Raw genomic sequence first — 57671 nt, forward strand, 5'->3', positions numbered from 1 at the left:
AATGCGGCAACTGCTCACATGAAATTTGGCGATTATCTTGATTTAATTAAGCGTGAGCCAACAGAATTGAGAATCTTTTTCTTTAATTTATTTAAGAAGGTTCCAAGTTTGATTAATGATATAAAAATCCCTAAAGATTTAATGGGCGGGTTCATAGAAAGTATGCCTGCTATGTTTTTTGGGGGTTCGAATTCGGTAACTTTTCTACATTACGATATCGATTTACCTCACATCTTTCATACCCATTTTGGCGGCAGAAAACACATTGTGCTTTTTGATAATAAATGGAAAGATCGTTTATATTGCCTTCCGAATGCAACTTATGCCTTAGAAGATTATCAGGTAGACAATCCTGATTTCGAAAAATTCCCTGCCTTAAAAGGTATTGAAGGTTACGAAGTTTTCTTAGAGCACGGCGATACCTTATTTATGCCAACAGGCATGTGGCACTGGATGAAATATCTTGATGGTTCATTCTCATTAAGCTTACGTGCATGGGATCAATCCATCACCAGAAAAGTAGCCAGTGTTTGGAGTTTATTTACCCACGGTGCAATTGATAGTTTAATAAAAATGACTTTCAAAGAGAAATATGCACATTGGAGAGAGAAAAAAGCGGTTAAAATTGCAGAACGCGCTTTAGCTAAAGGCAGACCTTAAAATACTATAAATATACAATCTTAAAGCGGGGTTTCTTAACTGAAGTCCCGCTTTTTGTTTTAGATATAAAGGCTACAAACTGCTGCTATCAATCATTTTCGATCTCAATGCTATTGATCATTTGGATACAATTACTACCTTTAAAATGATCACGCAAAAAATCAGTAATGGAAGAAATAATACTAACAGAAAAACAAAAAATGCTTGCGGGTAAAGCTTACCAGGCTGGAGATGCTACCTTATCAAAGGAAAGATTGAAAGCCCGCGAAATTACTTTTGAATTTAACAATCTGGCACCAAAATTTATTAAGCAGCGTAAGGAACTACTTAAAAAGCTTTTCGGCAAAACAGAAAAAATGTTCTATGTTGAACCACCATTTCGTTGCGATTATGGCTATAACATAGAAATTGGAGATAATTTCTACGCAAATTTTAATTTAGTGATTCTGGATTGCGCCAAGGTATCCATCGGAAACAGTGTATTTATCGCTCCAAATGTGTCTATATATACGGCTGGCCATCCAATCCATGCGCACTTGCGCGATCAGGAATTTGAATGGGCACAAGAAATTACCATCGGAAACAGCGTTTGGATTGGCGGAAATGTAGTAATTAATCCCGGTGTAAAAATTGGATCTAACGTGGTGATCGGATCAGGAAGTATTGTAACCAGAGATATCCCGGATAATGTTTTTGCCGCCGGAAATCCTTGTAAGGTAATCCGCCAACTTACTGATCAGGATAAAGATTATTACTATAAAGACTTTAAACTTGGAGAGTAGTTCTAGCCGAAATATAGATTTTCTTCTATAGATTGGTCGTCTAAATATTAAACCATTAAGAAATTAAAATCATCAATATTTTTTAAAGCTAAGAGACTGTCTAAATTTCATAAATGAAGATCAACTTGCGAAGTTTTGGTGGCCTTTGTTGGGGAAAATACTTCGTAAGTTTTATGGTACTATCATCAAACTTGCGAAATTCTTCAGTGCATAGGCTTTTGAAATTTTGTAAGTTGATAAATTATAATTTTTTAGACAGCTTATAACAGACGATAAATATTTATCCTATAAAGTTCGTGCAAAGATTTTCTTCATTGGGCTATACAACAAACACCATTTTCAATTTTTAGCTCGAATGATCAACAAAGATTTTCCATTCGCCGTCAAGCTTTTTGAATAGTAAAGTGAAGTACCCTTGTGGTTCATCTTTTTCCCTTTTTAAATGCCAGCTTCCTAAAACGAAAGCCACATCTTTGTTTAAAAAATCTACTTTCTTAATTCCGAAAGTGAGCTGACCCATTCCAGCTGCTCCCTGGTAAGTTTTTTTATAATTATCTAATGTTTTCTGCCAGCCATAAGTTGGTCCGCTGCTGCCAACAAAAAGTAAACTATCGCTTTTTACGTAACCCTGCATAAAAGTTTCCAGGTCGCCTTTATTCCAGGCAAGCCGTTGTGTTTCTAACACATTAAGAATAGACTGCTTATCTTTTACAGACTGTGCTAATGCGCCTAACGAGCACATTAGCAGCATCACTAATAATTTTATCTTCATTGTTTTTTATCGTCTTGTTGTAAAGATATAAAACAAAGTATTTTGTTCCGTGTATAAAAATTGTTTCTTTACATCTGAAATGGAAAAAACAGTAACTTCAATAGGCGAAATTTTGTGGGATGTTTTCCCGGAAGGAAAAAAAGCTGGAGGTTCAAGCATGAATGTTGCTTTGAATCTTCATAAACAAGGGATCAACAGTAAATTTATCAGCGCCGTTGGCGATGATGAATCAGGACAAGAATTGGTTAATTTTTTAAAGGATCAGAACTTTACTTCTGATTTGATTCAGATCAACAACCTGCCAACCAGTACGGTTGAAGTAAAACTGGATGAATCGCATCAGGCAACTTACACTATTGTAGAACCAGTAGCCTGGGATGCGATAACCATTAGTGATGCTGCGCTTGCGGCAGTTAAACAGGCAGATGCTTTTGTTTATTGCAGTTTAACCTGCAGAAACGAAGAAAGCAAAAACACCATTCTGGCTTTACTGAAACTGGCTAAACTCAAAATATTTGATATTAATCTTCGTCCGCCGTTTTACACCATAGAAACCTTAAAAACCTTATTAGGTGAGGCTGATATTTTAAAGGTAAATGAACACGAATTGGTTTACCTGAAGGATGAACTGGCTTTAACGGGCAACACAGATGAACAATTGTTAAAGCAACTCAGCCTCAACTTCAATATAGAAATTATTTGCTTAACCGTTGGTGAAAAAGGTGCATACGTACTTCAAAATGGTCATTTATATCATCATAAAGGCTACCAGGTTGAAGTTGCAGACACGGTTGGTGCTGGCGATTCATTCTTGGCAACCTTTATTTCCAGCTATCTTAACGGCTACCCAATTAATACAGTTTTAGACAGGGCCTGCAAAGTTGGGGCTTTTGTCGCCTCGCAACATGGAGCAAACCCTGATTATGGAGATGAGGTTTTCAGTTAACAGTTTTTAGTTGGCAGTTTTCAGGCAACTAATGAACAAATGGCTATTGAACTAATGAACCAATTTATTTGAAAACCACTTCCGTTGCACCATAGCCGAACTTTTCTTTTCTGGCATCCATATAGGTTTTGATATTCGGATTTTTGCTGATTAGCTTATGGATTTTATCTCTGAGTGTTCCGTTTCCAGAACCGTGAATAAAAATCATTTTTTCAAAATGGTGAACAATCGCTGCGTCGAGTGCATTCTGAAAATAGTTTAGCTGGATTTGCAGAATTTCATCAGCTTCGAGGAAGTGGTGGTCGTCCCGTAGCTTTTCAATGTGAAGATCAATCTCCTTTGCTGGCGCATCAACCGTTTTCTTTTCTGCCGGCGATTTAAAGAAACTCTCCTTTAACTTTTGGGCATCAATTGTAATGGGTACTAAATCATCCAGATGAATTAACCAGCCTTTTTTAGATTGTGGCAATTCTTTTTGTTCTGAAGAGAAATCTTTCGCTCTGAATTTTTTACGAATCACTAATGGGTCTACAGGCTTTACATCCGTTTTACCAGCAATTATAATCTGAAAAGTAAATTCAGGCCAGAGGTCTAAATCTGCCAAAGAAGCAGAGTAAACCAAACCCGACTGATAACTTTCTATCACACCATGAAAAACACTAGCGTATTTTTCTTTTTTCTCAGTTGTTAAATTAAATAAAAGAACATTTGATGATTGATTCAATAAATGAAAGTGAACCACATTGCCAGCCTTGTTATCCGTGGCTACGGCAACATAAATTCCATTTTCAATTTTATTGATTGATGGCACGTTCACATGAACCGGTTTGGGTGCATCTTGTTCTTCAGCAACAACACCATGTCCATGTACAGAGGTTAAATTGCTAATGGCAACTGGTATTTCAAAACCGTCTTCATCGGTAACACCCAATGTTTGTGTATCGATAATTTTCGTTACATATCCCTCACGTTTTTCATCAACAAAACGAACAAAATCTCCTAATTTGAATTTCATAATGACCCCCAACCCCCTGAAGGGGGCTTTTGACTTTCTATAGTTTAAACAAAACGTTTATTTCTTTTTCTCTCTGCAACCAGCTTTTCCACCTAACCTTTCAACTCCTTCTGAAGGGGCTTTGACTTTCTATAGTTTATAACAAATTTATAAAAACCTAATCTTTAAAGTCATATTGCTTGCGCAAAACAATTAACTTAAAGCTTTTGACTTTCTATAGTTTATAACAACTCTTTTTTCTTTGTACCCAGCGTTCTACACCCAGCCTTTCAACTCCCCCTTCAGGGGGCTGGGGGGCTAATGCCTGGTATCGTTGCCGTGATAAATACTCAGGTAACTTTCATACCTTGAAACGGCTATTTCATCATTATTCACGGCTTCAATTACAGCACAACCAGGCTCATTTACGTGCCTGCAGTTATTGAAACGGCACTGATGTGAAGTTTTAAAAATCTCCCTGAAGAAATGACCCAATTCCTCTTTTTCGATATCTATTACTCCCAATTCTCTAATTCCTGGTGTGTCTACAATAAAGCCACCTTGCGGCAATTCGAACATTTCGGCGAATGTGGTAGTATGTTGTCCCTTATCGCTCCAATCGGAAACTTCACCTGTACGCAAATCCCTGTCTGGCAGAAGCGCATTAATTAAACTTGATTTTCCTACTCCTGAATGACCAGAAATCAAGGTAATTTTATTAGTAATGAGCTCCTGAATAATTGGAATATTAATTCCTTTCAAAGCAGAAACCTCATAAGTAGCATAGCCGATGTTTTCGTAGATGTCTTTAAATTCCTGTAAAATTTCCAGTCCTTCTTTACTAAACAAATCGAGCTTATTAAACACAAGCACAGTTGGCACATCATAAGCTTCGGCAGTAACCAGAAAACGATCTATAAAACCTAAGGAGGTTCTTGGCGATGCGAGCGTGACAATCAAAATAGCCATATCTAAGTTCGCCGCCAGAATCTGAGCTTGCTTACTTAAGTTAATAGATTTGCGGATAATGTAGTTTTTCCGGGGCAGCAGTTCGTTAATAATTCCCTGTTTGCTGCCCGGCTCAAGATCAAACTTCACACGGTCGCCAACAGCGATCGGATTAGTGGTTTTAATCCCTTTCATCCTAAACTTGCCAACAATTCGGCAATCGTAACGTTCGCCACTATCGCCAATCACGCTATACCAGCTCCCAGTAGATTTTATAACTAACCCTTGCATATATTGCTACAAAGGTAAGGATAAGGGATGGGAAAATGGAAGATGGGTAATGGAAAAGGTAAAATGGACGATGGAAAAGAACATGGGAAAGAGGTGGTATTGATTATATTGTTAAATTAGAAGTTCCTGATCTAGATAAGAATATGAATTTCAAGAAACAATATTATGAGGATAAGGGAGAAACGTTATCTTCACTGCAAATCTATTCCATGGAAAATTTCAAGATTATCGGCATATCGATAGAAACCACGAATCAAAATAATCACGCGGCAACAAATTTAGGCCAGCTCTGGGGAAGATTTTACAACGAACAAATTTCCAGTCAGATCGAGAATAAAGAAAGTGATGATGTTTACGCCATTTACACAGACTATGAAAGTGATTTTACAGGAAAATACACCACCATTATCGGTCATCGGGTTAATTCTTTAGATTATATTCCGGAGGGTTTGGTAGGAAGAGAAATCAATAATAAAAAACTGCTAAGATACCTTGCCAAAGGCGAGATGCCAGATGCTGTTGTAGAAACCTGGAAAGAAATATGGGCGAATGATATAGCGCTATACCGAACCTATCATGCTGATTTTGAAGTTTATGGTGAAAAATCTCAAAACGGAAATGATTCGGAAGTGGAGATTTATATTGGGATCAGGTAGCTTTAAGGAGATAAGTTTAAGATTAGCTTCAGCCTTCTTACCGTTGTCATGCTGAAAAACGAAGCATCGCTAACTAAAAAACACTTGCTTCTTATGAATGCAGTACAATAATAAACCTGCAATGACTGCCAATTGGTTTTGGCTTACTTGATATTCCAGATTAGTTTTCGGTTCAAAAAATGCGGCTATTCCATCTAATTAAACGTTTTATTAAAAGATTTTCAAATAAATTTAAAAATTGTTTGCAATTAAGAAAAATAATCTGCTACTTTACGGTGTACAAAATACACCAATAGAAATGATTTTAAACTCTTCAATTATTACAACGATTATTATTACCACCGGGATAAACCAGCGGGGCTAATTTGTTGTAAATTGAATTAACATACAAAACACAGAAAGCGTCCCGATACCAATCGGGACGCTTTTTTTTTTTAAACCCAAACCATAGAAAATCGCACCAAACCGAAATAATTAACAGGCAAGGGGCAGTTTTCGCTAAAACCAGAACTAATGAAAGTACTTAAATTCGGTGGCACATCCGTAGGTTCGGCCGAGAACATTAAAACACTACTTAACATAGTAGCAAAAGAAAAATTACAGAGCAATCCGATAGTGGTATTATCGGCAATGAGTGGCGTAACTAACCTCCTGACTGATATGGCCGAAAGGGCTGAACGTGGAGAAAATTACGACGCTTCTTTAAAAGAAATTGAAGCGAAACATTTCGCAGTAATTCGTTCGTTACTGCCTGCAGCTGCACAAAACCCTGTTTTTACACGCCTAAAGATTTTCTTCAACGAATTGGAAGATTTATTACAGGCAGTGAATAACCTGCGTGAACTAAGTGCACAAACCAAAGATCAGATTTTAAGTTATGGAGAACGTTGTTCTTCTTTCATGATTGCACATATCGCCTCACAACAGTTTGCAGAGGCTTTATATGTAAATGGATCTGAGTTAATAAAAACCGATAGCAATTTCGGACAAGCCAAGGTAGATACCGATTTAACAGAAATACTGATTAATGATTTCTATCAGACAAATAAAGATAAGGTACTTTTTGTTACCGGTTTTATCGCCAGTAATGCAGCAGGAAGAGTAACCACTTTGGGCCGTGGGGGTTCTGATTACACCGCGGCTGTTTGGGGTTCTGCACTGAATGCTGAGGAAATCGAAATCTGGACTGATGTAAACGGCATGATGACTGCCGATCCACGGATTGTGAAAAAAGCATTCTCGTTACCAGAATTAAGTTATACAGAAGCAATGGAATTAAGTTATTTTGGAGCAAAAGTGATCTATCCGCCAACGATGATCCCGGCTTTCATGAAGAAAATTCCAATTGTAATTAAAAATACGTTCCAGCCCGATTTCAGCGGAACCTATATTAAAAGCGATGTAAAAATATCCACCCTACCCATCAAAGGCATCTCCTCTATCGATCATATCAGCATCATCAACCTTACCGGAAGTGGCATGGTTGGAAAGGCTGGCTTTAGTGGCAGGTTGTTTTCCTTGCTATCACGTGAGCAAATTAACGTAGTGTTAATTACCCAATCATCATCAGAACACAGCATTACTTTTGCAGTGAAACCAACTGATGCTGGTCAGGCGATTGCCTTAATCAAAAAAGAATTTGAGCTGGAGCTTGATGCGAATAAACTGGCCTTGCCGGAAGTTGAAAATAACCTGGCCGTATTGGCTATAGTTGGCGAAAACATGAAACGCACGCCAGGTATGAGCGGTCGTTTGTTTGGTGCACTTGGCCGTAACGGAATTAATGTAAGGGCGATTGCACAAGGATCTTCAGAATATAATATCTCCGTAATCATCAGCAAGGATGATTTGTCTAAAGCAGTAAACGCCGTTCACGATGCCTTCTTTACTGATTTGAAAAGAACATTAAATATTTTCTGTTTGGGAACAGGAAATATTGGCAAAACGCTATTTAATCAGTTAAAAGAACAAATGCCTTTTCTTGCTGAAAATAACGATTTGCAAGTAAAGGTAACCGGAATATGCAACACCCGTAAAATGGTATTTAATGCCGACGGTTTGTCGCTGGAGAATTGGGAAAATGACCTCAATGAAAATGGTGAACAGGCTGATTTGGCAGGATTTGTAGCTAAAATGAAAGCAATGAATTTACCCAACTGTGTTTTTGTAGACAATACCGCAGCAGAAACACCTATCGAATTTTATCAGGGAATTTTTGAAAGCAGCATCTCTGTAGTTACCTGCAATAAAAAAGGCAACTCTGCAGGTTTCGCCCAATACAAATCATTTAAAGATACTGCCCGTAAGTTTGGCGTAGATTTTTATTATGAAACAAATGTTGGTGCAGGCTTACCAATCATCAGAACGCTAAAAGAATTGATGATGAGTGGCGATAAAGTCGCCCGTATCGAGGCTATTTTATCCGGAACAATCTCATACATTTTCAATAATTTTAAAGGTGAAGCCCGATTTTACGAAACAGTTAAGGAAGCACAGGAATTGGGTTATACAGAACCAGATCCACGAGATGATTTGAATGGAAAAGATTTCATGCGTAAAATGTTGATTCTGGCACGTGATGCAGGTTATCCCTTAGAAGCTGTTGATGTGAAAATTGACAACATCTTACCGGAAGCTTGTTTAAACGCCACTTCTGTGGAAGACTTTTACAAAGAATTACAAGCAAATTCGGCTTACTTCGAAGATTTAAAAAATAAAGCAGCTAATGATGGCAAGGTGTTGCGTTACATCGGGAAGCTAGAAGATGGCAATGTAGAAATCAGCCTGCAAATGGTCGATGATAGCCACCCTTTCTATATGCTTTCGGGAAGTGATAACATCATTTCGTTCACTACTGATCGATACAAATCCCGTCCGTTAGTGGTAAAAGGCCCGGGCGCAGGTGCAGAAGTTACCGCAGCTGGTGTTTTTGCCGATATTATAAATGTGGGTCAGACCCCCTAGCCCCCTAAAAGGGGAATAAAACCCATAGTCGAAGCATGTAGTATAGCAGGATTTCAATACTAAGTAACATAACCCTAGAGAGGAAGCTACAAGTGAGATGGATGAGAAAGAGGTAATAAAAATAAAGTATAAAGACGATTAACAACATAGCCCAAGGTTTCAATCCTTGGAAAAAATATAACAAAATGTCAAATAATAATTTACACCATACTGATAACCCTGCTATAGCCACTGGAACGGCTACTCCCCCTTTAGGGGGCCGGGGGGTTAGAGTTTTCGCTCCTGCAACTGTTGCTAACGTAGTTTGCGGATTCGACGTACTGGGTTTCGCAGTGAACGAACCTGGTGATGAAGTTGAAATGCGCTTAACTAATACGCCTGGAGTAGTAATCAAGATGATTACTGGTGATGATGGACGTTTACCATTAGATGCAGAAAAAAATACCGTAAGCGCCAGTGTTCAGCATTATTTGCAACACATCAATAGATTAGATATAGGCGTTGAAATTGAATTGCATAAAAAAATGCCAATTGGTAGCGGATTAGGATCAAGTTCGGCGAGCACGGTTGCTGGTCTGTTCGCCATTAATAAACTAATGGGCGATTTACTAAGTCCTAAAGAATTGGTTCCTTTTGCCATGAAAGGTGAAGAACTTGCCTGTGGTTATGGCCATGCCGATAATGTTGCACCAGCCATTTTAGGCGGATTTGTTTTGGTTAGAAGTTACGATCCACTTGATGTAATTTCTTTACCAACTCCTGCCGGAATGTATGCCGCAATTGTTTATCCGGAAGTTGATGTACCCACCAAAGATGCCCGTCAGATGATTCGCAGCAAGGTTCTGCTCAAAGATGCCGTTACCCAATGGGGAAACGTTGCAGGTTTAGTCAGCGGTTTATTTATGAATGATTTTGATCTGATTGGCAGAAGTATGAAAGATGTTTTGGTAGAGCCTACCCGTTCAATCTTAATTCCAGGTTTCGAAGAAATGAGAGCCATTGCAATGGAAAACGGCGCAATAGGATTTGGTATTTCAGGATCAGGCCCCTCGGTATTTGCATTAACCAAAGACGAAGAAACCGCTAGAACAATTACTAAAGCCCAGCAACAACATTTACATAAAATCAATATTAACAGTAAAGCCTATGTTTCTTCAGTTAATGCCGAAGGACCAAGAGTAATTTGAGGTAGATGGTTGAGGGTAGAAAGGTTGAGGGACAATTGACCTAAACCTTTCTATTCCACTTCCATCATTGACAATCCTTAAGAAAAATAATTTAAATTAAAGGTGTAAAAAGGTATGAGCATTGGGAATTATACTCTCAAACCTTCCAGCCTTCCAATCTTCTAACCTTCAACCATGATATTATATTCAACCAATAATAAAGATTTACGCATTTCCTTTAAGGAAGCCGTTTTTAATAGTATGCCACAGGATAAAGGCTTATATATGCCTGTTGAAATTCCGCAGCTGGATGCTGATTTTATCCAAAATATTGAGCAATATTCCCTACCTGAAATTGCTTACAAAGTTGCCTCAGCATTACTAAAGGACGAGATTCCTGCTGCTGATTTAAAAGCACTGATTGATGATGCCATTAATTTTGAAGCACCTGCAGTAAAACTTGACGATAAAACTTTTGTACTCGAGCTTTTTCACGGACCATCGCTAGCTTTTAAAGATTTCGGCGCCCGTTTTATGAGTCGTGTAATGGCTTATTTCCTGAAAGATGGCGAACAGCTATTGGATGTTTTAGTGGCTACCTCGGGCGATACTGGTGGCGCAGTAGCTTTAGGCTTTTTAGGCGTACCTAATACCAGAGTGACTATTCTGTATCCAGAGGGAAAAGTGAGTCCGATACAAGAGCTACAGCTAACCACAAATGGAAATAACATCAGGGCTATTGAAGTAAAAGGTACTTTTGATGATTGCCAGGCTTTGGTTAAACAAGCCTTTGCTGATACGGAACTTAATAGTAAATTCAGATTAACTTCTGCCAACTCCATTAACATTTCGAGATTAATTCCGCAAACCTTCTACTATTTCAATACCTATGCACAGTTGAAAAGGCAAGGTTTAAATGATTTGGTTTTTTCTGTTCCTAGTGGTAATTTCGGCAACATTGGAGCAGGCTTACTGGCTTACAAACTTGGTTTACCTGTAAAACAATTTATCGCAGCAACTAACATCAATGATACCGTTCCTCGTTTTCTGGAAAGTGGGATCTATCAAACGCGTCCATCTTCACAAACTTATTCCAATGCTATGGATGTAGGTGCGCCTAGCAACTGGATTCGCATTATGGATCTATTCGATCAGGATATTGATAAACTAAAGGAAGTAGTTACATCTTATCGTTTTAATGATGAAGAAACGCTTGAAGGCATTAAAGATCTAGATGAGAAACTAAATTATGTTGCTTGTCCGCATACAGCCATTGCCTACCTGGCAGTAGAACAATACAGAAAAGAAAATCCTGCTGATGATAGCGCAGCTGTATTTTTATCAACAGCTCATGCCTGTAAGTTTCCTGATATTTTCCCAGCAGATATTGCCGCTAAAATTGATATCCCTGCACAGGTTACGGCTTTGGAAAGTCTCCCTAAACATGCAGATCAACTGGAGGCAGATTTTGACGGATTTAAAAAATATTTATTAAATAACTAGTTCTTCGTTGATTGGGATCTGTTTTCTTAAAGTTTTATAAACTTGCGTTGGTCGGGATCTATAATCCCGACCCATATTCCTAAGGATTTATAATCCTTAAACCTTATAAGTGGATTAAAAATCCACAGAACTACAGTCCGGAAAAAATTTCCGGACTAACGTTGAATTATCCAGGATCGCTGGTCGGGATTTTTAATCCCGATCTATATTCCTGAGGATGTTTAATCCTCGTAGCTGTATCTTTATATTATTTAAGAATTTTAAGATAGAGTTGATTGGAAAGTACTCATCTATCTATAAGTATGATGGATTACAAATCCATAGATATATAAGTCCGGAAAAAATTTCCGGACTAACCCCTCTAAAGAAAAGTTTTTAATCTATTAATCAATACCTTATATTTATTAATGGGTTTCAAATATAAGGTAGCCGATGATAACGGCATTTATTTCATTACAACTACAGTTGTCAATTGGATTGATGTTTTCACCAGAAAAGAGCTTGCAGAAGTAGTTATAGAAAGTCTTAAGTACTGCCAGAAAGAAAAAGGTTTAATTATTTATGCGTGGTGTTTAATGCCCAGTCATTTACACATGATGGTTAGTGCTGAAGAGGGCAAGAATCTTCCAGATATTATCCGAGACTTTAAAAAATTTACCTCACGAAAAATTACCTCGACAATTAAGGAGATTAATGAAAGCAGAGAATGGATGTTGAATAAATTTTCATTTGCTGCCAAAATCCACGCAAAGAGCGATGAATATAAGTTTTGGCAAGACGGCTACCATCCAATCTCGGTAGAGACTAACCTTTTTAAAGAACAAAAACTAGATTATATCCATAATAACCCTGTCGAAGCTGGAATTGTTTATGAGCCAGAACATTATGTATATAGCTCTGCTATTAACTATAGTGAAGGGATGGGCCTGATTGAAGTCGTTTATTTATAGAGTTAACATAAGAAAGTCCAGAAGTTTTTTCTGGACTTTCTTATAAATATTTAGATTTTTAGGATTTCAACAAACACTAATGTCCGCCCTTAACACTCGTTTGTTCTATTCCTTTCAAATGTTTCGAGCAATAAATACCGAAGTATAAGATAAATAGATAACAAACCAGAGGTAAAATGAAGGAATGATGGACGCCAATCTGATCGGCCACTGCGCCCTGCACCAATGGAAGCACCGCCCCACCTAAAATGGCCATCACCAGTAAAGAAGATCCCTGACTGGTATAGACACCTAATTTTGCTATTGACAAAGTGTAAATATTTGAGAACATAATGGAGTTAAAAATTCCGATCCCCAAAACACTATACATAGCCAGCTCACCTTTATTCACCATTACCGAAATTAAAAGCAATACATTAATGGTAGAGAAGATCGCCAAAGTTCTTGCTGGAGCTGATTTTCCAACTAAGAAACCAATAAAATTTAAAGCGATAAAAACAAGGAAGAAACTGATTTGTGCAAATGTTAAATCTACGATACTAAAAATGAGGGCAAACACTAAAATTGCCGTACCAAGCATGTAGATAATTTTCTTAGACTGACTTAAGGAATGATTCAAAGAAATAGACCCTACGAAACGACCAATCATTGCGCCGCCCCAATATAAGGAAAGGTAATTTTTGCTTACCGCTTCTTCCAATCCACTAATCTCCGGAAGGTGTAGGAAACTGATAATGAAACTACCAACAGCTACCTCAGCCCCCACATAACAGAAAAGTGCTACAATACCTCTTGTTAAATGAGGGAACTTTAGCACGCCCAAGCCTTTTGCCTGCTCTTCTTCTTCAGGCTTAAATGAAGGTAATTTTACATAAAAGATTAATAAACCTACCAAAAGTAGTATACCTGCGAAGATTAAATAAGGAATTCGCGTAGCCGATGCGCTAAAACTTCCATCCGCTTCAGAGAAGAATTCGAAAATTAAATGCCCCCCCAAAATAGGCGCAATGGTGGTCCCAAAAGCATTAAAAGCCTGTGTTAAATTTAACCTGCTCGATGCACTGTCTTCAGGTCCTAATAAAGAAACGTAAGCATTTGCCGTAATTTGTAATACGGTAAAACCAAGCCCTAAAACAAATAATGCACCCAAAAACAAGGGATAGATAGAATAAGTGGCTGCCGGGAAAAAGAGCACACAACCTATAGCAGCAAGCACAATTCCAAAGAGTATGCCTTTCTTATAGCCTACTTTATTGATTGGATCACCTTTAGTATATGAAATTAAAAAATAAATTAACGAACCCACAAAATAGGCTCCAAAAAAACTAAACTGAACCAGCATTGACTCAAAAAAAGTCAGGCTGAAAAGCTTCTTTAAATAAGGAATTAGAATATCGTTCATGCAGGTTATAAACCCCCACATGAAAAACAAAAGGGTAATGGTGATGAGCGGAACGGTGTAATTAGATTTTGATTTCGTTTCTGAAAATTTGGTATCCATTGTGTATATAAAAATTAAACAAATAAAATTCAGACATGACTGTAGAATGTCCAATTTTAACTAACCAAAGAAACGGTTTTTTCAGTTTTTAAGAGCGGTGTATACTATAAAAGTTATAACAGTTATCAAGACGCATATCATTTACCAAAAGTCATTGAATAAACTCGATATCAACCCCTTAAGGTAAATCGATTTATAAATAGTGCTGTACAGATAAGAAAGGTAGATTTAAAATATGACTTTCATATTTCATTAAGCATTAGATATATCAGCTAACAGATAAATATATTATAAAAAAGGCTGGATTTAAACCCAGCCTTTAATCAATTTTACTTAGCACTTTGAGATTTTAACGATTGAATCTCTTGTCGCAAAGCATCAATCTGTTGTTGCTGCTCTTTGATACTTCCAACCAATAAAGGAATTAAGTTTTCATAATCCACCTTTGTAAGTGTTGCTGATCGATAAGCATTTTTACCAGCTGCATAATCTTTTGCCTGTACCGTTACTATTTCAGGCACTGCAGATCTGGCTTCTGTCCCGATGAAGCCATATTGTTGTTTTGGCGAGATTTTCAATTTTTCGGCCCATGTTTTATCATAGTTAAAACTCACTGGCTGTAGTTTAGAAACCATTTCCAGTGAATTACTAACTGGTTTTACATTGTTTTGTGCCACTTCTTGTGCACTGATTTGTAGTGATGCGGCGATTAAAAATGCTGCAAACGTAAATGAAATTGCTCGTTTCATATTATAATGTATTTGAATGAATTAAAATGGAAATGCTACCGCGATTACGCAATGCATATTAGAATTAAAAATAATGTATAGTTACACTGATGGTGGAGGCGTAAGTACCTCTGGAAAATAAGCAGGGTAAAAGAAATGGTCAGGAACGATCACTTTCTTTTCTGCAATAAAGGGTATAATTACATTTGTAACAAATAAAAAATGATCGGTAAAGTATTCTGTTTCGACTTTCTTTTCCTCTTTTTCAGTAGCATCATCATTGTTAGATGCATATTCCAGTTCAGTAGGCGAATATTTAATATATGACATAGCATTGCTCACCTTTATAAAAAAAGTGGCTGCGATGCAGATAATTAATATATATTTCAAACCAGTGAACTTCATTCTCACAAATATAAGTTGTACAATCTTTTTAACAATCTAATTGCGTTAAAGTTCTGTCAGAATTTTATTCATTTCATCAATAGCGATTTGAATATCAATTGCCGAAGTTCGCCAGTTTACAAAGGCCGCACGAATGCCTTTAACTCCATTGTAAATAGTAGCTGTCATAAAAACCTTGCCAGTAGTATTCAGCCGATAAAGAAACTCGTCCAGGTAATTCTTATCCCTTAATGAAAAGCAAACGGTATTCAATCGCACAGGTGCAAGCATCTCGAATGCCTCATTACTTTCTATAAATTTAGCAAACAATAAGGCATGATCCACATTGCTTTCTACAACCTGTTGATAGCCTAGCTTGCCATAACTCATCAAACTGAACCAAGCTGGTAATGCTTTTAAGCGACGGGAGTTTTCAGGAAGAAAGTTAAGGTAATTAAAGTATTCTAAAGGATTACCCAGGTAAGCTGCATTAGCATTTTGAAAGGTTTCCATTTGCAGCATCTGATGTTTTCTTTTCACAAAAAATACTGCGCTCTCGTAAGGAACATTTAGCCACTTGTGGCAATCAACGGTGATGCTATCTGCCTGCTCCCAACCCGCTACCAAATGTTGATGTTTTGGTGAACAACCTGCAAAACCACCAAACGCAGCATCGATATGCCACCAAAAATTATATTTATCATGCAGTTTTTGAATAGCTAAGAAATCATCAAAGTCAACAGTATTAACCGTTCCTGCACTGGAAATTAAAATAAAAGGTTCACCGTTTAGTGCAATAATTTTATTCTCCAGATCAGTTACGTCCAGTGCCTCACGATTGCCTGGCAAAACATCCACTTTAATTATATTATTACTACCCATTCCAAGCATAGCAAGCGATTTCATGGCTGATGAATGTGGCGTAGCTGATAATACCTTAATCAAACCACTCACACCTTCTTTGGCAAAATCTCTTCCTGATTGTTTACCAATCCATTGTCTGGCACTGCCTAAACAGGTAAAGTTGGAGATGGTGGCGCCGGTTACAAAACCACCAAAAAAATCTTCAGGTAAATTGAATAGTGATAATAAAAGTTTAATGGTTTCAAATTCTATTGTCGCGGAAATATCTCCATTCCCTTTTACCGATTGTGTATTTTGATCATAAACAGAAGCCAGCCAATCGCCGGCAATGGCAGCTGGTGTTGTCCCTCCGGTTACAAAGCCCCAATATCTTGGTCCTGATGAGGCAACTATTGCAGGTTCAAAACGCTTATTAAAATATTCAAGTGAACCTAATGTACCCAAACCTTCATCACTAAAGGCAGCGGTATGATCTGGATTTATTTTACCAGTAGTTGGCCTGCTATGGAGTTGACTTAAATAATCTGAACTTTGCTTTTGTACCTGGTTAAGAATTTCATCGAGTTGTGCTAAATCTTTATCTAAATGGTTCATTTGTAATTCTTTTAGGTAATCAAAAACAGTTTAATTCATAGTAATTTTAGAAAATCGCTTTTGCAATCTGCTTTGTTTGTTCTGGTCTACCCATGGTATAAAAATGTAATACAGGTGCACCGAAATCCATCAATTCTTTACACTGTTTAATCATCGCTGTCGTTCCGATTTCTTTTGCCTCAGAATTATTTTTTGCGTGAGATAAGGCATCACTCAACTCATCTGGCAGATCAATATGGAAAATTTTAGGCAACACGTTCAATTGCGTTAAGGTGCTAATCGGTTTTAACCCTGGAATAATTGGCACATTAATATCATTCTCTCTGCATTTCCTCACAAAATCGAAATACTTCTGGTTATCAAAAAACATCTGCGTTACAATAAACTCTGCGCCCATATCTACCTTTGTCTTTAAATATTTGAAGTCGGCATTTAAGTTGGGTGCTTCGAAATGTTTTTCAGGGTATCCGGCTACGCCGATGCAAAAATCACTTTTGAAGGTTTCAATATCTTCATGCAAAAATTTGCCATCGTTATGGTTTTTAATATGCTGAATTAAATCGGTTGCATAACAATGACCGCCTTTTGTAGGAATAAAAGACTGATCAGCCGAACGTGCGTCGCCTCTTAATGCCAACACATTATCGATGCCTAAAAATTGCAAATCGATTAATGCATTTTCCGTTTCCTCCTTGGTAAAGCCACCACAAATTAAATGTGGTACCGCATCAATTTTATACTTATGAATAATGGCCGCACAAATAGCTATGGTACCCGGGCGCTTACGGTAAGATACTTTTTGCAACAAACCATTTTCCTGCTCTTTATAAATATAATCTTCACGTAAGGAAGTCACATCGATAAAAGGAGGCTCAAACTCCAGCAAAGGATCAATGGCATCGTAAATCCACTGGATACTCTGCCCTTTAATTGGTGGTAGTAGTTCAAAAGAGAATAAGGTTTTACCCTTAGCGTTTTTTATATGGTCGGTAATTTTCATTTTGGGTTGAAGGTTGCAGGTTAAAGGTTGAAAGTCTGGGTGCCTATCAGGCCAGCATTCTATAGTTAAAAGTTGCAGGTTGAAAGTTAAAAGTCTGGTTGCCTATTTGATCAGCATTCTATAGTTAAAAGTTGCAGGTTAAATGTTAAAAGTCTGGGTGCCTATCTGGCCAGCATTCTATAGTTAAAAGTTGCAGGTTAAATGTTAAAAGTCCAGGTGTCTACCAGGCCAACATTCTATTGTTAAAGGTTGCAGATTAAAAGTTGAAAGTCTGAATGCTTATTTAACAAGTGTATAATAGTAATTTATAAATCCATTTAATAGTTTTCGTGTCGTTTCCAGCTTACTTAATATGGCCTTTAAATCCGGTTCAGCGATAAAATTCAAATCATAAGATAAATACAATTGTGTTTCGACTTCGTAAACAGAACCTCTAGCTACATAGAAAAATTGTATGCTATCTTTGGGATGATTCCTTCCACAGCCTTCCGCAATATTAGAAGGAATCGACACTGCCGCTCTTCTGATCTGGCTCGTTAAGCCAAATCTTTCTTCATTAGGAAAATCAGAAGATACCAAATAAATTTCCTTCGACAAGATTCTTGCCTGTTTCCAAACATCTAAATCAGTATAATTTTTCTTTTCTTTTTCCATATGAACCTTTACTATAGCTTATCACATTCTGTACTCCAAAACTGATAACCTGTAACTCATAACCCACAACCTAATATGCCAAATTCGGACTCAGCCACCGCTCCACTTCTTCAATCGACATCTTTTTACGCGCTGCATAATCTTCAATCTGGTCTTTAGTAATCTTTCCTAATCCAAAATACCTGGAATCAGGATGTGCAAAGTAAAAACCACTTACCGCAGCTGTTGGATACATGGCATAACTTTCAGTTAAACGCAGGCCGATTTGATTTTCAGCATCTAATAATTCAAATAAAGTACCCTTTTCAGTATGTTCCGGGCAGGCAGGATAACCAGGTGCCGGACGGATCCCTGCATATTCTTCCTTAATTAATTCGGTGTTGGAAAGATTTTCATCTTTGGCATAACCCCAGTATTCTTTACGTACCCGCTCATGCATCCGTTCTGCAAAAGCCTCAGCCAATCGATCGGCTAAGGCTTTTGCCATAATGCTATTATAATCGTCATGATTGGATTCAAATTCTTCAACCAGCGCATCAATTCCAATCCCGGTGGTTACGGCAAAACCACCAAAATAATCCTGAATACCACTCTCTTTTGGAGCAATAAAATCTGATAAAGCATAGTAAGGCTGCCCATCTACTTTCTCTGCCTGCTGACGAAGGGTGTGTATGGTAACTAGGCCTGAGTCTTGAGTCGCTAGTCTTGAGTCGCCATTCTGACTTCCGACTTCGGACTCCAGACTCCGGACTTCTAGTTCAATATCGTCTCCCACCGCATTTGCCGGCCAGAAACCGATTACCCCTCTGGCGATTAATAATTTTTCATCAAGAATTCTTTTTAATAACGTCTGCGCATCATCGAAAAGTTTTTTGGCTTCATCACCAACGTTTTTATCGTCGAAAATTTTTGGATAGCTTCCGCGGAGTTCCCAGGTGTGGAAAAATGGTGTCCAGTCAATATAGGGAACCAGTTCTTCCAGTGGATAATTATCAAACACTCTTGTTCCGGTAAACTCCGGTGCAGGAAGATCTGATTTAAAATCTATTTTAAACTTGTTTTCACGGGCTTGTTCTAATGTTTTAAAGCGCTTGTCAGATCGCTTGTTTAAATGTGCTTCACGTGCTTTATCATATTCCGCTCTGATTCCAGCTACATAGTCATCCTTCGTTTCCGGATTCATTAAAGTACTGCAAACCGTAACACTTCGGGAGGCATCTAATACATGAATGGCAGGTCCGGAATAGTTTGGTGCCACCTTAACTGCTGCATGAATGCGTGATGTTGTCGCTCCACCAATAATTAAAGGAATGGTAAAGTTTTCACGTTCCATTTCTTTAGCAAAGTGCACCATTTCATCCAGAGATGGCGTGATTAATCCACTTAAACCAATAATATCAGCATTTATTTCTTTGGCTTTTTTGATGATTTCCTGTGCAGGAACCATCACGCCCATATCTACAATTTCGAAGTTATTACAAGCCAAAACCACACCGACAATGTTCTTACCAATATCATGCACATCACCTTTTACGGTTGCCATTAATACTCTTCCGGCAGATGAACTTTGATTTTGATCGGGATTATCTAATTTCTCTTGTTCGATGAAAGGCAATAAATAAGCTACAGCCTTTTTCATTACCCTTGCCGATTTCACTACCTGAGGCAGAAACATTTTCCCTGCTCCAAAAAGATCCCCAACAATATTCATCCCATCCATTAAAGGTCCTTCAATTACCTGAATTGGGCGGGCATATTTCTGACGCGCTTCTTCCACATCATCATCCAGGTATTCTACAATTCCCTTTACCAAAGAATGAGATAACCGTTCCTCTACAGGCCCTTTTCTCCACTCCTCATCTTTTACGATCTCTTTACCCTTCGATTTTACGGTATCAGCATACTCTACCAAACGCTCTGTGGCGTCATCTCTCCGGTTCAGCAGTACATCTTCTACCCTTTCTAAAAGTTCTGGTGGAATTTCCTGATAAACTTCAAGCATTCCTGCATTTACAATCCCCATATCCAAACCAGCCTGAATGGCGTGATAAAGAAAAGCAGAGTGCATCGCCTCGCGAACGGTATTATTCCCCCTGAATGAAAATGAAATGTTAGAAACCCCTCCACTTACTTTCGCGTGTGGCAGATTTTCTTTGATCCAACGGGTAGCATTGATAAAGTCTACGGCATAATTATTATGCTCTTCCAATCCGGTGGCTACCGTTAAAATATTAGGGTCGAAGATGATATCTTCTGCCGGAAATCCAATTTCATGCACCAAAATATCATAGCTTCTTTTACAAATTTCTTTTCTCCGCTCGTAGTTATCGGCCTGACCTTGTTCATCGAAAGCCATTACCACTACTGCAGCGCCATATTGCATAATCTTTTGGGCACTTTCACGAAATTTGTCTTCTCCTTCTTTTAAGGAAATCGAATTCACGATTCCTTTTCCCTGCAAACATTTTAAGCCATTTTCTATCACCGACCATTTGGATGAATCCACCATGATTGGCAACTTTGCAATGTCAGGTTCGGAGGCAATCAGGTTTAGAAATTTGGTCATTGCGGCTTCAGAATCCAGCATTCCTTCATCCATGTTCACATCAATTACCTGTGCACCACCTTCAACTTGTTGCAAGGCAACGGCCAAGGCAGCTTCATAATCTCCGCCTAAAATTAATTTTGAAAATTTAGGCGAACCTGTAATATTAGTCCTCTCCCCAATGTTCACGAAGATGCTTTCTGGCGTAATGGTTACGGGTTCCAGGCCACTCAAACGCATATAAGGCGGAATAATCGGAATTTTTCTCGGAGATGCTTTTCTGGCATTTGCTGCAATACAGCCGATATGTTCAGGCGTTGTACCACAACAGCCACCCACAATATTTACGAAGCCAGAAGCGATAAAATCATCCACTAAATGGGCAGTTTCATGGGGTTGCTCATCATAAGCACCAAATTCGTTTGGCAAACCTGCATTTGGATAAGCTGAAACATAACATCCTGCTTTTGCAGCTAACTCTTCAATATGCGGACGCATTTCTTTCGCACCCAAGGCACAGTTAAAACCAATACTCAATGGCTTCGCATGCATCACGGAGTTTAAAAAAGCTTCAGCCGTTTGTCCGGATAAAGTTCTACCCGAAGCATCGGTAATGGTACCAGAAATCATGATTTCCAGTTTACGCCCAATTACTTCTTCATATTTTTTAATAGCCACAATGGCCACTTTTGCATTTAAGGTATCAAAGATGGTTTCAATCAGCAATACATCCGATCCACCATCTACCAAACCACGTACCTGCTCATAATAAGCGGCTTCCAATTCATCAAAATAAACTGCCCGGTAACCGGGATCATTTACATTAGGCGACATGGAAAGGGTTCTGTTCGTTGGACCAATGGCACCGGCTACGAAACATTTACGATCTGGATTAGCTGCCATAAACTCATCGGCTGCCTCTTTTGCCACTCTTGCACCTTCATAACTTAATTCATACGACAGATCTTCCATCTGATAATCAGCCATGGAAATCCTTTGCGTACTAAAGGTATTGGTCTCGATGATATCTGCACCAGCGGCCAAATATTCGAGATGGATGGCTTTAATAATATCCGGACGGGTAATATTAAGCAAATCATTATTGCCTTTTACGTCGCAGGGATGATCTTTAAACCGTTCTCCTCTAAAATCCTCTTCGGTAAGTGTATAACGTTGAATCATAGTGCCCATCGCACCGTCGATTACTAAAATACGTTTTTCTAATTCTGCTCTTATGCTCATTCTGTTATTAGATGTGAGAGACGAGAGGAGAGATATGAGAAATTAAGACATTTATAATTGGCCTCAAATCTCAAATCTAATTTCTCAAATCTCAAAAAAGGCTTATTCAAAAAGTTGGCACATGGATAGTACTTCCTTAACTTATCTTTCTCCCGGTTAACCGAGATTAGAATGTAGCACCTTGTTGGCACAGGTTGCTAAGACTTCGTTGGGTCTAATCCCTCCGTCTTTCTTAATAAGCATACAAAAATGCAACAAAGCAACATCATTTCCAAAATTTATCGCTTCGTTACCAAATAAAATTACAAAGGCCATGCAAAAATGCATAGCCTTTAAAATAATGTTTTGTTGTTAACCTAAAACCAATGAAATCCGATGGTTAGGAATTTTTATTGAATTATCTTCTGCCTCCAAATAAACGCAAAAGAGATAGAAATAAGTTAATGAACGTGATGTAAAGCGATAAGGCACCCATTATGGCTAATTTTTTGCTGTCGGCCAATGCAATTTCATTTCCGCTTTCATCCAAACCTTCGCCTATTCTTTTAATTTCCTGGACCTTGTAAGCGGTAAGCGCTGTAAAAATAGCCACACCAACAAAGCCTAAAATGTAGTTCAAAGTTTCGCTACCGATAAAGAAGTTGATCAGACTTACTACAACTAAGCCAATTACTCCGGCCATTAAGATTGGCCCGAATTTACTCAAATCAACATCTGTAGTATAGCCCATTACTGCCATAACAGCAAAAATAATTGCTGCTGCAACGAAGCAAATGGCGATAGAGGTGGAGGTATAAATTAAAAGGATAAAACCTAGCATAACGCCTGTTAGCAAAGAATACAACAGAAAAACTCCCACTAAAGCAGGGAATGATAACCTTTGCATGGCGGCCCCCATCAGCATGACTAAACCAAGTGGTGCAAAAATAGCGATGTATCCCAATACGGTAAATCCTTTTTCAGCTACTAAGTAAGATAAGATTCCCGGAGAATTTGCCAATACAAATGCAGAAACGCTTGAAACGATTAATGCAACGAACATCCATAAGAATACGCTGGCAAAGAATTTTTTAGACACTGAGTTTTCCTGTACGAAAACACTATTGCCTTGATATTGATAATTTTGTTGTTCCATTTTTATTTGTGTATTTAAATGATTTTAAAAATAATACTTTAATTCAGTCTTTTTGTCAGCATTTCTTCAACTTTCTTAAAGAACTGTAACGGTTTTAAGGTACGCCAGGGCAGGTTATCGAAAGCTCCTCCAAAGTTGATGTAATAATCAATGTTATTATCTTTAAACTCCCTGATCACATGTTCCTGAAAGTTTACCCCAACAATCCAGCCATCTTCTACTTCCTGAAACCATTCTTCATAATAACTGTCATCAGAGGAATGAAAATTAAGCACATTTTCGCCAATTAAAATGAATTTGTTAATTCCTTCATCCATCATCAATTCCAGGATATCGCGCTTAAGCAACATGATATCATTGTTAATGGCATCGTTCCACTCCCCTATAAATTCTATAATGGCATAGCTGTGATCATAATCAGCATACAATACCTTCATGTATAATGTATTAGAACCAAACTCATCCCACTGCGGGTGAAGCAGAAAATTATAGATCTGCTTATCAAAGTATAGCTCAGAATATTCGGTATTGTAAAATGGCGAACGCTCATCTTCTGCCGAAATATAATCATCTCTCCACTGGTAATACGGCTCTATCTCGTGCATGTTTTTTTAATTATTGAATGAGTGAATTTTGAATGACTAAATGAGAAAATTTTGAATGATTGAATGTTGAGTGAATGAATGAATAAGTTTAAAATCCATGAATTACCTAATACCAGCGCTAAATTCAATCATTCTTTCATTCTGTTATTCTCCAATTCTATCATTCTCTAACTCAATCCTTCTATCCTTCTCACCTTCATTCATTTCTAATGTTGCCCGGCATTTACAGCTTTACGCACACTCCCATGTTTATTCAGCAAATCTGAAGCAATTTCATAGCTTACATTTAATTCATCAGCCACCATTTGCGTACCGCGATCAACAAGTTTATGATTAGTTAACTGCATATCTACCATTTTGTTTCCTACCACACGGCCCAATTGAACCATTACCGTAGTACTCAGCATATTTAAAACCAACTTTTGTGCCGTTCCGGATTTCATTCTTGTAGAACCCGTAACAAATTCAGGGCCTACCACCACTTCTACCGGGAAATCAGATTCTGCAGCAATTGGTCCGCCGGCATTGCAAACAATGCAACCCGTTAAAATACCATGTTTACGTGCGGTGTTTAAGCCACCAATTACGTAAGGTGTAGTGCCCGAAGCAGCCAAACCAACCAGGCAATCTTTTTCGTTGATATTAAATTCCTGCAGATCTTTCCAGGCTTGTACGGCATCATCTTCGGCAAACTCTACCGCTTTTCTAATCGCAGTATCACCACCAGCAATAATTCCTACCACCCAATCAAACGGAACACCATAAGTTGGCGGACATTCGGATGCATCAACTACACCTAAGCGGCCGCTGGTACCCGCGCCAATGTAGAAAAGACGACCACCTTTTTTCATTCTTTCAGCCACAGCCGAAGTTAATTTTTCTATTTGAGGCAAAGATTTTTCAACAGCAAAGGCAACAGTTTTATCTTCATTATTGATCCCCTGCAAAACTTCCATTACCGACATTTCATCAATGTGGCTATAGTTTGATTCTTGCTCGGTAACTCTATTCATATGTTTATTTTTGATAAAATTCGGTAAATCTTTTCTAAAATCTATCCTAAAAATTTAAAAATATAGATCATCACATCAGGAAGGCTCCTTTGAACTGTTAATTTATGTGAAATATTATAAACAAAAGACAAGAAAATGCAGTTAAAAAATATATCAACCCGCTTATTTTCATAAATTTGCATAACGCCAATGAAAAAGAATACCCGTACAAACATACTGATTGCCATAAGCTATTCCGTGATCCTGATAGTGGGCATGTATTTGGGTATTAAGTTTATTAAAGATCAAGGATTTGGCGTAAGCAGAAGACCTGAACTAGCAAATAATAATGACGAAAAGCTCGAAGAAATTCTTCACATCATCAACAAAAACTATGTTGATGACATTAACACAGATTCATTTCAAAATTTGCCGATTGATAGCGTTTTACATCAATTAGATCCCCATAGTGTTTATTTACCTCCTGCAGATGCGCAGAATATGACGGATAATCTCGAAGGAAATTTTGAGGGCGTGGGTATAGAATATTATATGCTTAATGATACCATGATGGTAACTGGTGTAGTGAAAGATGGGCCAGCTTATCAGGCAGGTATTAAACTGGGTGATAAAATTTTAACCATTGATACCACCATGGTAAGTGGAAGAAATTTACCTAAAGAAAAATTAACAGGAAGATTTAGAGGGAAAGCGGGTAGCGGAGTTGGGGTAACTTTGTTGCGCAGTGGTACGCAGGTACAAAGCCGGTTAATGGTTACCCGCGGCAAAGTGAACATTAGCAGCATCGATGCTTCCTACATGATTAACCCTGAAACCGGATACGTTCGGATTAGTAAGTTCGGTGCCAATACCGATAGTGATTTCGCAACTGCCGCTGCTAACTTAAAAGCGAAGGGCATGAAAAAGCTCATTTTAGACTTGCGCGATAATGGCGGTGGTTACTTTTCTGCAGCCACAGGTTTAGCAGATCAGTTTTTACCCGAGAACAAGTTAATTGTTTATACCCAAGGTAAACACGAGCCAAGAACAGATTATTTCTCTACCGGAACAGGTGCCTTTCAAAATGGAAAATTAGCCATACTGATTAATGAAAATACGGCTTCTGCGAGCGAAATCGTAGCCGGAGCCATTCAGGATTTAGGTCGTGGTATTATTGTGGGCAGACGCTCTTTTGGCAAAGGCCTGGTACAGGAACAATTTGCTTTTGGAGATGGTTCTGCACTCAACTTAACCATTGCCAGGTATTATACACCATCAGGAAGAAGCATTCAGAAATCATATAAAAAAGGTTATGATGCTTATAAACATGAGTTGGATGAACGCATGAGCGATGGAGAATTAACCGGCGACCGGAGTTCTTTTCAGGATTCGATAGAAAAAAATGAAGGCGTAAACCTACAGCAACATAAGCGGGCTAAAACAACCGGAGGTATTCAACCTGATGTATTTGTGAAGTTAGATACTACCGGATACAATAAATTTTATGCCGGCTTGGTGAGCAAAAAAGTATTGTCAGATTATGTATTTAATGTTTTAACCAGCCGCTATAGTGCCAGCTTTGTGGAACAGAACATCAATTATTTCAATTTAGGAGATAACGACTTTAAAGATTTTATCGGCTATATTCAGCGTAAAAATGTTACGATAGACCGACTACAACTTTATGGCTCGAAAACGGTGATTTTAAATGATTTAAAAGCATTGTTATGCCGGTATTACCTAGGCGATGTTGGCTACTACCGATCTGTTAACCAAACCGATAACGCCGTTAAACAAGCATTGGCCAATTTACAGTAGACATATGAAGATTTTATAACCGGGGTTGCAGAATTACAAAAACTTTCTTGATCAATATTAGTTTGATTGTATAAGCTTTTAGTATAATCATGATCGAAACAGAACGCCTCATTTTAAAACCGCTCCATCACGATCAACTTTTAAAATACATCAAAGACGATCATTCTTTAGAGCAAGAATTTGGCCTTCTGCCAACTAAGAAAAGCATATCGCCCGGATTGCAAAAAGCTTTGAGACAAAGTACATTACCAGGTGTTTTTGATCAGGACGAGAACTATTGCTACAATACTTTATGGGTCATTATTGCTAAAGCAGAAAACAGAATTGTAGGCGATATCTCTTTTGTCGGCGAGCCCGATCAGCATGGAGAAATTGAAATCGGGTACGGTACTTATGAAGCTTTTCGTGGCAGAGGTTTTATGACGGAAGCCATTGGCAGAATAGTAAATTGGGCAAAAGAACAACCTGATGTACAAGCTATTTTTGCCTCCACCACGAAAGAAAATATAGCCTCCTATGCGATCTTAGAAAAGAATAATTTTGTACACATTGGAAACGTAGCTGATATGCTCAGCTGGAAGATCAAATTGAAATAATTTATATCACACCAATTTGAATCAGATTTAGCCGAATGGCCGAAAACCATCAAAAAAAGTTCAACAAAAATATCCTGATACAAAAATTGTTGTACCCGAACATAAGGCCTGGGGGGGTGCTAAAGAAAGCTTAGCTTATACTTTGAAATTGCTAGAGCATCAGTAAAACTTATTGTTCAACCTTAATTTCAAATAAACTTAAACTAATTCCTTCATAATGTTTCGGCAAGCCTTCAGTTTTTTCCATGGTAGCCACGCCAACGTAATCAAAACCGCAGCTGGTGTAATACGCCAATAGTTTTTCATTGTCTGCCCAGGTATCCATTCTGACAAACTTAAGTTGATTTTCTGCGGCATACTTTTTCGCCCAGGTGACAATCTGCTTAACAAATGAAAGGCCTCTGAAATCGGGATGCGTAACAATCCGATGAATGTAAATGGCATCATTATCGCGGTCGCCCCAGATTAACTGATCATTAAAGGTGACAGCAAAAACGCAAGCAACTTCACCATCAACCAATATCTTATACTGGCGGTTTTCTGCAATTTCGGTTTCCACCAATTCTCTACTGAAACCTTGCCAATGTTTATTGAAAACTTTTTTCTGATGGGCAATAGCCATGTCGTAGAATTTGAAAATGATATCAAAATCTGCTTGTTGACTATTGATTACTTGTAATTGCATTTGGCAAAGTTAAATAGATTCTGCAAATGCAAGGATTCTTTTAGGCATCGGATGAATATAGGCGCTATGCCAATATTCATCCGATGACGATTCCTTATGGATTTGGACCTTCAGCTCTCTACCTTTTAACCTTCTACCTTTCCACTATTTCTGTCTGAAGAAAATTTGAATTGGCGAACCAGAAAAATCAAAATTCTCTCTTAATTTATTTTCAATGAAACGTTTATACGGATCTTTGATATACTGAGGCAAGTTACAGAAGAACGCAAACATTGGCGATGTTCCATTAATTTGCGTAATGTACTTGATTTTAATGTGTTTACCTTTTAATGCCGGTGGTGGGAATTTCTCAATCAATGGCAACATTACATCATTCAATTTTGATGTAGGAATTTTCTTACCACGATTTTTCGCAACTTCAAGCGCCACTTCAATTGCCTTGAAAATACGTTGTTTGTTTAACACAGATGTAAATACGATAGGCACATCAGTGAAAGGGCGAATCCGCTCATGAATGTGCTCTTCGAACGCTTTCATCGTTTGCGTATTTTTCTCAATCAAATCCCATTTATTCACCAGGATTACGATACCTTTTTTGTTTTTCTCCGCTAAGTGGAAAATATTAATGTCCTGACTTTCGATCCCTTCCTGTGCATCAATCATCAAAACAACCACATCCGCTTCTTCTAAAGCTTTAATGGTACGCATTACTGAATAAAATTCAAGATTTTCTTTAACCTTGGTTTTTTTACGTAAACCAGCAGTATCGATCAACATAAATTCATGACCAAACTGGTTGTAATGAATTTTAATAGAATCGCGGGTAGTACCAGCATTAGCGGTTACAATATTTCTTTCTTTACCAATCAATGCATTTACCAAAGATGATTTACCCACATTAGGTCGACCAGCAATGGTAATTTTTGGCAACTCGTTTTCTTCTTCCGGAATATCTTCGAAGTGTTTTACAACTTCATCCAATAACTCACCAGTACCAGAACCAGTCATAGAAGAAAGCGGGAAAATCTCGCCTAAACCAAAACCATAGAAAGTACTGATTTCGCTATATAAAGCCGTGTTATCTACTTTGTTTGCACAAACGAAAACCGGTTTCTTACTACGACGAAGCACTTGTGCAATGTCATCATCCAAATCGGTGATGCCTGTGGTTACATCCACCATAAAAACCAAAACACTGGCTTCTTCAATGGCAATCATCACTTGCTCGCGGATAGCCGCTTCATAAACATCTTCAGAGTTGGCTACATAACCACCAGTATCAATTACGGTGAATTGGCGGTCTGTCCACTCCCCTACTCCATAATGCCTGTCGCGGGTTACGCCACTCACATCATCTACAATTGCTTTACGACTTTCAGTTAATCTATTAAAAAGGGTGCTTTTGCCTACGTTTGGCCTGCCTACGATGGCGATAATATTACTCATGGGTATTCTAATTGATAGTTAATGGCTTATAGTTAATGGTCGTGGTGCCTAAGCAAGCTGCTTAAACGATTTGGCCTATCAGCCATTGACTATCAACTACTAACCGATTTATTTCGGGCTGCAAAGGTACGGTTAATTATCGTAACCAAAGCTTTTTAAGTAGTTCTTTTTACTTCTCCAGTCTGGAATCACTTTTACAAACAGTTCCAGAAACACTTTAGTATCTAAAAATTTCTCAATTTCGATCCGTGCTTCAGTACCTACTTTTTTAAGCATGCTACCAGCAGTACCGATAAGAATATTTTTTTGCGAATCGCGTTCTACCACAATTTCAGCACTAATTCTAACCATCTGGCCTTTGCCATTCTTAAGCTCCTCATGTTTGAAGCTTTTTACAATCACCTCTGTACTATATGGAATTTCCTTCTGATAATTCAGGAAGATTTTTTCACGAACAATTTCAGAAACAAAGAAACGCTCTGAACGATCCGTTAAATCTTCTTTATCATAATACGGTGGGTGCTCTGGTAACATTTCCAAAACGCGATCCAATAATCCATCTACATTATGTTTGTGTAAAGCCGAAATGGCGTAAATAGAAACCGGATTTAACTTCTCCTGCCAGTAAGCGATTTTTTCATCAACCTGGTCTTGCGAAGCCTTATCTATTTTGTTAATGAGTACAATTGTTGGGATATCTCTGTTGAAAATTTTATCCAAAACATCATCTTCATCATGCGTTTCATTGATATCAGTTACAAATAAAAGTACGTCAGCATCAGTTAAAGATCCGTTAACAAAGCTCATCATACTCTCTTGCAAACTGTATTTTGGCTTGATTATACCCGGGGTATCAGAAAAAACTATCTGATATTCTTCTTCATTTACGATCCCCAAAATACGGTGCCTTGTGGTTTGCGCTTTAGGGGTAATAATGCTAAGTCGCTCGCCTACAAGCACATTCATGAGGGTAGATTTACCTACATTTGGTTTACCTATTATACTTACAAAACCTGCTTTATGCGCCATTAAAATATTTTTTAAAAAAAATTTGCAGCACAAAGAAACGAATTATATCTTTGCATTCCAATTCGGAAACAGAGTTAAGGATTTAATTCAAAGAAAAAACGAGTTGTATAGAGTGCGGGGTGGAGCAGTTGGTAGCTCGTCGGGCTCATAACCCGAAGGTCGCACGTTCGAGTCGTGTCCCCGCTACCAAATTAAGCTGAAAGCTTAAAGCAGAAAGTTAAAAGCTTTAGACTTTGGTCTGTTAGCTTCAAGCTTAAAAAAATGGCCCGTTCGTCTAGGGGTGAGGACGCCAGATTTTCATTCTGGAAACAGGGGTTCGATTCCCCTACGGGCTACAAAAATCAATATCAAATGATGTCAAAACCCTGCAAATCAAACATTTGCAGGGTTTTTTATTGATATCAAAAACCTAAAATATGCATCAAATCGCAATAAAAAAGTGTGTATTTCGGTGCGTATCTAGAATGAAACAACCTACGCACCGAATTCTCAATAACAAACTGAACATCAAGATGTTCAGTTATTAAATATCTTGATACGGAAAATCTGCTGTCTTACTTTTGTTTCACTCTAAGTAAGTAATTATGAAAGGTAATTTCCATCTGCTTTATTATCTAAGAAAGCAAAAAGTCTACAAAGGAGGCCCAAAGGCCATTTATCTGCGCATCACCGTAGATGGTAAACGGGCAGAAATGTCTATTGGTCGTGAATGCCAATCCGACAAATGGAATGGTTCTGCAGGGCGTGCCATTGGCACAAAGGAAGACGTCAGAACCCTCAATAACTATCTAGATAGCTTACAAAGTAAGATGAGAATGGCCCATCAGGCTTTACTCGACACAGGGCAACAGGTTACAGCAGCGAGTTTGCAAGGACAGTTTGTAGGCAAATCACAAAAAAGCAAATATCTGATGAGGTTATTTGCAGAACATAATTCGAGGATAAAGGAATTAATCGGAAATGGCTTTGAAGTCAATACATTAAAAGGCTACGTTACATCTGAAAAACACTTAACAGATTTCATTCGAAAACAGTATACCCAAGATGATATTCAGATAAGCGAACTTAATTATGCCTTCATTAACAATTTTGAACATTATTTACGGGCAGATTGTAAGTGTAGCGATGTTTCTGCCGCAAAATATATTAAACACCTTAAAAAGATCGTTAATCACTGTATAGCGAATGGCTGGCTAAAACAGGCTCCCTTCATAGCCTATAAATCCACAGCAAAAGCCAAAGAACGCATCTATTTAACCCAAAAGGAAGTAGATAAGATCATAGCTAAAGAATTCACTATAGGAAGGTTACAACAAGTTCGGGATATTTTCATTTTCTGTTGCTTTACAGGATTATCCTATGCTGATGTTAAAAAACTAAAACGCACTGAAATAGCCGTAGGAGTAGATGGCGAAAAATGGATATTTACTAAGAGACAAAAAACTGAAACGTCATCCCATATACCAATTTTACCAAATGCCGTTGAAATATTAAATCGTTATAAGCACAATCCTGAATGCGAAAACAGAGGTTTGGCATTGCCAGTATTAAGCAACCAGAAAACGAATGCTTACTTGAAAGAGATAGCGGATGTTTGTGGTATAGATAAACATTTGACATTTCACTTGGCCAGGCATACATTTGCTACAACAATAACTCTTTCGAATGGGGTTCCAATAGAGACAGTTAGCAAAATACTTGGGCATAGTGCCTTAAAAACTACTCAGCACTATGCAAAAGTTCTTGATACCAAGGTCAGCCATGATATGGGTAAGCTTAAACAACGGTACAGTAGTAATTAAAGTTTAATTTAGCTTTCAGAGTAAATGTTAAAAGCCGCAAAAACTTTTGCGGCTTTTAACATTTTAGAATATCTAGTTGTGGAGAATATTTCAAATTTGCAATAGATTCCCTTTTTAAACTGAGGTACTTAAACCCGCTGGGATGTGAACTTTATCCAATTTTCAGCGTTCTAGGTCTATCTGGAAGGATTTTTTGAAAGCGACTCACCAAATCACTTACCTTTTGTTAGAAAAATTAAATGTTTGGATTTCACACTTTGGTTACATTTATCATACTGTGTTATGGAAATTGGTTTAAAAAATGTTTCTTGCTAACTGTTTTGAATATTGGACGAAGTGTTCAAATGTTGTTTTTTCTCTTTCTAAAAAAGCTATCCACAGTACTTATTATTATTTTAGAAAAAAGTAGGGTACAAAGATCATTGAGCTAGTATTAAAATAATAATTTATTCAATGACCTAATTTTTCAGGGTTCCCTTTCTAAAAAATGTATGGCTATTATGGTAATCGGGCTGTTTTTGTAAGGTGCAGTAGATCAGTGGTATTGTTAAATTGCTGTTGGTTTATAGTAATTAATTATCATGCTTTGAATTGTAAATATTAATATGGTATATTGCAGATATCTTAAAGTTTAGTGTTTGGATAATCCTAAAACTTTTTGAGCTGGCCTGTTTATAAATTACTCTATTATAACTGATAATTTTTTCAAACAATTTAACCTAAAAATAACTTACATGAATGCTCTCAACCTCTCAAGCGAACAGAAAGATCTCTTTGCTCACATCAATTCCATTGTCCCTGCGGATGGTCATCTCGTTTATGATTTTACAGATGCAAAACAATTTGCATTTGCAACCTTAATGAATGAATTAAGCGGCCGTACACGGGAAACTTTTCCAGGTTCTTACCAATTGCTTGACGATATCAAAAACCATCATTTAGAACATGGTTTTCAACTTTTGAAAAGCGATGACCCCAATGATCCTTGGATAACCAGTTTTGACGTGCTGGATATCGGAGCCACGGCAGCCAACTATATTGGTGCAAATGGACAGGGAACAGTAGCGGGAGGGGCAGTTTCTATTAACCTCGCTTTATACGTTGTTGACAGCGCTGGAAATGTCCGGGCAAGTGGTACCAACGAAGGCTATACCCCTATAACCACTGTACTTGTTAAAACAAGTAATGCGACTTCCGGACCAGACAACAATATGACTGCCTATCTTGACTATAATTATCAGCCACAGTCGGCATTATTACAGGCTGGTGCTGTACCAGGTGCTTCGGGAGTGGTGGTTAAACAATCGCCAAACGGACCTGTGGCAGACCCTGTGGTCACAAGCCCTGTTCGGGTTTCAACGCGTCCGATCCATCCTAATTCGATTAATATAGGGTTGGGACGGCCCTGGACGGTTGCCAATACGGATCTGGATTACTGGTGGAATGAGTCTACCCAGGATCATCCTATAGGGAGGATCCCGTTCGCAGGGAATGTTGTTTTCCCAAGTGCAATACGGCAGCTTCAGGGCACAAATTTTAAAATTACGATAAAAGTAACCAATACAAGTAGCGGAGGGGCAGCAACTTTGTTGCCCTCAGACATAGCAACAGTGAATGCTGCTTTTAATATCGACCCCAATAACCCTAACAATTTAATCTGGAACCTTCCTGCTGGAACTTTGGCCTATCCGCCAGGTAACCCGATTGTTTTCAATAGCATTCCGTGGACATCGGATCTATATGCTTATTTTACCTGTTACATCATGGTAACGCTGGCGTCAGGTCAGCCTGCTTTTGCAACCATTGCCAGCAGTCCATTGCCTGATGTTGATCCATTGGACGGAACAGCTTATATCATGCCGCTTTCATTTGTATGGCATTGCCTTGCCGGTGGAACAATGGTGACTTTACAGGATGGCTCAAAAAAAGCGATAGAAGATTTTGTGGCCGGGGATGTGGTGCTATCAGATGGACAAACTGCAACGGTTAGGGCGACCACAAGAGGGGTTCATCCGGGTGCAGTGCTTAAAATTACGTTTGAACAGTACGGAGAACTTCACGATGTGGTGACCACACATCATCATGCCTTTTTTAAAGGGACAGAAATGGTGCGCGCCAATGAACTGCAGCCTGGAGATGAAATTCGGGAGGTAGATGGAACCGCAACGGTACAGCAGGTGGAAGAATTGGACGGTTATAACTATTTGTTCCATAATCTGGTGCTGGAGAAAGAGGATACAGCTCAAAATAAGGTGGGTACTTTCTATGCAAATGGCATATTGGTAGGGGATGCCTATGCACAGCAGGATCTAACTGCGCAGCGTGCGGCGGATAAAGAGTGGATTAAAGGGCAGCTGGACACCTATTGGGCAACGGATGTAGAAAGTCATTTCGCAAGAAAATAAACCGCAAAATAGCAATCATATGAGCGGAGTTGTTACACCAGTCCTTGCGGGCGTTAGCGTGAGCAGTGGAAATATTGTGGTCAATTGGATCCCCCTTCAGGATTCAACTTATTTTAAAGCTACAGTTTTTCTCGGCGCTAACCCTGTTACCGGGGCCTCAAGTGTAGACCAGGGATTTGGGACGGTCATTACCCCAAATCCTGGTTTACAGGCAAACCAAAGCTACCAGGTGATGGTGGCACAATGCGATGCGTCTGGAAAACAGACCAGTCCGTACAGTCAGCCCTTCAATTTACTGCAAAACCAGGCAACGGCCCTTAAAGCTTATGTAAACGCAAATAACAACGTACTCGTTTCATGGACTTTACCTGCCGTAGGCAATCCTCAGGGAGGAATGGTTTCCTTAATGCAGACGGGTGTTAGTGCTGCACTGATTTCTGTTCAGGTTACCGGTAATACGGTTGTACTTGAACCGGAAGTGGCACTTTCTGCCGCCAATATATATCAGGTATATTTAAGTCCTTTTAGTAATGGAGGGGGATCTACCGGGCCGGATAATTCCATTCAGTTGTTGCTTTCACCTTCAGTGGTGGACACTTTAACGTATTCTGCGGATGCCAATCAGATCCAGGCTTTTGCGACACCGCCATCGCCCTTGCCGCCAAATCTTTATCTGTATATCTCTTTATATATTAATGGGGTGTTTTCGGGCATCAGTACAGATAGCGTGGCCGTCTCAGCAGGGATTCCCTTGTTGTTTTCCACTATCAACCCGGCAAGCTTATATACCATTACTATAAGAAATGGAATCAATGGCGCTTATGGACCTGAAACACCGCCCTCAACCGTGGTGGTTGCTGTTCCGGTATTGGAACAAATACAATTTACAGGTACTTCGGTAGAAGCGGCCTGGAAAAACCTCCCTGTGCCTTATCTGATCACAGGTGCCAAAATTGGATTGATCGGGGATGGAAAAGGACTAAATTCTATGGATGTTTTAGGAAATAGCGGTACAATTTCAGTACCCACAACACCTAAATGTACTAAATATGAACTGCAGTTATATGCCACTTCAGGGAATTCAAGGGGCACAAGAACAGTTCCGGTAACCATGCCCAGTGTGGCACCAGTGGTTTCGGCCAGTAGTTTTGATGGAAGCCGGACGGTCATTAGCTGGGCGGCAATAGCGAATACTGCTGGTTATCAATGTACTATAAATGATCCCTTTGGCCATGTTTTGGCAAAGGTTCAAACCAATGGTACTACTGCAGTACTGGATGTGCTGCTGGCGCCGGATGTGATTTATCAGGCAACGGTTTGCGCGTATGCGAAAACGGCCGGACTAACGCTCTCCGGACCGCTTTCTTTGCCTGGCAACCTCATTTCGGTGTGCCCGGTATTAACTGCTGTAAATTATAATAATGGAAAAGTAACTGTATGGTGGAATGCTGCAGTAATTCCGGCGGCAACCGGTGTTACGGGCTATCAAGTGGGTATCTATTTAAACGGACAGCTTCAGGGTGCCTTAACAAATGTTACCGGTATTGCTACAGGAACGGTCGATATTTCTGTCAATCTATCTCCATGGTTAGCCTATACCGTAGCGGTGAGGGTCGTAAGCGTGACCAGTCAGGGGCCTTTTTCACCGCAAAGTGCAATCATCGCTGCCAGTGCTGTACTGAAAAATACGTTTTTTAACGGTACAACGATTTCCATGAACTGGGCCTTTCCTCAAAAAGATGCGGTTACCGGATATTTGATTACGCTCTTTAAGGATGGCACTGCACAGCCCATTACCAATAAAAACTATACCGTCAATTCTGAATGGATTTTTGATAGCCCCCTGGGTACAGGCCTTTGGACTGCTGCTGTTCAGGTGGTTAATGGTATGGCAACAGGGCCGGCTTCGGCTCCGGTGACTTTCATTACAGAAACCATAGCGCCGGTTACCGTTAATTACAACGATGGTGTGCTAACGGCCTCCTGGACCAAGGCGGTAAGCAATTCAGTTACCGGCTATCTTTTTTCTGTTGTGCTCAATGGTCAAATCCTTCAAAGCATAACCACTAACTTATTAACTGCATCACTCAATTGCAAACTCAATCCGGCAAACCAGTATACTTGTCAGGTTCAGGCTTTAGGTACACAGGTTATCGGGCCCGCATTGGCCTCTTTAGGGATTCTGGTGGTTACACCGTTGATCAAAAGCGTCCTTTACCGGCAAGGTGTACTTACGGTGAGCTGGGATGCCGCTGGCGTATCGAATACTTATCAGCTTCTGCTGTATTGTGATGATATTGTGGTTGCGATCACGCCGCAATATACAGGTTTAACAGCTACAGTGGCAATTGCACTGGATAAAACAAAAAATTATTCGGTGAAAGTAAATGTGATAAGCGGTGCAGTTAACGGTCCTCAAAGTCCGGCCGCAGCGGTAATCCACGTTTCACCTTTAATTGGTCCTTTTCATTACGATGGAGCAAAGCTGGAAATCGAATGGGATGCGGTTCAGCAAGATGGGGTAAATGGTTATCTCCTGGAATTGGCCGGTTCGGTGTCGACAAATATTATATTGAATACAGCATTTAACAAAGCCACTGTACCGGTTGTTTTTTTGGATACGGAAACATATACTTTAAAGGTTTGTGCAGTAGGTGATAAGGCGTCAGGTCCGTTTTCCGATATGGTAAATCCATATGTGATTGATACGGGTTATTATTTCGGCGCGGTTGCCGCAGCTACTCAGCCATGGATCAGCAGATCGGCTGTCCGTCCGGTATCGCCAGCTGCATTTACACTTTATTTACCTCCCCTTTTTAATACCCCTCCGGTTTCGGATTTGCCTGCTGGACTGGCACCAGGCGGTACATCGCCCTTCCAATTGAGTAAAACAGGAAATACTTCACTGCCTTATATGCTTTCCATAGCGCTGAACAGTGACGCCTGGCAGTTTAACAATGAGCCGATAAGGAATAATTTACAATTGGATTATCTGAATTTTATTGCCGCACTGGAAGGGGTGGCGGGCGGTTTGCTTCCGGGAACAATTCCTTTTTTGCAGCAGCTCATTGCCCGCTCACTGCCCTTAACTTTTGATGAGACGCTTTATTATGCGACCGGATTTTATCCTGCGCAAAGATATATAAACCTTCAGGGTGGTATGCGGCTTTCTATGGCGTACGGTACTTACCAATTTACTGGTCCGCTGCAAGCCAATGAATCTGTTTTGCTGAATGGGCTTTCTGGTAATGGTACAGCCAGCTATATCATGGGGTCTTATTTATCGGGAACACCGGGCGCGCAGGTACTTGATCTTGGTTTCAGCAATTTTCTTTCTTCCGTTGTTCAAAATGTTGACGCGAATACAGGAGGAGGGGCAAATATTGTTGATTTGTACAACAGTGCATTCCGGCAGCCTTATTACAGGTTAATTTATCCTCAGATTTTTCCTTCTGCGGATAGTAAGGGATGGGCAGATAATACTAAAAATGTGAGTGTACTCGGTGCAGCCAGTTATACGGTACTGGAGCAGGCAACGAATTTGGTGCTTAATGGAGGTCGTTTACCTGATGGGGCTTTTCTGACTTTCTTTCGCGGTCGGGTGAGCATTATTCCAGAAATCCAGGTGTTCCTTAACGGAAAGGAAAAATGGGTTGCAGCAGGCTCTACCATTCGTAACCTGCTGGAAGAAGTTTGGGGAACGCTTCCGCGAATAAAAGGGGCTTATCCTGCCGGTAGTACCAAAAATATACAATTGATGCGGACGGCCGACCATATGATCAATAGCCTGAACAATGTTGCCGCCAATTCACTTCTGGGCCAGCGTAACCAGGTTTATATCAATTATCAAACGGTAAATACCTATGCCGGCGGGAAGGATAATTTTGACCTGCCGCTGCTTCAGGGGGATGTATTAATCACGGATAAAAACACTTTTTGATGGCCACTCCCGTTTTTCAACAGCAGCAGCCGGGCAGCCCGGTTTACCTGATCTCCTACGGTGGGGTTAATGAACCGTTGGCCGGTTATTTTATGCCGGGTTCTGCTAAAGTGAGCTTCACTTTTTCTGAGGCCTGGGCCAGCAATCAAGGGGTCTATTTTTTTCTAAGTGAAGCGTTAACAGACCAGCAGGCCTTCGCCAAAAACTTACAGCAATACCTCAATACACCTGGAAAGACCTATACGCGTTTTGTTTGGATCAAAAATCCCAACGGCCCCGCCAATCAATGGACTATAGAAACGATAGTCATTTTGAACGGGCTTTCTAATCAAAAATCACCGTTTAGTTTTGGCAGCTACCTTTTTGAAGTTGCAGGGGGCTGTCGTATTGATCTGGTACAAACGGGCACAGATTATGTTTTTAATCTGGTTAAGGCCGGGCAGACCAGCTGTTTTTTGGAAACTGCCTCTGGCACCAACCGGTATGCGCTTCCTCCCGGTACTGTGGTGCTGGATTTTAAGCAGGCCACATTAGGGTGCCTGAGTTTCGGTGTTGAGCTCCAGAGCAATACGCCCGGTTTTCCGGATTTTGATACCATGGATATTGGATGCCGATATTACATTGATAACGAAGATTATACGGGTTACCTGCGGTCACTGCGTTACCCTGTTTTTGAGGCGACGGCTACTAAGCGGTCTATAACCGGGTGCCTTCATCCAGCGCACCATTTTGATCCCGCATTGAGTTTTTTTAGTTTAACCCCATCGGGGATCACCCAGTTGGCCTGGAAAAGTTTTTACCGCACCAATATGGGGCAGCGGATTGACCTTGCACCGCAGGCCAATGCCCGGTTTGTATTTGCACTTAAACCACAAACGAAAAACATCTCGTCTTCTGATCCCTATACGCTCGTTCTGCAGGGCGATTTTATCCTTTCTGCAAATCAAAATCTTTTAGAAGAAAATACCTCTGAAAATGCCATGATGCCAGGTATTTCGGGGGTTGAATATATTTCTCTACCCGGAAACGGTAACCTGATCCGCTTTATAGCCGGGCAGGCGGCTTATGCCCCGGCTTTTAGTACGAAACCGGTAGTGGTTGCGCATCGTTTACCTGATGAAACCGGTTTGACTGAACTGGCCACCACCTCATGGGCCTATTTTATGGCACAGGGAGGTGGTGGGATAAAATATTTTGCCCAGGCTGAGGATTCGCTGCTCTATTATACCGATCAGACCGGCACACTAGCGCCTTATCTTGGCTATTTGCAGGTGCTTAACGGGGTTTTGCCGCAGCCGGCGGTGGAAGGGGACTCTATACTGAAAGCCTTTCCATCTGTTCCCTATCCAGGGATACACGCCTCAGATCTGCCTTTATACAGTCAGCTGGAGGTACAGGTGCTCAATCCTGTACGCCGAAAGCTAATAGAAAAACTGGTGGCACCGTTGCCACCTCCGCAAAGCGGATTGGTAACGAGTGTAACACCTCAGGGACTTAAACTGAACTGGGATACCTCTTGTACCTGGCTAAATTCGATCACGATAGCAGATGGGGGCCGTATGGAGGGTGATCATCCAACAGGGCTTCTACAGTTTACCGATATTAAAGGTTCTTTCCGGTCGGCCCTGCTCAGCAATCAGCTCTTTCTGGTGGTGACCAATATGGAGGAGTTTTTTTCTGTCGCTTCTGCTAATTATAAACTGGGCCGCAATGCGATGTCTGCTTTGTTAACGGCCGGCCTGCCGCAACCATTATGGGCCAAATTAAAGTCCAATCCGAGCCTGGAGGGCCAGTTATACCCTAATTTAACCGCTTATACTGCCGCATTGCTTACCAAATTAACGGTTGCAGAGCTGGAAGCAAACAAGGTTGTTTTAATGCGGTGCGGTGCTTATGCATTTATCGAGATTGGGGGTGATGTTTTTTATGAACTTACTGCCGCAGGTCTCCGGCTGGTGAACGATTGCGGCGCCAATTGGTCTGTTCCTGATCCGTTGCTTAACCAGTTGATCAATGCTGCAACGGTAAATGGTAAGAAGTTTGACGATTTTTCTAGTTTCCAGACTGCGGTTACAGCCATTATTGGTCTGGCCAACTGGAATAGCTATTCGGTCCTGTTGACGGAATATGCCAGGATTGTACTGGACAATTGGATATTTGACTGTTCTCCTTATATCTGGGCCAACCCAACGGGTAAAGAAAACCCTATAATTACCGATCCCAATACCATTTTAATTTTTAAGTATGCCAATGTGAGCCTGGAAGCACTGGCCGCAGACGCGAGTACCTGGGTATGGCCTGACGCAGCAAAAAAGCAGGGTGGCTCTATAGCACAAACTCAAAGCGATATTCTGACGATTGTTAACGATGCGAAAACGCGCGCAGTGTCCGAACGTGATTTTCGTAAATTCAGCAGCGTTGTGTCCGATCCTGAATGGAATGGGGTTTTAGTTTTGAACAGCCGGATTTCGCTGGATACTCTACCTGATGAGCTAAAGGGGCTGGCTGCTGGAATTGACCCGTCACGTTTTTATGCCCACCATATCGGGGTTGATGTTACCCCGGTGGTTACAGATTCCGGGACATTAAATATTAAGCGCAGTGCATTATTCGGATTGATCAACTTTGATGACCCTCAAGACCAGTATCTGCTGGATACGCCTTATGCTTTTAAAGTGTTGAGTTTGAAGGTCCTCTTTGAGAACTCGGCCGTTACCGATTTTTATAGCCGTGTGGAGCTTTTGATTTCTGAGCTATTTGGTGAACCGGCAATTTTGACCGATCAAACGCATGGTAATAATCTGATCTTAAACGGGTTTTATCAGAAACAGGACGGAAAATCGTCTTATACTTTTGTGGTTAACGGTGAGAATAAATTTCAGATCACCAGTAAAGTATTGAAAGAAATAGAGGTTAAACATGCAGAGTTTTTAACGATAGTGCCGCCTTTAGGGGCTGGAAATGAAGATACGGTTCATTCTCAATTTATTTTAAACGGCAGCATGCGTTTTAAGAGCCTGGAGTATTTCGATTGTTTTTCTTTTGGCAATTCACTGGATGCGACAGGAAATGTGGTTGATGGATGGCTTTCTTTTAAAAATCTGCTGGTCAATATGGATTTTAAAAAAAATGTGGGCCAAAAATTCAGCTTTGTGGCATCGAAAATGTTTTTTGATGTGTTCAATAGTAAACCCCGCCCTTTAAGTTTTTACAGTCATTTTCCCCTGCAGATGAATACTTTACTGCAAGGCAGCAAGGTGCAGTTTCCCGGAGATCTTGGCTATATGAATGTGAGTACACCTTTGCAGCAAGGGAGTTTTACCGATCAATGGTTTGGATTTGTTTACAACCTTGACCTGGGTACCCTTGGTTCTTTGACAAGTGATATCGGACTTAAAGTAAAGGTATTGATTGGCTGGGCGCCGGCCATTGAATCCTATAATATTTATGTTGGGTTGAACCTTCCGGGTTCTTCTTCTGCAAATACCGAAATACCAATTGAGGGAATACTTAAACTGGTGTTCCGGAAAATAGAGGTCACCGCTGCGGAAACGCTTGGGAACGATGGACTAAAACAGGTCAATTATATGCTCAAGCTCAGGGGAATTTCCTTGAAACTTTTGAGTGTCTCATTTCCTCCGGGCGCAATTGACATGTACCTGTTTGGCAACCCGCAGTCAGACCGGAGTGCTGTAGGCTGGTATGCGGCTTACAGTAAAGAAAAGGAAAGAAAAAAGACAGCAAGCAGATTGAAACGACTATAAATCATTTAAATTAATTCGGATGGCAAGTGTAGAGATTTTTTTTCTGGACGTAGGGCAAGGTGATGCTACTTTTATAAAATGTCCGAACGGTACAAAGCTGCTGGTGGATTTTGGATCTAAAAAAAATGGGGATATTGCGGGAGCGGATGCGGTTACATTTGTAGAGAGCCAGGTTCCTACTGAACCACCAACCAAGACACGCTATATCGATCATCTTTTCCTCACCCATGGGGATGGCGATCATTATAATTTACTGGGTAAGCTTCATGAAAAATCTTTCAAATATAGAAATGTACATATTGGAGGTGTTGAAGCCGATTACTGTGCAGAGGTAAAGACCAATGTTTTTACCCCTGCAAAATTTACGGGTACGCTGAGTATTTTTGGTAATTGCGATGGAGATGCGGAGGGTTCTCCACGATGGACATTTGGAACAGGAACTAACAAAGTGGAAATTTATTTGCTCTGTGCAAATTATCCAAATGCAACGGCTTCAGACAAGAATGAAAAGAGCCTGGTGTTGATGCTGAAGTACGCAGGGTTAAAAGTTATTCTTACCGGTGATGCCGGTGCCGCAGTTGAGAACTATATCGTAAACACCAAATATACGGCGAACAAGGCATTTCTGAAATCATTTGGCCTGAAGCTCGGGCACCATGGTTCGGAGGGGTCGTCAAAAGAAGACTGGCTTAAGAATGTAGAAGCCAAGGCTTATTTTGCCAGTGCGGATCAAAAATGGGGACATCCTTATCGCTCGGTTTATGATCGCGTTATTGCGGCTGATTTTGTCAGGAAAGTACCGGAATTTAAGCATGGATATGTTTGTGGAAAACACAATTCAATAACCAAGGACTACGAATGGAAGAATTTTAATCAGTCTGTTTATTTTTTTACCAATTTGTATAACATTAAGACAATAGTGAACCCAATGGCTGTAAATGGCAGGGAATGGGAAGCATATGGTACAAACTATGGCCTTTATATTTACGATGATGGCAAAGTGGAGATCGCTAATTCAGACGATTTAAAAACGAATAAAGGAAGTTCAGGCAAATTTAAACCTTAAAGAAACCATTAGAAATGAACCTTAACGATCTCATCGCGCTTTTCCGTACCAATATTAAAGAGGGGAACCTTAAGCTCTCCGGGACTTTGCTGCCCGAAGCCGGGGAAATTGCAGGTTACTTGGGTGCAGGTACTAATGGTGTAACCATTCTTGGTGCTGTGGTCAGCCCATCGGCTTATGATGTTACCGTTAGTGGCACCGCAAATCTATTCGCAGGCCTTTTATTTAAGGTATCGCTTTCTGGCAAGATCAATAACAACAGGGTATGCTTAACATTTAAGGCAACTCCTTCAATTATTGCTTCCTGGAAGTTCAGTCTGGATTTTCCTAACCTGCCTGATTACTTTGGACAAGGGGAGAAGCGTCTGGAAATGAAGCCCTGTTTTCTGAAAAATACGCAGTTTAATAACCCGGCATATTTTGCGGCAACTTATGAGGGCCCGGCATTTAAAACCGGACTTAATTTTACCGCCGTATTGGATGCTACTGCTCTGGGTTCCGACCTTCAGGTAATTTCAGCGTATATTCCGGGCAGTAATGCTTTGCCGGTAACTGGTATACTGGTGCTTCCGGCGGCTGGCGGCAGTCCGGATATTGATTTAAAAGCAAAGATCAATGCTTTCCAGATTGGGGTCTCCGGACTGATCAAGATCACAGAATGCTATCTGCACTTGTTTACCATAAAGTCTTTATTGGATGACCCTGCGCTTTCTGTAGTGGAACTTGCGGGGGTAGTGAACGTAGGCAGCTTACCGGTAATTATTTCTGCACCCCTGCTTCAGGGCAATTCTGCCTGGTCTTTTCAGATAGACCTGCCGAGGAACGATCCGCGTTTTGCCATTAACAATTGGGTGAAAAGTATTGGCAGTTTTATTGGGTGGCAGGATCTGCCCATTCCGGACGCATTTCCAGGTTTGCCAAACGTTTATCTGGTGAATGTATCGATTACATTTGATCCAAATGTAATCAACTGGAAACTGATGCAGATTGGGGTCCGGGTTTCAACGGATGTTTCGTGGGTACCCGCTCTGCCGAAGGTAAAGATCACAGACCTCACTATCGAGTGGAACGTACTTTTCTTATCGGCCGGTAATATTTACAATGCCGTTGTTGCCGGAAAATTCAAGATCGGCTCTGTTGGAATGGTGGTAGAGGTGGCTTATCCGGAATGGATGATCCATGCTTACATGGAAATGGGAGACCGGATCAGTGTAAGTGATGCGCTGGCGTATTTCACAGGGGGTGCCATTGCGATACCAAATACAGAGATTACGATTGTTGATTTTGAGGGGTGGCCCCTTGCTTCCAGATACAACTTCTATACCGCCCTTGAAGTCACCGGTATTCCATTTGCGGATATTCCGTTCGCGATTAAGGCCATGAATATGGAAGTAAATTATGCGGATGGTCTGCTGAGCGGTTATATTACCGTGCAGGTTACCCTTTCAGGAAAGGTCTTCTTGTTTACGGCTAAGAAACCGCCGGCGGAGAATTCCGGTTGGGACCTCATTGGCGGATTGTACAGTAGCGGCCATACCAGCAACAATGAACTTAATGCACAAGACCTGGTCAATTCTTTAACGCCCGCTTCCTGGAGGCCGCAGCTTCCGGCTGCGATCAAGGCTATTGCCCTTGTGAAGTTAAATATGGCGTATAATACAGCGCTTAAAACCTATATGGTAGAAGCAGGATTGAGGTGGGCTTATACCATTCCTAATACGACTTACAATTTACAGCTGGATGCCGGGTTTAAAATAGATGCCAAAAGAACCAGGCTTCAAGATCCATTGCGCAATTCAGGTTATGTAACCGGTGCATTCCGGATCAATAATTTAATTGTTTCGCTGACCTATACCTTTGCACCAGAGGATTCCAATACCACCACCTTTTCTATAGCCTATAAAAAACTGGCGCTTATTGCTACTTTGAGCACTAAAAAAAGCAAGTTAACGCCGCAAAAAAAGGAGTCCATCCTGACCATTGGTTTTGGCGACATGAGCTTTGGGGATATTGTAGAATACCTGGTGAGCCTGGCAGATCCAAATGCGGATGCCACATTAGACGCCCCATGGAGTATTTTATACAGCATCAACTTTAAAAACCTGAGCATAGAAGCCAATTTGACCACCAATGAGGTGAAGGTTTGGTATAAACTGGATGCGAACCTGGTTTTCGTTAATATTGAATACATTGGTCTGGTGTATAAAAAGGTGGATGGCAAGGGACGTGTATTTGCACAGGTGAAGGGCCGTTTTCTGGATCAGATCTTTGGTGATGATGATCCGCTGCAGTGGGATATGCTGAATGATCCGCCGCCGCAGGTACCTGGTAAAGGACCTGCATTTGTAGAAATTAACTTTGTAGGCCTTGGTCAGCATGTGGCGATTGACCAGCCTGGAACATTTGAAAATACCAGTGAAGTGATTACCGCCCTGCGGCAGTATATGGAGCCGGTTGATGATCCGAAAGAAAATGTACTGGCACAGCTCCATGGGCTTAAATTTGACGAAAACAGTCATTGGCTGTTTGGTCTTGACCTGACCATTATCGGCGCAGTAAGGCTTGCTGTGGTTTTTAACGATCCTTATTTATATGGTTTACTGGTAGAGCTTTCGGGAGAGCGGGTGGGGTCGCTCGCCGGTCTTAAATTCGAGATCCTGTATGCTAAGGTGACAGATAGCATCGGTGTTTTTAAAATTGAACTTCGTGTGCCGGATGCTTTCCGTCAGCTGGAATTTGGCGCAGTTTCTGTTACACTGCCAATTATAAAACTGGAAATCTATACCAATGGTAATTTTAAAGTTGACCTTGGTTTCCCGAGAGGTACAGATTTTTCTGCCTCGTTTTGTATCCAGGCTTTTCCATTTATCGGTTACGGAGGACTGTATTTTGCCTATTTGAACGGGGTCACCAGCAAACGGGTGCCGCGGATTACCAATGGAACTTTTGATCCGGTGATTGAGTTCGGGTTTGGCTTGTCTGTTGGTCTGGGTAAAACCATTGAGAAAGGTCCCCTCAAGGCGGGTTTATCAATTACTGTTATCGGTATCCTTCAAGGTTCCCTGGGCTGGTTCAATCCGAATGATAAAGCGCTCCCGGCACCCATGTATTACTGGCTGCAAGGTACCATTGCGATTGTAGGCAAACTTTATGGAGAGGTAGATTTTAAGATCATTTCTGTGAGCATCAGTGTAGAAGCCTACGCCAGTGCTACATTAACGATGGAGGCTTATGGGCCTATTTATATTGAACTTAGGGTGGGTGTGAGGGTAAATGCATCCATCAAAATACTTTTTATACGGATTCATTTTAGTTTTGGTATCGAACTCCACGAAAATTTCACAATTGGTAGTCAGAAGCCTACGCCGTGGATCATTGCACCGGCAGATGCTTCTGCCCAGCTTGCCCTAGAGGAAAGCTTTAGACCAGCTTTGCGGATGCAGCGCAGCGGGGTACATTCGTTAGGCATATCAAAATTAAGCGTTGCCGCCCATGCCTTGCAGCTGCACCGGCTAAGGGAACATTTACTTGGTCTGGCCGTTGAACCAGTTTTGCAGTGGAATTCATCCCTTCATGTATTTGCTGCACGAGAACCCCTTCATCTCACTGTTGTACCATTTTTTACAGTAGCCAAAACGGGTGCTGCTGCTCAGGTAGAAGTAGTGATGGCCCTCACCGGTGAAAATGCGATTTCGCCATCGGCCAGAAACTCAGAAGAGGTTAGAATGGTTTCTACTGCACATAGTGCCAGGGTAAATGATGGATCCCGCTCTAGTTTTAACCTGCTGTTGCAATCTGTATTTGCCTATGCGGCAGATGCCTATAAGAGGGACGATAAAACCACCATCCAGGCAGACGAGTTACAGCGGCTGTATGACCTAATGCAAAAGCCAGACCAGGTGGACCTTGCTTTTAGTTATGGCTATTTATGCACCTTTCTGAGTACCAATTTTCAATTCCAATTGAGCGGTATTCCGGTTTCAGGTGATCAGACCAATCCGGCCCCTCCATCTGCATCCAGTGCCTCATTGATACCGATGCTGCCGGAATTGATTATGGAAATTGTTTATGCAGGTACAACCGTTAATTTTAAAACGGGGCCTTATCTGGTTAATGAGCAATATGAAGAAAGTATAGCCGATTATTTCAAACAGCTTAAAATCGGCTATCTGGATAATGTAGCTAAAGACCCATTTAAAAAGCCGGAACAAGTGGTGCTGGCGGATGTTACTGATGTACCGGAGTCGATATCTGTGATGGTGTTCCGGGATTATTTTCTGATGATGGCCAAGGCGGCAGTGCAGGAGGCTATAGACCTGATGCAGGCGTTCCCGTATTCGGTTTACAAAGACCAATCTCTTTTTAGTATTGCCAATAATCCGGTTTTTCCAAAGATAGAACTGACATATGAGGTGAAAACCGGTGATAACTGGGCATCTGTAGCGGGGCATTTCAGTATGACGGTTGAACGTTTAAAGGAACTTAATCCGCCATCAGCAGTGCCTCAGCCTTTTGAACCGCCAATGTCGTTAAAAATAGAAGCTGGCGTAACGGCAGTCGAAATTGCGAAGGCCAACAAGGATAAGATTCTCAACGCTGCTGTGGCACTTTCTTTGACCGGGGTCTATTATCAGGTCAAAAGCGGCGAAAAGCCAGATGATATTGCTGGTTTATTTAACCAGGCTGCCACCGCACTTTTTGCCTTTAACAGTGAAATTACAGGTCTTTTACAACCGGGATCGCAGATTGAAATTGCGCAGCCGCCGAAGGTGAGCGGACAATACGACCGGTTTACTTATATTACATTAGCAGGGGATATGCCTGATTTTCTTGCTGTTGTTTTTCTTACCCGGAACAACAACCCGGCACTTTACAATGATCCGGAGCAGCAGCCCTGGTATGCGCAAACCATTGCCGATTTCAACCAGGATCTTGGGCCATCGCCGGTGGCTGGTACAGTGCTGAAAATTCCGAAGGGTTTTAGAAATTCAGACCTTCTGCAGGCACTTTCTTATACGGTTCGCCGGGGAGATACACTGGATTTAATTGCGGGGTATTTTGTACTGCTTCAAAACCAGGTGGCCATATTTACGCCCTATAGCAATAACATTAGAACCCTTAATCCCAGTGTAAACTGGAACAATTTGCCATCTGGTACGGTCATTTATCTACCAAAATTAACCCGTATTGTGCTGGCAAGCGACACACTTAACAATATTGCCGCTTTGTATGGGATTACGCCTGGCGATCTTGGGACGGTAAATGGAAGCTCGGGGACTTTACTGGCCACCTTATCGGTATTGAAAATACCGCCGGTAGCCTATACCACCAAAGGGACAGATACACTGGCCTCGGTTGCGGCTGTCTATAATCTAAACCTGGAGGAAATAACACTTGATGTTGCTGGGGTATTGAATCTTTTTCCGTACTTGTCGGAAGGTGCAGCCCCAACACCTGAAACCACCCTTGTGGTTCCGCATGTGCCAAAGATTGATGTAAGCAGGCTTGGTGGTGCATTGGTGGCCAATGGACATAGCAATAATATTGCTGCAATGACCTCACAGTTCCTGATGCATGGGCTGCGGTTGCCTGTGCCGCCTTCTACTGGTTTAAAGCAGGTTTATACCCCGCAAACTGCGCTGGAACCCATGTACCTGCTTACCGGTCAGCAGTTTGCTGCGCCTGCCGTTACCACTGCTAATTATACGATTAATTTTACCGGTTCTGCTGCAAGTGCAAATTGGATCAAGTTTGTTGACAGTTATATTGTACAGGCAGGTGATACGCGGTTAAACCTGGTTGAGCGGTTTCCAAATATTGAGACTTTAAATCCGGAAACAGACTGGGCCCAATTGGCCGCAGGCATGGTACTGCTCACCAATCTGATTGCCGATAGTAAACTTCCGGTTGTCATTACGCCTCATGTGATGGCGGATAATTATCCGTCAACTTCTTTTAAACCAATATTTACAGATCCGAAGGCTGCAAAATTGTATCATGAAAGGCCAGTAAGATATACCCTGCAGGAGTACCTGCATTGGCAGACTGCCATTGTTCCAACCTATCCTCTACCATTGACAGGTGCTGTTTCTGCACCAAAAGCAGGGGAACCTGGAATTTGGATATTTCCATCGGCCATGCTGGAAAAACTGGCACAAAATAAATTTACGGGTAAGAGCCTGGAACTGGCTTATCTGGGGAATCAATCTAAATCTTCCGATCAGCCTGTTCAGCCGCAGCAATACTTCTGGAGCACTTTGATTTCGGTGCAGGTTTCTACAGTTGCAGATGCTACAAATCCTGGTCAGGTATTGGCCAATACCTATGAACTTAAAAGCGTAGATGAAATTAACCGGTATTTACTGTTGCAGATCTGGACGTATCTCACCACCAATCCAGCGGATAGTGCGAAGATTGAGGTTCTTTATCCGCCAAATGCGGCGAGTGGTAACCCGTCTGGTTTAAGCTCAGATCATTTGGATCTAGCCAGTACATATCTGCTTAAAACCAATCTCTCTACAGAGACCACCAGCGGACAGTTTAAAATGGACTTACTGGAGGATAGACCGGTAACTATTGAAAATTACAAAGCTGATATCGGGCAATCTGTTATGTTTTTAAAATATTTATGGGAAGGTGCGATTATGAGTACCGGTGGTTATTATTTCAACTATACCAATCTTGCAGGGAACGTTGGATTGCCGGATTCTGTGTTTGATGAATCTGGTGTGGGAACTTTATGGCTGGTTGTTGCATTGACATCGCAGACTGATTCTTCTAAACCTTCTTACCGGAAGCTGCAGCTATTTAACAATTGTGCCATTATCGGCGATAACCTGGATCCGGCAGGGATGAACTTATTTGCCCAGGCAGCGGATCAATCCGATCTGGTAAGGGCGGCAAATGTACAGCCGGGCAATAATGGATTTGATCTGGAAATGCCAAATCCGGTGGTTCAGGACACGGATGCCGCTGATCCGGAGCAGCGTACCCGGATGCTCTACAGTATGCTGGGATATCAGTTAATGGAGTCAGACCTGTTTATAGCCAGTAACCAGGGTCTTCCCGCTGGTTCTACGGAACAGGGCGGTACGCCTGTAAATGAGACAGGTGCGGTATTGCCATGGCATTTTCATCAAACCATTCCGCTGGCAAAATTCGCAAAATTGCATTTGCTTTCCTCTTGTATGGCCTTACCGCCTGCAATGAACGATCCATATGCGGGTATCACGATTGGTGCAGACGGAAAACTTGGTGCTGCTAAATTGGGCCTTGCTTTTTATGATGTTTTTGGAAACAGCATTGATCCTGATCCGGTTCACTCGCTTGTAGCCCCTCCGTTACCGGTAGGGTATTTTGATGATCTGATCGGCTTTGCCCAATGGCCCGGATTATCTGCACATTACCAGTTTTTAAAGAATAATGCAGGCCGGCCCGTAATGAATATAGAACTCGCGTTTCAGGTAGAAAATTATATTCCTGGTCCGGGTTTGACCTATGAAAAAGGATTATACAATTCCAGTGCACACCTGGAACGTTATAAACAAATCTATTACCAGGTTCACCAACAGGATATGGCGTTTACGGCAAGTACAACACTTGCGCAGGCTGGAACAACTAATATCCCTTTTCAGCTGGATAAAGGCCGGTTGCTTGGTTATGTAAATGCAGCTTTTGTATTCTTAGATACCGCCCGCCAGTTGAGTAAAGGTTTACATACGATTGCCACTGGAAATACCCTTCAAATGGTTTGTGATCTTTATGCGGTGAATGATCAGGACCTTGCCCTGATCAACGGCGAGAAAAAGGCCGCGGATCTTTTCCTGGCCGCCGTAAATATTCCGTTTTATTTTGTAACCGGCCGTGGTGAAAGTCTGAATACCATTGTAGTCAAAGCGAATCAGGGTGCACCGCCTCAACCGGTATCTGCGCTGGTTCTGGTGAAAAATAACCTGAAGTTTAAGTTAAACAAACAGCTGGTATTTATGGTCCCTTCCAGACCAATTACGATCAGTTCGGACGAAATCATTGCAGCGAAATTAACGCTTCAAAAAATTGCTGTCCAGCAATCCAGCAATGTTACGGGATTGGTCAGAGCGAATTTCAACCGGCTTCCGTCGATCATTCCGATAGGCATTTTGTTTACTTTGGATGAATTGACCTATACTACTGCAGCTGATGAAACGTTTCAAAATATAGTTGCTCAGTTCAATTTGATGAGCCCTCCTGTGCAGGAGGGAAACAAACAGCCTTATACGGCTGATGATGTTGCCGTGGCCAATGTGGATTTGGCACATATTTTTATCGCCGGGGCTACGCTTACAATTGCAGACTATGTGACCAAAGAAGGGGATTCTTTTGAACAGATCGGTACCTTATTTCCATCGTATACACCGGAGGCTATTATAGGGTATCCAACAAATTTAACAGTACAAAACCTCTATACGCAGGGACAGCCATTGCTATTGTTCACTAAATCGGAGCTACCTTATACAAATGATACCCTGCTAACGATGGCATTTTCGTGGAACATTACGGCAGAACAGCTGGTCAGCCAGAATTTGCTGACGCCGCTGCAGTCTGCAGATCATGGTATACCTGGAAATCCGACCAATGTGATTTCGATACCGAGTTTGGTGCGTATAGATCCAGCTATTGCCGGGGGAAGTTATATGCCATATTGTGCTAAGGCCGGAGATAACCTGACCACAATTGCCGGATTTTTTTACGATGGGACAAATGCGGTGATGAATCTGGCTACGCTCAATCAGGATGTGCCATGGATGTTTAAACCCGGGCAAAATATCACGATTTCGGGCAAGACGGTTCAAACGGTGTTGGGTGATTCTATGCTACGTATTATTCAGCGTTTTGCAAAAGAGCAACAGCTTACGGTTGATCTGGCAACGCTGGTGGCCCAGATTAAAACCAATGCGGGGATACTTGCGGAGGCCGCGTTTTTTGTATGTCCGCTGCCTTCTACAAAATCGATTACCTCTCTTGCTCTGCTTTCTCAGCAGTTTAATGTTCCAATTGATGTCCTGGCCAGGGTAAATGGTTCAATGCAACATTTTTTAGCGGGTCAGGGTACCGTATCGGTGACAAGAACCTTTAACGGACAGCCAGTTAACATTAGTATCAATCTGCGGCCACAGGATACATTTTGTGCATTGGTTCTTAGGTTTAGAAAAGAAAAGAATGTAGAGACCAGTATTGAGGAGATTGCTGCTGCGAATAAAGATCTTGCCATCCTGACTTCAGCTCAATATTTTTTACTGCCGCCTTGCGCATTAAATATGGCGCAGGAAATTGCGATTGGTGATGCACCTGGTTCGCCTTATCTGGAGACTATTTTTGAGGTTCGTGTAGACCTGCTTATGAAGCGTGATAAGGATCTTAAGGGATTAATTAATCCAGATTTTGTTTCCGTTGAAACCGTTAAACAGAGTATTACCGTCATTGCACCGCATAGTGCTTACGATGAGCGTGGCCAGCTGAGCCTCACCGGATTTGCGCTTGCTTTTGAGAATGCTTTTCCAAATTTAAAGATTGCGATCTCTAATGGCAGTCGCCGCAAAACCGATAAAACAGAAATAAGACAGGTCTGGGCCGTATATTTTGGTGTGGGTGGTATTGAAACTTTCAATATTGACCGGTTAAATCCTAATTACTATGCTTTAAAACCTTTGTCTACCTCGCTGATTAGCCGGGCAAATGTACCGGTTAAGGGGTATTCAGAAGGTGTACTTACGTTGGCAGCACCGCATAATTTCCAGTCGGTAGATCTGGAAGTTTGGGCAAAACAGTTTATAGATGCCATAGCGCTTTTCTTAACTCCTGCATGGTCTGCTGCGGCAAGCATATTGCCGGCAGAAGCTAATAATGCATTTAACAGGATAGTAGAAGCTAAAAAGGTCCTGGCCGGAAAGATTTCTTCAGGTTTGGATTTTATACTTGACCAGGTGAAAGACCCTGTAAAACTTGCGAGTGCGCAGCTTAGCTTTAAGGAGCAGTTATTGATCCATCTGTCCAATGCTTATAAGACCGATACCTTATTGCAGTACAATATTGGTATAAAGGCCGCATTTTCGGGTCAGCCGATAGCGCCCCGGTTTTCTGGTAAGGCGATAAGCCGGCTTTACAAAACTTATCCGGTGGGGGAAGGGGCCAAAAATACAGTCGCACAGTTCAGTACTGATCTCAGTGTAAGCCAGCTCTATTTCGCTGTTCAGACGGCGGATTTAAAAGGAATATTGAATAAAGGTCTGGTTGTGCAGTATCCAGGTAAAACGGATCATACCATCCAGACAGAGGATAACCTGAATACGTTAGCTGGTCTTTTTCAGGTCGGCTTGCAGGAGCTGGTCGACCACCTGACCTGGACCAAGCCGGCAGTTCAGGGTCTTTTTCTAGCCGGTACTACGGTGCCGGTGACGAGCATCTGTATTCAAACTAAAGACAGGACCATTTTGAAGATTGCCGTTTACTTCAATTCCAGTGTGGAAGAATGGGCGATTGCAAATAAAGATAATGCCGGGCTTTTCCAGTTGGGTAAGCCGGTTTCGTACCCAGGTTATCCCACGGTGATGGTTACCTCCGGTAATAATACTTTAGAAAAGATAGGTGCGGCACTTGGGCCCCTGGCGACCCCGGCGTCGCTCGCTGAACATTTACAGCAGGCTACCGGTTTGCTGGATCCGTTATTCATCAGTTTTATGTTGACCGGTAGTTTGAACTATGCAATTTCTACGGCTAAAACGGATCTTTCCACCGGTACCAGTGAAGCCAATTTTATGCTGAATGTTCTTTCCGGACAAAAAAACCGGAAGGTGCTGCTGAACCTGGACTATGTGATTGATGAAATGGAATTTAACATTGCAGATGTTCAGCAGGCAGAGGATTATCAGGCGTCGTCCTGGCTTACTTTCCTGATTCCAATTGCCCGCGGCCAGCAGGTTATAAACAGCAATTTAGGCCAACCCGAAATTCCATTGCCATTACGGGCATATCCTGGGATGCCAACCTTACTGGTTCAATCTGGAACCGCTGCTGTTGAACCGTCAAAAATTCCGAAACAGTTTCCTGATAACATCAATGCGGCTAAGCTTTGGAAATATGCTTTTAGCTATCAGCTTACGCTTACGGAACAGGACACGAGTTACCTGCATTTGCGTTTTAACCTGAACGAAGTGGCCAATAAAAAGCTCTTTACATCGGTCAAAGAAGTGGATCTGTTTGACACGCTTGCCCAATTCAGTACGGTATGGCCGCAACTTCAGAACGATCTGGCAGTTTTGCCATTGGGTGTACCATCGCCTAAGCTGGCCCAAGCGGCAGATATCTTTGCTACCTTGGCAGAAGATATAGCCGTCAGCTGGGGCTACAATCAGCACAATCTACTAAAGAATGCCATACTTGCTGAAACGGAGTATCAATATGGGGTAAGCGGCATTGCGGACGAGTCGGTAAATCCAAAATGGGAAGCGCTCGTGGTGAGCTCTTTACAGGCTGCTCCTGTAAGTCCGACGGGTATGTTCCCTGATTTGGTTTGGATCAGCAGGGCTGGTGGTACGGTAAAAGAATATGTACTGGGGAAAGCTGCATCTGCAACAAGCTGTACCTACAGTTTCCCAAATTTAATCCGTCCGCTGGTGACTCAGCCTTTAGAACTGAGGGTGGAATTTGACAGGATGAATCTGATCCGGTACCAGGATGCCCTTGCCGGTACATATGTAACCCGAAACGCCTATCTGGTGGAAACGAAAACCAATCCTGATTTTGTTTTTAAAATCCCGGAGATTGTATTCAATCAAACCATGTTCCCGTTAGTTGAACAATCCGTTACGCTTCCTTTCAGAAATCAGCAGCCGGATTTGCAGCATGCGTTGCAAGGCTTATTTACAACGCTTTTAGAAGGTCATACACCTGCTGTTAAGATGACCGGGCTGTATGGTTACCGGCTTGCGGTGAGTGAAGGGTCAAATGATGATGAGCAAGCTATCGTCAGTTTACTTCCAATGGTATTTCGACCAATGACTACTTATCGGACGGCGTTAGTTGATGAAATTGCACAGGCAATCGGGAATTGGGTGGCAGGAAAGCCCCTTTCTCAACAAGGAGGGCGTTACACTTTTGATCTTTACGTCTTTTCTGAACTGGGCAGCAATGCGGCGAGACCGCTGTTGAGGTTGAAAAGCCTGGTATATTATCTTGTTTAGCGAAGATCTGCGGCTATTTGTTAAAACAAAAGAGACTACCTTGATCTCTTCTTTAGAGCCAATAGCTCTTCCGCCCTTGGCATTCCATCTTTTGGGATCGCAGTCCCGATTGGTAGCGATCTCTGCACGATTTCCCTCGACGGTATCCTCATGTAGACCGGTAAGTTTCCACTTAAATAGTTCTTTTGCTTTTTCAGATAGAAAAGCAGGCTAAAATTGGTTTTCATAATCTCAAGATTTTAGTTAAACAAACATAGCTTTGCTGCTTAAAACACACAAGATGTTCAGTTAATAACAACCTGTTCAATAGATGGTTATGTGTCATTCGGTAAGTCAATTTTTAACCTTTTGCCTTACTCACCGAATCACTCACCAAAATTTTGTGAATTCGTGCGATTTTTGGCAATTCCCTAAAAGGAAAAACCCTGCTCATCGATGCGATTGCAGGGTTTTATACGTTTTGATAGTCTTTGGTGTGATCCCGCTGGGATAGGAACGTTGTCCTATTTCCTTCGTTTGATGACTATCTGTAAAGGTTTTGATTGCTGACTCACCGAATCGCTCACCTTTTATCTGTATTTTTTATTGCAATTGCTATAGTATAAATGTAAGAATTTTATTATTAAAAAAATAACAACATAAGAATTAAATCGCATTCATATAAGCCGAAGTTTACAATTTGCTACGAATGATATCTAAGTTGAATGCTGATATTCGAATAATTTGTGATTTAATTAGATAGCGGTTGAAATCAAGCTGATTATAGAATGCGAGGGTAAGAAAATTTGAATTATTTATCAAGGAAAAGATAGCTGAACTTAAGGCTAAACGTAATCTTTATTTGGAAGCTGAAGAATATTTCAAAACATCAAGAAGGAACAATTAAAAATCTTACTACTGGATGAAATGGAACCGCTAGTAGACTAATCAAACTTGCATTTGGTCAAATTCAGAACATCAAGAATTCAAATAATATCGATTGTTGTGGTAAATCTGGATAAGAATAAATAATTTTGGCAGTATCTAAACGCTCATATGGAATTAACATTTTTATGGATTGAACATTTTAGAAAGTTTAATCGTCAGGCTTTTAATTTTAGTCCAGAAATTACAGCAACAGTTACGTCAATCGGGGAACAAAGATATAAGCTCGATCTGGACCTGAATCCCGATTTTACAAATCCGTTCAAGCTACCCACCGTCCAAATTTCAGGGATTGCTGGCAGGAATGGCGCCGGTAAATCAACTTTGCTTTCCTGTTTAAAGATGCTCTATGGAAACCTTGAGATACTTATTGCTCCTCTTATCTTTTGTCATCTAGACCGGGAGAACAATATCTTGCATACGCATTATTTTAATGGTGGAGGAAATACTATGTTGCCCTTGTACGTAGAAATTGGCATATCCGATAGCCTAGGAAACAAGTATCAAGTTAGACAGGCAACCCCATATTACCTAACGAATTTTGGAGACAACAGAATCACAGGTCTTGGAATAGAGTTGAAAAAAATAGATTGCGGTTTTTTAACAGGTAATTTTGACTACACGCCAGAAACATACTATAGTGGTATCATTAACCTATCCACGAAATATCGGGTTGATGATTTTTTAAACGAGTACGTTAAAAAGGTCGAACGTGATACTGAGAAAAAGATTAGGGATAAGGCGCAAAGAAAAACTCCTGTAATAGAAATTTTCCCGTCTCACTTGCAGGACTACTATAAAAAGGAATTTCAAAGTCATTTTAGACTTATCGCATACACCAATGGTAGGGTTAGAAATTTGCTACCAGATCTGCCGAGGAAAGTAGTGATTTCCTTCAATTTTCAAGACTACCAAAGTTTGTTAGACGACCAGAACAGTAAAGGATATCTGTTTCATAAAGGTGAGCTTAAAGAAATACAAGAACAGGCACTTCTTCAACTGCAACAAATCAGCGATCGTCGACAGGTCTTTCAAAATATGATTTACCTGTGTGTATTTTATAATGCGGTTCGATACGATCTTTTTGGCGAAGAAGGCAATT

The 57671-nt window shown here is 40.9% G+C and carries 33 protein-coding genes, 2 tRNA genes and 1 riboswitch (2 of these 36 running past the window's edge); of the genes, 19 read left to right on the forward strand and 16 right to left on the reverse strand.

The window, feature by feature from the left end; all coding sequences use genetic code 11:
• Window positions 1–660, forward strand: partial view of a cupin-like domain-containing protein gene (locus tag ACN1CD_RS11665; RefSeq protein WP_419130569.1) — the 3' portion only. It extends 219 nt beyond the left edge of the window; 660 of the gene's 879 nt are visible here — the last part of the coding sequence; the start codon falls outside the window, past its left edge; the stop codon is at window positions 658–660.
• A gap of 167 nt (window positions 661–827) precedes the next feature.
• A complete protein-coding gene (locus ACN1CD_RS11670) occupies window positions 828–1442 on the forward strand; it encodes a sugar O-acetyltransferase (protein ID WP_419130570.1) in 615 nt (204 codons plus the stop codon).
• A 346-nt stretch (window positions 1443–1788) separates the two neighbouring features.
• On the opposite strand, the gene ACN1CD_RS11675 is transcribed toward ACN1CD_RS11670, so the two are convergent.
• Window positions 1789–2214, reverse strand: coding sequence for a YybH family protein (locus ACN1CD_RS11675; RefSeq protein ID WP_419130571.1), 426 nt, complete (start codon window positions 2212–2214; stop codon window positions 1789–1791).
• A gap of 79 nt (window positions 2215–2293) precedes the next feature.
• Between ACN1CD_RS11675 and ACN1CD_RS11680 the strand changes: the two genes are divergently transcribed.
• Entirely contained in the window at window positions 2294–3160 is an 867-nt protein-coding gene (locus ACN1CD_RS11680) for a carbohydrate kinase family protein (protein ID WP_419130572.1), read from the forward strand.
• A 64-nt stretch (window positions 3161–3224) separates the two neighbouring features.
• Here ACN1CD_RS11680 and ACN1CD_RS11685 read toward each other — a convergent pair whose 3' ends face one another.
• Window positions 3225–4175: a Smr/MutS family protein gene (locus ACN1CD_RS11685; RefSeq protein WP_419130573.1), complete on the reverse strand. Its 951-nt coding sequence runs from the start codon at window positions 4173–4175 to the stop codon at window positions 3225–3227.
• 297 nt (window positions 4176–4472) lie between these two features.
• Window positions 4473–5393, reverse strand: coding sequence for a ribosome small subunit-dependent GTPase A (gene rsgA / locus ACN1CD_RS11690; protein WP_419130574.1), 921 nt, complete (start codon window positions 5391–5393; stop codon window positions 4473–4475).
• Window positions 5394–5536: 143 nt separating this feature from the next.
• On the opposite strand from rsgA, the gene ACN1CD_RS11695 reads away from it, so the two are divergent.
• From ACN1CD_RS11695 to ACN1CD_RS11715, 5 genes are all read left to right on the forward strand, one after another.
• The gene (locus ACN1CD_RS11695) at window positions 5537–6049 is read left to right on the forward strand and encodes a GyrI-like domain-containing protein (protein WP_419130575.1); all 513 of its coding nucleotides are present in this window, start codon (window positions 5537–5539) and stop codon (window positions 6047–6049) included.
• A 513-nt stretch (window positions 6050–6562) separates the two neighbouring features.
• Window positions 6563–9013 (forward strand): bifunctional aspartate kinase/homoserine dehydrogenase I, encoded by a 2451-nt coding sequence (gene thrA, locus ACN1CD_RS11700; protein WP_419130576.1) that lies wholly within the window; start codon window positions 6563–6565, stop codon window positions 9011–9013.
• A gap of 185 nt (window positions 9014–9198) precedes the next feature.
• Window positions 9199–10200 (forward strand): homoserine kinase, encoded by a 1002-nt coding sequence (locus ACN1CD_RS11705; protein WP_419130577.1) that lies wholly within the window; start codon window positions 9199–9201, stop codon window positions 10198–10200.
• 174 nt (window positions 10201–10374) lie between these two features.
• Window positions 10375–11682, forward strand: coding sequence for a threonine synthase (gene thrC, locus ACN1CD_RS11710; protein ID WP_419130578.1), 1308 nt, complete (start codon window positions 10375–10377; stop codon window positions 11680–11682).
• Window positions 11683–12089: 407 nt separating this feature from the next.
• Entirely contained in the window at window positions 12090–12632 is a 543-nt protein-coding gene (locus ACN1CD_RS11715; RefSeq protein ID WP_419130579.1) for an REP-associated tyrosine transposase, read from the forward strand.
• Window positions 12633–12708: 76 nt separating this feature from the next.
• On the opposite strand, the gene ACN1CD_RS11720 is transcribed toward ACN1CD_RS11715, so the two are convergent.
• The 10 genes from ACN1CD_RS11720 to murQ form a co-directional block, all read right to left on the reverse strand.
• Window positions 12709–14133 carry a sugar MFS transporter gene (locus ACN1CD_RS11720; RefSeq protein ID WP_419130580.1) on the reverse strand — a complete coding sequence of 475 codons (1425 nt, stop codon included), beginning with the start codon at window positions 14131–14133 and terminating at the stop codon, window positions 12709–12711.
• A gap of 329 nt (window positions 14134–14462) precedes the next feature.
• Window positions 14463–14882 carry a tail fiber domain-containing protein gene (locus ACN1CD_RS11725; RefSeq protein WP_419130581.1) on the reverse strand — a complete coding sequence of 140 codons (420 nt, stop codon included), beginning with the start codon at window positions 14880–14882 and terminating at the stop codon, window positions 14463–14465.
• Between the two features lie 81 nt (window positions 14883–14963).
• Window positions 14964–15191: a hypothetical protein gene (locus tag ACN1CD_RS11730; RefSeq protein WP_419130582.1), complete on the reverse strand. Its 228-nt coding sequence runs from the start codon at window positions 15189–15191 to the stop codon at window positions 14964–14966.
• Window positions 15192–15311: 120 nt separating this feature from the next.
• Window positions 15312–16703, reverse strand: coding sequence for a pyridoxal phosphate-dependent decarboxylase family protein (locus ACN1CD_RS11735; RefSeq protein ID WP_419130583.1), 1392 nt, complete (start codon window positions 16701–16703; stop codon window positions 15312–15314).
• A gap of 46 nt (window positions 16704–16749) precedes the next feature.
• Window positions 16750–17703, reverse strand: a complete 954-nt coding sequence (locus tag ACN1CD_RS11740) for a methylenetetrahydrofolate reductase (protein WP_419130584.1) — start codon at window positions 17701–17703, stop codon at window positions 16750–16752.
• A gap of 279 nt (window positions 17704–17982) precedes the next feature.
• Window positions 17983–18357: a four helix bundle protein gene (locus tag ACN1CD_RS11745; RefSeq protein ID WP_419130585.1), complete on the reverse strand. Its 375-nt coding sequence runs from the start codon at window positions 18355–18357 to the stop codon at window positions 17983–17985.
• 70 nt (window positions 18358–18427) lie between these two features.
• Complete coding sequence (metH, locus tag ACN1CD_RS11750) at window positions 18428–22144, reverse strand: methionine synthase (protein WP_419130586.1); 3717 nt, start codon at window positions 22142–22144, stop codon at window positions 18428–18430.
• 138 nt (window positions 22145–22282) lie between these two features.
• Window positions 22283–22386, reverse strand: a riboswitch (SAM riboswitch).
• A gap of 155 nt (window positions 22387–22541) precedes the next feature.
• The gene (locus tag ACN1CD_RS11755; RefSeq protein WP_419130587.1) at window positions 22542–23279 is read right to left on the reverse strand and encodes a Bax inhibitor-1 family protein; all 738 of its coding nucleotides are present in this window, start codon (window positions 23277–23279) and stop codon (window positions 22542–22544) included.
• Window positions 23280–23317: 38 nt separating this feature from the next.
• Entirely contained in the window at window positions 23318–23884 is a 567-nt protein-coding gene (locus ACN1CD_RS11760) for a hypothetical protein (RefSeq protein WP_132533822.1), read from the reverse strand.
• A gap of 206 nt (window positions 23885–24090) precedes the next feature.
• Complete coding sequence (gene murQ, locus ACN1CD_RS11765) at window positions 24091–24897, reverse strand: N-acetylmuramic acid 6-phosphate etherase (RefSeq protein ID WP_419130588.1); 807 nt, start codon at window positions 24895–24897, stop codon at window positions 24091–24093.
• 189 nt (window positions 24898–25086) lie between these two features.
• Here murQ and ACN1CD_RS11770 point away from each other — a divergent pair, with 189 nt between their 5' ends.
• Both ACN1CD_RS11770 and ACN1CD_RS11775 read left to right on the forward strand, forming a co-directional pair.
• Window positions 25087–26694, forward strand: a complete 1608-nt coding sequence (locus ACN1CD_RS11770) for a S41 family peptidase (protein ID WP_419130589.1) — start codon at window positions 25087–25089, stop codon at window positions 26692–26694.
• 89 nt (window positions 26695–26783) lie between these two features.
• Window positions 26784–27290, forward strand: a complete 507-nt coding sequence (locus ACN1CD_RS11775) for a GNAT family N-acetyltransferase (protein ID WP_419130590.1) — start codon at window positions 26784–26786, stop codon at window positions 27288–27290.
• A gap of 169 nt (window positions 27291–27459) precedes the next feature.
• Here the strand turns inward: ACN1CD_RS11775 and ACN1CD_RS11780 are convergent, their stop codons facing one another.
• The 3 genes from ACN1CD_RS11780 to era all read right to left on the reverse strand — a co-directional run bounded on the left by ACN1CD_RS11780 (window position 27460) and on the right by era (window position 30450).
• The gene (locus ACN1CD_RS11780; RefSeq protein ID WP_419130591.1) at window positions 27460–27975 is read right to left on the reverse strand and encodes a GNAT family N-acetyltransferase; all 516 of its coding nucleotides are present in this window, start codon (window positions 27973–27975) and stop codon (window positions 27460–27462) included.
• 144 nt (window positions 27976–28119) lie between these two features.
• Window positions 28120–29421 (reverse strand): ribosome biogenesis GTPase Der, encoded by a 1302-nt coding sequence (der, locus tag ACN1CD_RS11785; RefSeq protein ID WP_419130592.1) that lies wholly within the window; start codon window positions 29419–29421, stop codon window positions 28120–28122.
• A gap of 132 nt (window positions 29422–29553) precedes the next feature.
• A complete protein-coding gene (era, locus tag ACN1CD_RS11790) occupies window positions 29554–30450 on the reverse strand; it encodes a GTPase Era (protein ID WP_419130593.1) in 897 nt (298 codons plus the stop codon).
• 113 nt (window positions 30451–30563) lie between these two features.
• Between era and ACN1CD_RS11795 the strand changes: the two genes are divergently transcribed.
• From ACN1CD_RS11795 to ACN1CD_RS11835, 9 genes are all read left to right on the forward strand, one after another.
• Window positions 30564–30639 (forward strand) — tRNA-Met (locus ACN1CD_RS11795).
• A gap of 74 nt (window positions 30640–30713) precedes the next feature.
• Window positions 30714–30785: transfer RNA gene (locus tag ACN1CD_RS11800), tRNA-Glu, on the forward strand.
• Between the two features lie 249 nt (window positions 30786–31034).
• Window positions 31035–32252, forward strand: a complete 1218-nt coding sequence (locus tag ACN1CD_RS11805; RefSeq protein WP_419130594.1) for a site-specific integrase — start codon at window positions 31035–31037, stop codon at window positions 32250–32252.
• 734 nt (window positions 32253–32986) lie between these two features.
• On the forward strand, window positions 32987–34657 hold the full coding sequence (locus ACN1CD_RS11810; RefSeq protein WP_419130595.1) for a Hint domain-containing protein: 1671 nt from the start codon (window positions 32987–32989) through the stop codon (window positions 34655–34657).
• A 19-nt stretch (window positions 34658–34676) separates the two neighbouring features.
• Window positions 34677–38597: a hypothetical protein gene (locus ACN1CD_RS11815; RefSeq protein WP_419130596.1), complete on the forward strand. Its 3921-nt coding sequence runs from the start codon at window positions 34677–34679 to the stop codon at window positions 38595–38597.
• Window positions 38597–42361, forward strand: a complete 3765-nt coding sequence (locus ACN1CD_RS11820) for a hypothetical protein (RefSeq protein WP_419130597.1) — start codon at window positions 38597–38599, stop codon at window positions 42359–42361. The genes ACN1CD_RS11815 and ACN1CD_RS11820 overlap by 1 nt, the downstream gene beginning before the upstream one ends.
• Before the next feature lie 19 nt (window positions 42362–42380).
• Window positions 42381–43427, forward strand: coding sequence for a ComEC/Rec2 family competence protein (locus tag ACN1CD_RS11825; RefSeq protein ID WP_419130598.1), 1047 nt, complete (start codon window positions 42381–42383; stop codon window positions 43425–43427).
• Window positions 43428–43441: 14 nt separating this feature from the next.
• Complete coding sequence (locus ACN1CD_RS11830) at window positions 43442–55645, forward strand: LysM peptidoglycan-binding domain-containing protein (RefSeq protein ID WP_419130599.1); 12204 nt, start codon at window positions 43442–43444, stop codon at window positions 55643–55645.
• Window positions 55646–56680: 1035 nt separating this feature from the next.
• Window positions 56681–57671, forward strand: partial view of an AAA family ATPase gene (locus ACN1CD_RS11835; protein ID WP_419130600.1) — the 5' portion only. Its footprint extends 965 nt past the window's final position; only the first 991 of its 1956 coding nucleotides appear in the window; its start codon is at window positions 56681–56683; its stop codon lies off the right edge, out of view.

Origin of the sequence: Pedobacter sp. N23S346, assembly GCF_048515415.1 — a bacterium.
In the GTDB taxonomy this organism is placed as follows: domain Bacteria; phylum Bacteroidota; class Bacteroidia; order Sphingobacteriales; family Sphingobacteriaceae; genus Pedobacter.

Excerpts from the sequence above, each read along its gene's own strand:
- ACN1CD_RS11770 (WP_419130589.1), top strand. The coding sequence starts at position 25,087 with ATGAAAAAGAATACCCGTACAAACATACTGATTGCCATAAGCTATTCC.
- ACN1CD_RS11705 (WP_419130577.1), top strand. The coding sequence starts at position 9,199 with ATGTCAAATAATAATTTACACCATACTGATAACCCTGCTATAGCCACT.
- ACN1CD_RS11725 (WP_419130581.1), bottom strand. The coding sequence starts at position 14,882 with ATGAAACGAGCAATTTCATTTACGTTTGCAGCATTTTTAATCGCCGCA.
- rsgA (WP_419130574.1), bottom strand. The coding sequence starts at position 5,393 with ATGCAAGGGTTAGTTATAAAATCTACTGGGAGCTGGTATAGCGTGATT.
- ACN1CD_RS11815 (WP_419130596.1), top strand. The coding sequence starts at position 34,677 with ATGAGCGGAGTTGTTACACCAGTCCTTGCGGGCGTTAGCGTGAGCAGT.
- murQ (WP_419130588.1), bottom strand. The coding sequence starts at position 24,897 with ATGAATAGAGTTACCGAGCAAGAATCAAACTATAGCCACATTGATGAA.
- ACN1CD_RS11735 (WP_419130583.1), bottom strand. The coding sequence starts at position 16,703 with ATGAACCATTTAGATAAAGATTTAGCACAACTCGATGAAATTCTTAAC.
- ACN1CD_RS11755 (WP_419130587.1), bottom strand. The coding sequence starts at position 23,279 with ATGGAACAACAAAATTATCAATATCAAGGCAATAGTGTTTTCGTACAG.
- ACN1CD_RS11825 (WP_419130598.1), top strand. The coding sequence starts at position 42,381 with ATGGCAAGTGTAGAGATTTTTTTTCTGGACGTAGGGCAAGGTGATGCT.
- ACN1CD_RS11685 (WP_419130573.1), bottom strand. The coding sequence starts at position 4,175 with ATGAAATTCAAATTAGGAGATTTTGTTCGTTTTGTTGATGAAAAACGT.
- metH (WP_419130586.1), bottom strand. The coding sequence starts at position 22,144 with ATGAGCATAAGAGCAGAATTAGAAAAACGTATTTTAGTAATCGACGGT.
- ACN1CD_RS11740 (WP_419130584.1), bottom strand. The coding sequence starts at position 17,703 with ATGAAAATTACCGACCATATAAAAAACGCTAAGGGTAAAACCTTATTC.
- ACN1CD_RS11805 (WP_419130594.1), top strand. The coding sequence starts at position 31,035 with ATGAAAGGTAATTTCCATCTGCTTTATTATCTAAGAAAGCAAAAAGTC.
- ACN1CD_RS11810 (WP_419130595.1), top strand. The coding sequence starts at position 32,987 with ATGAATGCTCTCAACCTCTCAAGCGAACAGAAAGATCTCTTTGCTCAC.
- ACN1CD_RS11715 (WP_419130579.1), top strand. The coding sequence starts at position 12,090 with ATGGGTTTCAAATATAAGGTAGCCGATGATAACGGCATTTATTTCATT.
- der (WP_419130592.1), bottom strand. The coding sequence starts at position 29,421 with ATGAGTAATATTATCGCCATCGTAGGCAGGCCAAACGTAGGCAAAAGC.
- ACN1CD_RS11745 (WP_419130585.1), bottom strand. The coding sequence starts at position 18,357 with ATGGAAAAAGAAAAGAAAAATTATACTGATTTAGATGTTTGGAAACAG.
- ACN1CD_RS11760 (WP_132533822.1), bottom strand. The coding sequence starts at position 23,884 with ATGCACGAGATAGAGCCGTATTACCAGTGGAGAGATGATTATATTTCG.
- ACN1CD_RS11820 (WP_419130597.1), top strand. The coding sequence starts at position 38,597 with ATGGCCACTCCCGTTTTTCAACAGCAGCAGCCGGGCAGCCCGGTTTAC.
- ACN1CD_RS11695 (WP_419130575.1), top strand. The coding sequence starts at position 5,537 with ATGAATTTCAAGAAACAATATTATGAGGATAAGGGAGAAACGTTATCT.
- ACN1CD_RS11720 (WP_419130580.1), bottom strand. The coding sequence starts at position 14,133 with ATGGATACCAAATTTTCAGAAACGAAATCAAAATCTAATTACACCGTT.
- ACN1CD_RS11675 (WP_419130571.1), bottom strand. The coding sequence starts at position 2,214 with ATGAAGATAAAATTATTAGTGATGCTGCTAATGTGCTCGTTAGGCGCA.
- ACN1CD_RS11680 (WP_419130572.1), top strand. The coding sequence starts at position 2,294 with ATGGAAAAAACAGTAACTTCAATAGGCGAAATTTTGTGGGATGTTTTC.
- ACN1CD_RS11670 (WP_419130570.1), top strand. The coding sequence starts at position 828 with ATGGAAGAAATAATACTAACAGAAAAACAAAAAATGCTTGCGGGTAAA.
- era (WP_419130593.1), bottom strand. The coding sequence starts at position 30,450 with ATGGCGCATAAAGCAGGTTTTGTAAGTATAATAGGTAAACCAAATGTA.
- thrC (WP_419130578.1), top strand. The coding sequence starts at position 10,375 with ATGATATTATATTCAACCAATAATAAAGATTTACGCATTTCCTTTAAG.
- ACN1CD_RS11730 (WP_419130582.1), bottom strand. The coding sequence starts at position 15,191 with ATGTCATATATTAAATATTCGCCTACTGAACTGGAATATGCATCTAAC.
- thrA (WP_419130576.1), top strand. The coding sequence starts at position 6,563 with ATGAAAGTACTTAAATTCGGTGGCACATCCGTAGGTTCGGCCGAGAAC.
- ACN1CD_RS11780 (WP_419130591.1), bottom strand. The coding sequence starts at position 27,975 with ATGCAATTACAAGTAATCAATAGTCAACAAGCAGATTTTGATATCATT.
- ACN1CD_RS11830 (WP_419130599.1), top strand. The coding sequence starts at position 43,442 with ATGAACCTTAACGATCTCATCGCGCTTTTCCGTACCAATATTAAAGAG.
- ACN1CD_RS11775 (WP_419130590.1), top strand. The coding sequence starts at position 26,784 with ATGATCGAAACAGAACGCCTCATTTTAAAACCGCTCCATCACGATCAA.